47 protein-coding genes and 1 tRNA gene (2 of these 48 only partly in view) are annotated in these 57,671 nt (G+C 71.8%); 35 read left to right on the top strand and 13 right to left on the bottom strand.

What is annotated here, in order from left to right; translation table 11 throughout:
• On the bottom strand, window positions 1-521 hold the 5' portion of the coding sequence (locus tag ACLJPL_RS10395; protein WP_411080463.1) for a DUF1996 domain-containing protein. The gene continues 415 nt to the left of window position 1, outside the view; the window shows 521 of its 936 coding nt (coding positions 1-521); it begins with the start codon at window positions 519-521; its stop codon lies off the left edge, out of view.
• A 269-nt stretch (window positions 522-790) separates the two neighbouring features.
• Between ACLJPL_RS10395 and ACLJPL_RS10390 the strand changes: the two genes are divergently transcribed.
• Window positions 791-1,429, top strand: a complete 639-nt coding sequence (locus ACLJPL_RS10390; protein WP_411080462.1) for a nucleotidyltransferase domain-containing protein — start codon at window positions 791-793, stop codon at window positions 1,427-1,429.
• Between the two features lie 503 nt (window positions 1,430-1,932).
• Window positions 1,933-2,655 (top strand): rod shape-determining protein, encoded by a 723-nt coding sequence (locus tag ACLJPL_RS10385; protein WP_411080540.1) that lies wholly within the window; start codon window positions 1,933-1,935, stop codon window positions 2,653-2,655.
• Here the strand turns inward: ACLJPL_RS10385 and ACLJPL_RS10380 are convergent.
• The gene (locus tag ACLJPL_RS10380) at window positions 2,613-3,143 is read right to left on the bottom strand and encodes a hypothetical protein (RefSeq protein WP_411080461.1); all 531 of its coding nucleotides are present in this window, start codon (window positions 3,141-3,143) and stop codon (window positions 2,613-2,615) included. The genes ACLJPL_RS10385 and ACLJPL_RS10380 overlap by 43 nt on opposite strands.
• A 249-nt stretch (window positions 3,144-3,392) precedes the next feature.
• Here ACLJPL_RS10380 and secD point away from each other — a divergent pair, with 249 nt between their 5' ends.
• Both secD and ACLJPL_RS10370 read left to right on the top strand, forming a co-directional pair.
• Entirely contained in the window at window positions 3,393-5,705 is a 2,313-nt protein-coding gene (gene secD / locus ACLJPL_RS10375) for a protein translocase subunit SecD (RefSeq protein WP_411080460.1), read from the top strand.
• 190 nt (window positions 5,706-5,895) lie between these two features.
• Window positions 5,896-6,201 carry a 4a-hydroxytetrahydrobiopterin dehydratase gene (locus tag ACLJPL_RS10370; protein ID WP_411080459.1) on the top strand — a complete coding sequence of 102 codons (306 nt, stop codon included), beginning with the start codon at window positions 5,896-5,898 and terminating at the stop codon, window positions 6,199-6,201.
• Window positions 6,202-6,228: 27 nt separating this feature from the next.
• Here ACLJPL_RS10370 and ACLJPL_RS10365 read toward each other — a convergent pair whose 3' ends face one another.
• Window positions 6,229-7,191: a LysR family transcriptional regulator gene (locus ACLJPL_RS10365; protein WP_411080458.1), complete on the bottom strand. Its 963-nt coding sequence runs from the start codon at window positions 7,189-7,191 to the stop codon at window positions 6,229-6,231.
• Window positions 7,192-7,445: 254 nt separating this feature from the next.
• Complete coding sequence (locus ACLJPL_RS10360) at window positions 7,446-8,396, bottom strand: NmrA family transcriptional regulator (protein WP_411080457.1); 951 nt, start codon at window positions 8,394-8,396, stop codon at window positions 7,446-7,448.
• Window positions 8,397-8,509: 113 nt separating this feature from the next.
• On the opposite strand from ACLJPL_RS10360, the gene ACLJPL_RS10355 reads away from it, so the two are divergent.
• Together ACLJPL_RS10355 and ACLJPL_RS10350 are read left to right on the top strand one after the other, a co-directional pair.
• Window positions 8,510-9,487: an AraC family transcriptional regulator gene (locus ACLJPL_RS10355; RefSeq protein WP_411080456.1), complete on the top strand. Its 978-nt coding sequence runs from the start codon at window positions 8,510-8,512 to the stop codon at window positions 9,485-9,487.
• Between the two features lie 20 nt (window positions 9,488-9,507).
• Entirely contained in the window at window positions 9,508-10,509 is a 1,002-nt protein-coding gene (locus ACLJPL_RS10350) for a class I SAM-dependent methyltransferase (protein WP_411080455.1), read from the top strand.
• A gap of 78 nt (window positions 10,510-10,587) precedes the next feature.
• Here the strand turns inward: ACLJPL_RS10350 and ACLJPL_RS10345 are convergent, their stop codons facing one another.
• The 5 genes from ACLJPL_RS10345 to ACLJPL_RS10325 form a co-directional block, all read right to left on the bottom strand.
• On the bottom strand, window positions 10,588-11,058 hold the full coding sequence (locus ACLJPL_RS10345; protein ID WP_411080454.1) for an RICIN domain-containing protein: 471 nt from the start codon (window positions 11,056-11,058) through the stop codon (window positions 10,588-10,590).
• Between the two features lie 166 nt (window positions 11,059-11,224).
• Complete coding sequence (locus ACLJPL_RS10340; RefSeq protein WP_411080453.1) at window positions 11,225-12,061, bottom strand: aldo/keto reductase; 837 nt, start codon at window positions 12,059-12,061, stop codon at window positions 11,225-11,227.
• A 186-nt stretch (window positions 12,062-12,247) separates the two neighbouring features.
• Complete coding sequence (locus ACLJPL_RS10335; protein WP_411080539.1) at window positions 12,248-14,047, bottom strand: AMP-dependent synthetase/ligase; 1,800 nt, start codon at window positions 14,045-14,047, stop codon at window positions 12,248-12,250.
• A gap of 420 nt (window positions 14,048-14,467) precedes the next feature.
• A complete protein-coding gene (locus tag ACLJPL_RS10330) occupies window positions 14,468-15,355 on the bottom strand; it encodes a LysR substrate-binding domain-containing protein (protein ID WP_411080452.1) in 888 nt (295 codons plus the stop codon).
• Window positions 15,356-15,660: 305 nt separating this feature from the next.
• Window positions 15,661-16,647 carry a saccharopine dehydrogenase gene (locus tag ACLJPL_RS10325; protein ID WP_411080451.1) on the bottom strand — a complete coding sequence of 329 codons (987 nt, stop codon included), beginning with the start codon at window positions 16,645-16,647 and terminating at the stop codon, window positions 15,661-15,663.
• A 112-nt stretch (window positions 16,648-16,759) separates the two neighbouring features.
• Here ACLJPL_RS10325 and ACLJPL_RS10320 point away from each other — a divergent pair, with 112 nt between their 5' ends.
• The 3 genes from ACLJPL_RS10320 to ACLJPL_RS10310 all read left to right on the top strand — a co-directional run bounded on the left by ACLJPL_RS10320 (window position 16,760) and on the right by ACLJPL_RS10310 (window position 19,015).
• Window positions 16,760-17,350: a TetR/AcrR family transcriptional regulator gene (locus ACLJPL_RS10320; protein WP_411080450.1), complete on the top strand. Its 591-nt coding sequence runs from the start codon at window positions 16,760-16,762 to the stop codon at window positions 17,348-17,350.
• A 313-nt stretch (window positions 17,351-17,663) separates the two neighbouring features.
• Window positions 17,664-18,764, top strand: coding sequence for a bile acid:sodium symporter family protein (locus ACLJPL_RS10315; RefSeq protein WP_411080449.1), 1,101 nt, complete (start codon window positions 17,664-17,666; stop codon window positions 18,762-18,764).
• 35 nt (window positions 18,765-18,799) lie between these two features.
• Window positions 18,800-19,015, top strand: a complete 216-nt coding sequence (locus ACLJPL_RS10310) for a DNA-binding protein (RefSeq protein ID WP_411080448.1) — start codon at window positions 18,800-18,802, stop codon at window positions 19,013-19,015.
• 202 nt (window positions 19,016-19,217) lie between these two features.
• On the opposite strand, the gene fdhD is transcribed toward ACLJPL_RS10310, so the two are convergent.
• Window positions 19,218-20,087 (bottom strand): formate dehydrogenase accessory sulfurtransferase FdhD, encoded by an 870-nt coding sequence (gene fdhD / locus ACLJPL_RS10305; protein WP_411080447.1) that lies wholly within the window; start codon window positions 20,085-20,087, stop codon window positions 19,218-19,220.
• Between the two features lie 372 nt (window positions 20,088-20,459).
• Between fdhD and ACLJPL_RS10300 the strand changes: the two genes are divergently transcribed.
• From ACLJPL_RS10300 to ACLJPL_RS10225, 16 genes are all read left to right on the top strand, one after another.
• The gene (locus ACLJPL_RS10300; RefSeq protein WP_411080446.1) at window positions 20,460-21,419 is read left to right on the top strand and encodes a beta-ketoacyl-ACP synthase III; all 960 of its coding nucleotides are present in this window, start codon (window positions 20,460-20,462) and stop codon (window positions 21,417-21,419) included.
• A 227-nt stretch (window positions 21,420-21,646) separates the two neighbouring features.
• Window positions 21,647-22,828 (top strand): ROK family protein, encoded by a 1,182-nt coding sequence (locus ACLJPL_RS10295; RefSeq protein WP_411080445.1) that lies wholly within the window; start codon window positions 21,647-21,649, stop codon window positions 22,826-22,828.
• A gap of 446 nt (window positions 22,829-23,274) precedes the next feature.
• On the top strand, window positions 23,275-24,798 hold the full coding sequence (locus tag ACLJPL_RS10290) for a sugar ABC transporter ATP-binding protein (protein ID WP_411080444.1): 1,524 nt from the start codon (window positions 23,275-23,277) through the stop codon (window positions 24,796-24,798).
• The gene (locus tag ACLJPL_RS10285) at window positions 24,795-25,850 is read left to right on the top strand and encodes an ABC transporter permease (protein WP_411080443.1); all 1,056 of its coding nucleotides are present in this window, start codon (window positions 24,795-24,797) and stop codon (window positions 25,848-25,850) included. The genes ACLJPL_RS10290 and ACLJPL_RS10285 overlap by 4 nt, the downstream gene beginning before the upstream one ends.
• Before the next feature lie 61 nt (window positions 25,851-25,911).
• Window positions 25,912-26,949, top strand: coding sequence for a substrate-binding domain-containing protein (locus tag ACLJPL_RS10280; RefSeq protein WP_411080442.1), 1,038 nt, complete (start codon window positions 25,912-25,914; stop codon window positions 26,947-26,949).
• 71 nt (window positions 26,950-27,020) lie between these two features.
• Window positions 27,021-28,253: a Gfo/Idh/MocA family protein gene (locus tag ACLJPL_RS10275; RefSeq protein ID WP_411080441.1), complete on the top strand. Its 1,233-nt coding sequence runs from the start codon at window positions 27,021-27,023 to the stop codon at window positions 28,251-28,253.
• A 13-nt stretch (window positions 28,254-28,266) separates the two neighbouring features.
• Complete coding sequence (locus ACLJPL_RS10270; RefSeq protein WP_411080440.1) at window positions 28,267-29,271, top strand: sugar phosphate isomerase/epimerase family protein; 1,005 nt, start codon at window positions 28,267-28,269, stop codon at window positions 29,269-29,271.
• A gap of 283 nt (window positions 29,272-29,554) precedes the next feature.
• Window positions 29,555-33,274, top strand: a complete 3,720-nt coding sequence (locus tag ACLJPL_RS10265; protein ID WP_411080439.1) for a ThuA domain-containing protein — start codon at window positions 29,555-29,557, stop codon at window positions 33,272-33,274.
• Window positions 33,275-33,592: 318 nt separating this feature from the next.
• Window positions 33,593-34,678, top strand: coding sequence for an inositol-3-phosphate synthase (locus ACLJPL_RS10260; protein WP_411080538.1), 1,086 nt, complete (start codon window positions 33,593-33,595; stop codon window positions 34,676-34,678).
• Between the two features lie 212 nt (window positions 34,679-34,890).
• Entirely contained in the window at window positions 34,891-36,186 is a 1,296-nt protein-coding gene (locus ACLJPL_RS10255; protein ID WP_411080438.1) for a UbiA family prenyltransferase, read from the top strand.
• Window positions 36,183-37,043 (top strand): sugar phosphate isomerase/epimerase family protein, encoded by an 861-nt coding sequence (locus ACLJPL_RS10250; RefSeq protein WP_411080437.1) that lies wholly within the window; start codon window positions 36,183-36,185, stop codon window positions 37,041-37,043. The genes ACLJPL_RS10255 and ACLJPL_RS10250 overlap by 4 nt, the downstream gene beginning before the upstream one ends.
• On the top strand, window positions 37,037-37,747 hold the full coding sequence (locus tag ACLJPL_RS10245) for an EboA domain-containing protein (protein ID WP_411080436.1): 711 nt from the start codon (window positions 37,037-37,039) through the stop codon (window positions 37,745-37,747). The genes ACLJPL_RS10250 and ACLJPL_RS10245 overlap by 7 nt, the downstream gene beginning before the upstream one ends.
• Window positions 37,747-38,595: a TatD family hydrolase gene (locus ACLJPL_RS10240; RefSeq protein ID WP_411080435.1), complete on the top strand. Its 849-nt coding sequence runs from the start codon at window positions 37,747-37,749 to the stop codon at window positions 38,593-38,595. Before ACLJPL_RS10245 ends, ACLJPL_RS10240 begins: the two co-directional genes overlap by 1 nt.
• Before the next feature lie 4 nt (window positions 38,596-38,599).
• Window positions 38,600-39,775 carry a metabolite traffic protein EboE gene (gene eboE, locus ACLJPL_RS10235; RefSeq protein WP_411080434.1) on the top strand — a complete coding sequence of 392 codons (1,176 nt, stop codon included), beginning with the start codon at window positions 38,600-38,602 and terminating at the stop codon, window positions 39,773-39,775.
• Entirely contained in the window at window positions 39,772-41,193 is a 1,422-nt protein-coding gene (locus ACLJPL_RS10230) for an alkaline phosphatase family protein (protein WP_411080433.1), read from the top strand. The genes eboE and ACLJPL_RS10230 overlap by 4 nt, the downstream gene beginning before the upstream one ends.
• A gap of 113 nt (window positions 41,194-41,306) precedes the next feature.
• Entirely contained in the window at window positions 41,307-42,413 is a 1,107-nt protein-coding gene (locus ACLJPL_RS10225; protein WP_411080432.1) for a sugar phosphate isomerase/epimerase family protein, read from the top strand.
• Window positions 42,414-42,485: 72 nt separating this feature from the next.
• On the opposite strand, the gene ACLJPL_RS10220 is transcribed toward ACLJPL_RS10225, so the two are convergent.
• Window positions 42,486-43,790 (bottom strand): DUF2254 domain-containing protein, encoded by a 1,305-nt coding sequence (locus ACLJPL_RS10220; protein ID WP_411080431.1) that lies wholly within the window; start codon window positions 43,788-43,790, stop codon window positions 42,486-42,488.
• Between the two features lie 164 nt (window positions 43,791-43,954).
• Here ACLJPL_RS10220 and ACLJPL_RS10215 point away from each other — a divergent pair.
• From ACLJPL_RS10215 to rbsD, 6 genes are all read left to right on the top strand, one after another.
• Window positions 43,955-44,042 (top strand) — tRNA-Leu (locus ACLJPL_RS10215).
• 241 nt (window positions 44,043-44,283) lie between these two features.
• The gene (locus tag ACLJPL_RS10210) at window positions 44,284-45,303 is read left to right on the top strand and encodes a LacI family DNA-binding transcriptional regulator (RefSeq protein WP_411080430.1); all 1,020 of its coding nucleotides are present in this window, start codon (window positions 44,284-44,286) and stop codon (window positions 45,301-45,303) included.
• Complete coding sequence (locus tag ACLJPL_RS10205; RefSeq protein WP_411080429.1) at window positions 45,300-46,868, top strand: sugar ABC transporter ATP-binding protein; 1,569 nt, start codon at window positions 45,300-45,302, stop codon at window positions 46,866-46,868. The genes ACLJPL_RS10210 and ACLJPL_RS10205 overlap by 4 nt, the downstream gene beginning before the upstream one ends.
• Window positions 46,858-48,819, top strand: coding sequence for a substrate-binding domain-containing protein (locus tag ACLJPL_RS10200; protein ID WP_411080428.1), 1,962 nt, complete (start codon window positions 46,858-46,860; stop codon window positions 48,817-48,819). The genes ACLJPL_RS10205 and ACLJPL_RS10200 overlap by 11 nt, the downstream gene beginning before the upstream one ends.
• Window positions 48,820-48,880: 61 nt before the next feature.
• Entirely contained in the window at window positions 48,881-49,810 is a 930-nt protein-coding gene (locus ACLJPL_RS10195; protein ID WP_411080427.1) for a ribokinase, read from the top strand.
• Window positions 49,807-50,196, top strand: a complete 390-nt coding sequence (gene rbsD, locus ACLJPL_RS10190) for a D-ribose pyranase (protein WP_411080426.1) — start codon at window positions 49,807-49,809, stop codon at window positions 50,194-50,196. Before ACLJPL_RS10195 ends, rbsD begins: the two co-directional genes overlap by 4 nt.
• 31 nt (window positions 50,197-50,227) lie before the next feature.
• Here the strand turns inward: rbsD and ACLJPL_RS10185 are convergent, their stop codons facing one another.
• Together ACLJPL_RS10185 and ACLJPL_RS10180 are read right to left on the bottom strand one after the other, a co-directional pair.
• Window positions 50,228-51,361, bottom strand: coding sequence for a glutamate--cysteine ligase (locus ACLJPL_RS10185; RefSeq protein ID WP_411080425.1), 1,134 nt, complete (start codon window positions 51,359-51,361; stop codon window positions 50,228-50,230).
• Window positions 51,358-52,587, bottom strand: coding sequence for a pyridoxal phosphate-dependent aminotransferase (locus ACLJPL_RS10180; RefSeq protein WP_411080537.1), 1,230 nt, complete (start codon window positions 52,585-52,587; stop codon window positions 51,358-51,360). Before ACLJPL_RS10180 ends, ACLJPL_RS10185 begins: the two co-directional genes overlap by 4 nt.
• Before the next feature lie 269 nt (window positions 52,588-52,856).
• On the opposite strand from ACLJPL_RS10180, the gene ACLJPL_RS10175 reads away from it, so the two are divergent.
• From ACLJPL_RS10175 to ACLJPL_RS10160, 4 genes are all read left to right on the top strand, one after another.
• Window positions 52,857-54,293: a hypothetical protein gene (locus ACLJPL_RS10175; RefSeq protein ID WP_411080424.1), complete on the top strand. Its 1,437-nt coding sequence runs from the start codon at window positions 52,857-52,859 to the stop codon at window positions 54,291-54,293.
• Between the two features lie 165 nt (window positions 54,294-54,458).
• Window positions 54,459-55,664 carry a hypothetical protein gene (locus ACLJPL_RS10170; protein ID WP_411080423.1) on the top strand — a complete coding sequence of 402 codons (1,206 nt, stop codon included), beginning with the start codon at window positions 54,459-54,461 and terminating at the stop codon, window positions 55,662-55,664.
• 189 nt (window positions 55,665-55,853) lie between these two features.
• Window positions 55,854-57,182, top strand: coding sequence for a hypothetical protein (locus ACLJPL_RS10165; protein ID WP_411080422.1), 1,329 nt, complete (start codon window positions 55,854-55,856; stop codon window positions 57,180-57,182).
• Window positions 57,183-57,214: 32 nt separating this feature from the next.
• Window positions 57,215-57,671: the start of an aldehyde dehydrogenase family protein gene (locus ACLJPL_RS10160; RefSeq protein WP_411080421.1), read on the top strand. The gene runs 1,037 nt beyond the window's last position; only the first 457 of its 1,494 coding nucleotides appear in the window; the start codon lies at window positions 57,215-57,217; the stop codon falls past the right edge of the window.

Below are 57,671 nucleotides of genomic sequence, written 5' to 3'. Positions count from 1 at the left end.
GCGTTGCCCGCCACGATGCGCAGGCCCCGGGGGAAGGGCTTGATCTGCCGGATGACGTCGTCGCGGACGCCTTCGCCCAGGTAGTAGAACGTGGTCCCGGTGGGCTCCACCTCCCGGTCCCCGTCGTACAGGGTGGGCACCCAGTAGGAGGAGAGGTCGGTGTCGGGCGAGCAGGAGGTGCGGCCCTTCTCCAGCGAGGCCAGGTCGGAGTGGGCGTTCGTGGTGTCGTTGCCGAAGAAGCTGTGCATGTGGGAGGCGCCCGGCAGGCCCGGGAAGACGATCGGGTCGTCGGGGGCCCGGTGGGTGTACGGGCACTCCGCCAGGAACTCGGCCACCCGCACCACGTCGGCGGCCTCGGGGGCGGCCTCGGCGGCGGCGCGGTCGGCCATGGCGTTGCCGACGTTGGCCTGTACGAGGGAGAGGGCGAGGGCTGCGGCGGCGAGCCCGGCGACTCTGTAGCGCCAGGTCCGGGGGGAGCGTTGGCGGCGGTGTTCGGGACTGCGTCGATTTCGGAAGAGCACGGCACTCCTGTTCGGAAGTGGGGGATTCCTCGATGGGGGTAGAGAGCGCTCTCTCAGTGGAACGTAGAAGTGCTGTCTGTGCATGTCAAGAGAATGAGCAAGAGCGGCAACTAACGGGCTTAAGAACCAAGTTGAGGGCGATTGACTTGGAGAGCGCTCTCCTCAAGGAAGGGGATGTGCTCGCGTACGTTGTCGGGTTCGGCCTGCACGCGGCTGCGGGCATCGAGGGGCCGAGGGGCGGCCCCGGTCCGGGCGCGTACGTTGTACCGATGGTCGAATCCCTGCCGCCCGGCGGCGTTGTGCTCGAAGTGACCGAACTGGAGACCCGCTGGACGGACGCCTGGCGGCCGGAACGCGTCGCGGACCGGCTGGACGGGGTCGATGCGCCGTGGTGCGTCGCGGCGGGGTGGGCGCTGGACCTGTTCCGCGGGGAGCAGTCGCGGCCGCACGGCGATCTGGAGATCGCGGTGCCCGCGGCGGCGTTCCCGGAGATTCGACGCCGCTTCCCGGAGCACGCGTTCGACGCGGCGGGTTCGGGCCGGGTCTGGCCGGCGGCGGGGGCCGAGGAACTGGCGGCCACGCACCAGACCTGGGTGCGGGATCCGGCGAGCGGCCAGTTCCTGTTCGACGTCTTCCGCGAGCCGCACGAGGGCGGGACCTGGATCTGCCGGCGGAACGAGGAGCTGCGGCTGCCCTACGACGCGATCATCGAGCGAACGGCGGACGGGATCCCCTATCTCATCCCGGAGTTGGTGCTGCTGTTCAAGGCGAAGGCGGCACGGCCCAAGGACCGGGCCGACTTCGACGGGACGGTGCCGCTGCTGGGCAGGGCCCGGCGGGCCGTGCTCGGCGAGTGGCTGGAGTTCGTGCACCCCGGACATCCGTGGCTGGCGGAGCTCGCGCGGTGACCTGATGGGGTGACCTGATGCGGATACCTCACGGGAAGCCTTGGATTCGGTGAGGAAGTGGCTTTCCCTCACCCGGTATTGCATAGTGAGGGCTTGGTCATGCCTCGCTATCAGCGGGCCGATGGGTGCGTGGGCGGCTGACGCCGGCCGACCGGGGGTGAGGGGCGATGCGTTCTCCGTACGAGGGGCAGCGGCGTGGTCGTGCCGTCGCCGCCCTGCCGGGTCGGCCCGGCGGCGAGCACCTCGGCCTGCCGGACCCCGACCCCCAGGCCATGCGCGGGACCGGCCGGTCCGGCGAAGGGCGCGAGCCGCTCGGTGAGGGACCACGCCCGTTCGGCGGAGGTCCCAGGCCGCTTCGTGACGGAAGCGGGGCCGGGGGGCTCGGGACCGGGCACGAGCCCGGGGCGCTCCGGGTGCGCCACGGACACCGTCGGCTCGGCGACAGGACTGTGGCGGCCCGGGGACTCGCCCTGGACCTCGGCAGCTCCCGCACCCGGGCCTGGGTGCCCGGCCACGGCCTGGTCAGCGACCCGCTCCTCGGCCGCGCCCTCGACGGGGACGCCGAACGGCCCGTCCGGCGCGGGCGCATCGTCGACCCCGAGTCCTGCGGGCGGCTGCTCGGCCGGATCGCCGACGCGACCCTCGGGCCCGACCGTGGCGACAGCGTGATCGTCCTCAGCCATCCCGTCCTCGCCGGGGCCGGGCACCGCAACGCCGCGCGGGAGCTGCTCGCCGGGCTCGGCCCGACGCGCGTCCTCGTCCTCAGCAGCGCCCGGGCCGCCGCCGCGCACGCCGGACCGCGCGACGCCGGCCCCCTGCTCGTCGTCGACATGGGCGCGGAGCTGACCGAGGTCACGCTCCTCGTCGGCGGCCGGATCGCCGACGCCCGGCAGGCCGAGACCGGGCTCAGCGACCTCGACCCGGCGACGCTGCCCGAGACCCTCGTCCGTACGGTCCTCGACATGGTGATGTCCATGTGGCGGCAGGACCGGCACGGCGCGGTCCGCGGCGCGCTGCGCAAGGGCCCGGTGCTCGCCGGCGGCGGGGCGCTGCGCCCCGCCGTGACCGACCGCATCGCCCGGTGCCTCGGCGCCCCCGTCCGGCTGGCGGACGACCCGTCGACCACCGTCGTGCGCGGCGCCGGACAGATCCTCAGCTCGGTGCTCCGACACGGGGTGCTCCGTCACGGGGTGACGCCTTCCGTCCTGCCGGGCCCACCGAGGTGACCCCGCGCCCGGGGACGCCCCGGGGGAACGCGTCCCGGGCGCGGCCGCACGCTCTCGCGCGGCGGGCGCGGTCGGTGTCGGCCGCACTGCTGCTCGCCGTCCTCGCCCTGGTCGGCGGCGCTCCGGCGGCCGGCGCGGCGGTCTTCGCCGACGCCCTCGACAGCGCCGCTTCGTCCACCCTCACGTACCCGCAGCGAACGCCGACGCCCGCGCCGGATACGCACACGCACACGCATACGCACACCGATCGCGGGCCCGTCGATCACGGCCCCGGCGACCACGGCCCTCTCGGTCACGGTCCCCTCGGCCACGGTCCCCTCGGCCACGGCCCCCTCGGCCACGGGCCCCTCGGCCATGAGCAGCCCGGTCTTGAGCAGCCCGGTCAAAAGCAACTCGGTCATGAGCAGCTCGGGCACACCCCGTCGCCAGCGGCCGATCCGGCGCACGCGCCCCGGGTCGGCGTCGGCCGGGTTCACGTACCGGCTCACGCGCCTCCGTCGCCGTGCGCCGCGCTGCCGCCCTGCCCGCCGGGGCCGTCCGAGCCGCGCGGCCATGTCCAGCGGGTCACCGCCGCCTCCGCGGGCGCGGCCTGCGGGCGCGGCGGTTCCCTGCCCGGCGTCCGGGGCCCTCCGGGAGCGGCCGCCGGTCCCTCGGCCGGCCACCGGCCCCGCTCTGCCGATCCGGCGCCGCGTCCTCGCTGAGGTGAGGGCGGCCGACGCCCCACCGGAGGATTTCCCATGACTCGCGCCACCACGGTGCGAGCGGTTCTGGCTGCCGCCGTGCTGCTCGTCTCCGTCTTCATCTCGCTGACCATGTCGCCCAGACTCGGCCTCGACCTCCAGGGCGGCACCCGTATGGTGCTCCAGGCCAAGGACTCCGCCACCGTCGAGGCGGACCGGGAGACCACCGACCGCACCCTGGAGGTCCTGCGCCAGCGCATCGACTCCCTGGGCGTCGCGGAACCCGTCCTGACCCGTTCCGGCGAGGACCGGATCATCGTCGAACTGCCCGACGTCCAGGACCCGCGCCAGGCCGCCGCCGTGATCGGCCGGACGGCCCAGCTCAGCTTCCACGCCGTCCAGGGCCCGGCGGCCGACGCCCCCGGAACCCCGGACGCCAGCGACACGACCGGCTCCGACCGGCTCACCCTCCCCGACGAGCAGGGGCGGCCACTGGCCCTCGGGCCCGCCCGTCTCTCCGGGGCCGGTGTCCAGGACGCCACGGCCTCCTTCGACGCACAGCGGGCCGGCTGGAACGTGTCCCTCGACTTCCACGCGGACGCCGGACGGGACTGGACCCGGCTGACCGGCGAGGCCGCCTGCCATCCCGTCCAGGACGAGCGCCGCCGCGTCGCGATCGTCCTGGACGAGAAGGTCATCTCCTCGCCCCAGGTCGACCCCTCGGTCCGCTGCGAGGCCGGACTGCCCTCCGACGGCACCCAGATCACCGGCTCCTTCAGTGCGAAGGAGGCCCGGGACCTGGCCCTGCTCATCAAGGGCGGGGCCCTGCCCGTACCCGTCGAGATCGTCGAACAGCGGACCGTCGGCCCGACCCTCGGGGCCGCGGCCATCGACGCGAGCGCCCAAGCGGCGCTGATCGGGGCCGCAGCCACCGCCCTCTTCATCACGCTCGTCTACCGCCTCTTCGGCGCGCTGGCCGCCGTGGCCCTCGCCGCGTACGGGGTGATCTCGTACGCCGCACTCGTCGCCCTCGGCGTCACCCTCACGCTCCCGGGGCTCGCCGGGTTCGTCCTCGCCATCGGGATGGCGGTCGACGCGAACGTCCTGGTCTTCGAACGGGCCCGCGAGGAGTGCGCCGAGCAGCCGAGCCGCTCCCTGCGCTCGGCGCTGACCATCGGGTTCCGGAAGGCGTGGAGCGCCGTCGCCGACTCGAACGTGACCACGCTCCTCGCGGCCGGGCTCCTCTTCTTCCTGGGCTCGGGCCCGGTCAAGGGCTTCGGCGTCACCCTCGCCATCGGGGTCGTCGCCTCGATGTTCTCCGCGCTCGTCATCGCCCGCGCGCTGACCGAGATCGCGGCGGGCTCCCGGTTCGTCAGCGACTTCCGGGGCGTCAACGGCATCGCGCGCCCCGGGGCCGTACGGACCTGGTTGACCCGCCGGGACCCGCGGCTGTTCCGCTCGCCCGTCCGCTGGCTCCTCGTCTCGACCGCCCTGGTCGCCGTCGCGCTCGCGGGCATCGTGGTACGCGGGGTGGACCTGGGCGTCGAGTTCACCGGGGGCCGGCTCGTGGAGTACTCCACCAGTCGGCCGGTCGACGTCGAAACCGCCCGCAGCACGCTCGCCGCCGCCGGTTTCGGTGACGCCGAAGTCACCACGGCGGGCGACGGCGACCTCTCCGTACGCACGGGAAAGCTCGACAACGACGGGGAGCACGCCCTGCGGGCCGCCCTGGCCGCCGAGGGCGGTGAGACCACGAAGGTACGGGACGAGCTGATCGGCCCGAGCCTCGGCGACGAACTGCGGCGCAACGCGCTGATCGCCCTGGCCGTCGCCGTACTCGTGCAACTCGCCTATCTGGCGGTCCGGTTCCGCTGGACGTTCGCCGTGGCGTCGGTCGCGGCGCTGGTGCACGACGTGATCGTCGTCGTGGGGGCCTTCGCCTGGCTGGGGCGGCCCGTGGACGGCATCTTCCTGGCCGCCCTGCTCACCGTCATCGGCTACTCGGTCAACGACTCGGTGGTGGTCTTCGACCGGGTACGGGAGCTGTGGGCCGGGAACCGGAAGACACCCCTGCCGACCATCGCCCGCCGGGCCGTCCTCCAGACCGTCCCCCGTACGGTGAACACGGGGATGGGGGCCCTGTTCATCCTGGCCGCCCTCGCGGTGCTGGGCGGCGACTCGCTGGCCGACTTCGCCCTCGCCCTGCTCATCGGCATCTGCGTGGGCACCTGGTCCTCGGTCTTCACCGCCGTACCGGGGGCCCTCGTCCTCGAACGGACCACCGACGCCCCGCCGCCCGTACCGGGGAGGGCCTCCCGGCGCGGCCGCGCACCTCGGCGTGACCCGCTCGACAACGGAGCCCGCGTCTGACCGCGCGGCGCGCCGGGGCCGCGCCGGGGAGGCAGCCGCCGCGCGAAGACCGTAACGTCACCGGCGTACCGGCGTACCGGCGTACGGGGCACACGGCCGGCGCTGAACCCGTCCGCCGTATCACCGCCACAGTCCGCACCGCACCCACACCCACACCACCACCGATACCGAGACCCACGGGAGCCGTTCCATGTCCGCCGAACCGCTGTCGCAGACCGAGATCACACGCCGTCTGGAGGCGCTGCCCGGCTGGGCGCTGGAAGGGGACCGGATCACCCGGACCTTCCGGCTGCCCTCGCACTTCGCCGCCGCCGCGCTGACCGTGCACATCGCGCGGATCCAGGAGGAGCTGAACCATCACTCCGACCTGACCCTCGGGTACAACACGGTGGCCCTCGCCATCCACACGCACGACGCGGGTGGCGCGGTCACGGAGAAGGACCTCGAGCTGGCGGGCCGGGTGGCGGCCGTCGCACCGCTCCACGGCGCGGAGTAGCGCTCCCCGCTTCCCGTTCCCGCCGCCTCAGCCCACGGTCCCGAACCGTGGGTGCGCGACGAGCCATCGCGCGTAGGTCGGGCTGCGGGACACGGCCTCCGCGTACGCCGCCCGGGTCTGCCCGGCCACCGTCCCCGCCGCGGCGTCCGCGGCGGGGGAGTGGGGGTGCCAGCCCAGCAGGTGCCGCCAGCTGAGCGGCGCACCGGCGAGCGGCCGGGTCACCAGGCCGGGGACCGGCGGGAACGTCGCCCGGCACAGCCCGATCGCCCGCCCGACCTGAACCAGATGGACGACGGACGAGGTATCCGTCTCGTACACCGACACGGGGGTGAAGCCCGCCCGCGCGCAGGCCGTGGCGAAACAGTCCGCGAAACAGCCGTCCCCCGGCACGTCGGCCCAACACTGGTCCGCGAGCGCGGCGAGCTCCAACTCCCCCTCGCCGGCCAGTGGATGGTCCTCCGGCAGCATCACGAACACCGGGTCCACCCCCACCACCTCCCAGACCAGCCGGTCGGCCAGGGGCGGCGGGCTCTCGCCGCACGTGCCGATCAGCGCGAAGTCGAGGCGGCCGTCGATCGTCAGGGAGGCGATCTCGTCCACCGACCACGAGGTGTACGTGGACACCGGCGCCGCCGGGTGCGCCGTGGCGATCCGGTCGACGAGTCCGCCGAGCAGCGGGCCGTGCGTACCGCCCAGCCGGAACCGTTCCAGCGGCCCGGTGGCGTTGGCGAACCGTACGGCCTCCGCCTGGAGTTCGCTCACGGCGGGCAGGACGACCCGGGCCCGCTCCAGGACGAGTTCGCCGAGCGGAGTGGCGCGGGCGCCCGTATGGTCCCGCTCGAAGAGCGTGCCGCCCAGGGCCTTCTCGATCCGCCGCAGTTGGGCGCTCAGGGCGGGCTGGGCGAGGCCCAGGGCGGCGGCGGCCTTGGTGAGGCTGCCGGTGTCGGCGATGGCACGGACCGTTCGCAGATGGCGCAACTCCAGCTCCATAAGGGCAAGTTATGGCCCCGGGTGCACCCCGGCAATATGCCGGTCATCCTTCTGTCCGGTCAATGTTTCCGGGCCGTATCCCGCAGCCGTGCCCGGGCCGACACCGCGAAGTGCGTCGGCCCGGGCACGGGGATCCAGGGGCCGGAGGGTTCCGTTCCAGTTCAGCCGTGCCGGACGCTGTGTCGGGCGCTGCCTCGGATGCCACCCTGGGTGCCGCCGCGGATGCCCTGCCGGATGCCGTCCTGGATGCCGTGTCAGACGCCGTGCCAAGCGCCGTCCCGGGCCGCCTCGCGGGCGAACGCGCTGAACTCCTTCGGCTCCCGCCCCAGCACCCGCTTCACATCGTCCGTCGTCGCGCTGTTGTGACCGTCGAGCAGCGTCGCGAACAACTCGGCCAGGAAGCCCGCTTCGGGGCCGAACACACCGAACCCCTCCAGCACCGCCGCGTACTCGGGACCGGTCACCGGCACGTACCGCACCGGCCGCCCCGCCGCCCGGCCGATCTCCGCCGCGGCCTCGTCGAAGGTCAGGCACCGGGGCCCGGTCAGCTCGTACACCGCACCCGCGTGCCCGTCCTCCGTCAGCGCCGCCACCACGACATCGGCCAGGTCGTCGACGTCCAGGAACGGTTCGGCCGTGTTCCCGGCCGGAAAGACCAGCTCGCCGCCGAGCACGCTGTCCAGCAGCGCGCCCTCGCTGAAGTTCTGCGCGAAGAACGCCGAGCGTACGACGGTGAGCTCGACCCCGTCAGTCCCGTTGGACGCGCCAGCCCCACCAGCCTCACCGGCCGCCCCGCGCAGCGCCTCCTCGGCGACGGCCGCCTGGGGTTCGCCGCGCCCCGACAGCAGCACCACCCTGCGGACCCCGCTCGCCGCCGCGATCCGCCCGAAGGCCGCCATCGCCTCGGCCGCACCGGGCACCGCCAGATCCGGGTAGTACGCGACATAGGCCGCCTCCACGCCGTCCAGCGCCGGGCCCCAGGTCGACTCGTCCTCCCAGTCGAAGCGCACCTCGCCGGTACGCGACCCGGCTCGGACCGGCGTCCCCAGCGCCGTCAGGCGCTCCACCACCCGGCGGCCGGTCTTGCCGGTGCCGCTCGTGACCAGAACCGTCCCCACGACCCGCTCCTTCGTCATGTCCTGCTCCTGTCCGTCGTCGCCCGCAGCCGTGATCCCGTGCTGCCTCGTATACGCCTTTTCCGTCATGGCTCCAGCCTTCCGGGCCCCGCACGCCGTGGACATCGTCCAGAAGCTCAGCCCCCTGCTTCTGCGTCCAAGCCCCGCCCTCCTCCGGCCCGCCCGCGTCTACGCTGGTCGCCATGGACGCTCTCGCCGGACTCCTGGACGGGCCCCGGGCCCGGGGCGCCTTCCTGCTGCGCATGGTGATGGAGCCGCCCTGGGCGGTACGGGTGGCCGACCGCGCCCCGATCTGCCTGATGTCGGTGACCCGGGGCGCGGCGTGGATCGTCCCGTCCGATGAGGCCGAGCCGGTCCGTCTGACGCCCGGCGACATCGCGGTGGTCCGGGGCCCGCTTCCGTACACCGTCGCCGATGTGCCCGGGGCCGTGCCGCACGCGCTGATCGGGCCCGGCGGTCTCTGCACGACCCTGCACGGGCAGCCGCTCTCGCAGGAGATGGTGCTGGGGGTCCGCACCTGGGGCAACGCCGCCCACGGCTCGACGGCCGTCCTCGTGGGGACCTACCTGATGGACGGCGAGATCAGCCGCCGCCTGCTCGACGCCCTGCCGCCGCTGCTCCGGCTCCCCGCCGACGACCGGACCGGGCCCCTGCTGCGGCTGCTCGACGCGGAGATCGCCCAGGACGAGCCGGGGCAGCACGTCGTCCTGGACCGGCTGCTGGACCTGCTGCTCATCGCCGTGCTGCGCGGCTGGTTCTCCCGGCCCGGTGCCGAGGCCCCCGCCTGGTACCGGGCGATGAGCGACCCGGTCGTCGGGGTGGCGCTGCGGCTGCTCCAGGACGACCCGGCGCACCCGTGGACCGTCGCCTCGCTCGCCGCCCGGGCCGGGGTGTCGCGGGCCGGGCTCGCCCGCCGCTTCACCGAACTCGTCGGAGAGCCCCCGATGGCGTACCTCACCGGCTGGCGGCTCGCGCTCGCCGCCGATCTGCTGCGGGAGAGCGACGCGACGGTGGAGGCGGTGGCCCGGAAGGTCGGCTACAGCGCCCCGTTCGCGTTCAGTACGGCGTTCAAGCGCGTCCGGGGAGTCAGCCCGCAGGAGTACCGGGGCAAGGACCGGGAAAAATTGCCGGAGCAGCAAGAGAACTTGCCCGAACGCTGACCTCTCGCGAGGGTGGCGCCATGAGCAGCCACGCCGGCGACGGCCACCACGACGCACACGTTCCCACCCCCACCCCCGCCCACGCCCCTGCCCCCACCCCTGCCCACGCCTCCTCCCACGCCGCCAACTCCGCCCATGCCCACAGCCACGCCCACGGATCGCATGCGGCGGGTGCGGGCACGGAGTTCGACTGGGGCGTCATGGGCCCGATGCTGGAGCAGGAGGCCGAACTCAACAGCGGCCCGTACGAGGAGGCGGCCCGCTGGATCGCCGGCCTGCCCACCGCGCCGAAGGTGCGCCGGGTGCTGGACGTCGGCAGCGGTCCCGGCGTCGTCACCTGCCTGCTGGCCGAGGTGTTCCCCGACGCCGAAGTGGTCGCCGTGGACCCCACGCCCGCCCTGCTGGAGCGGACGAAGGACCGCGCCCGGCGGCTCGGCCTGAGCGACCGCGTACGGACGGTGGAGGCCGCGTTCCCGCAGGACGCGAGCCGGTTGGGCGAGGCCGACCTCGTATGGGCCGGCAACTCCCTGCACCACATGGGCGATCAGCGCGCCGCCCTCGCCGGTTTCGCCGGGCTCCTGCGTCCCGGAGGCACCGTGGCGCTGCTGGAGGGCGGGCTGCCCACCCGGCGGCTGCCCCGGGACCTCGGCATCGGCCGGCCCGGCCTGGAGGCCCGGCTGGACGCGGCCTCCGCCGCCCGGTTCGACCGGATGCGGGTCGAACTCCCGGACAGCAGGCGGGAGACCGAGGACTGGAGCGCCCTCATCGCGGCGGTCGGGCTGACCCCGCAGGGCACGCGCAGCTTCCTGCTCGACCTGCCGGCCCCGCTCTCCGGGGCCGCCCGCGACCATGTGGTCACCAAGCTGACCCGGGAGTACGAGACGTTCGGCGAACTGCTCGACGCCGAGGACCGCGCCGTACTGGAACGGCTGCTGGACCCGGAGGACCCGGCGGGGGTCCACCACCGGCCTGACCTCTACCTGCTCACCGCCCGCACGGTCCACCTCGGCCGCCGCGACTGAGACAGCCCGCGGGCGGCCGCTGTGAGGACGGCACCGGGTGAGGACGGCACCGGCGAAACAGCCTGCGGGCGGTTGCGGTCAGGACGGCACCGGCTCCAACCGCCACCACTGGAAGGGGGAGTCGGTGTCCTCCCATTGCTGGACCGTCCCGCCCTCCTCGGTCGAACGGTCGGCGACCTCCAGGGCGAGCCCGCTGATGAAGCTCACCAGCGTCACCGTCCCCGGCGCTTCCAGGTGCTGCTCGATCAGCCACTCCTGGGCGCCGAAGTTGTTGGCCTTCCACTGCTGGATGCGGACGCCGTTGCCCGTATCGGCGTTCGCGACGTCCAGCCGCTTCCCGCTGTGCGCGTTGACCAGGTGGTAGAGGGCCGCGCCCTCGTGCACCGGGGACAGCCGCCACTGCTGGGCCGCCGTCCCGTCGTCCTCGCCCTGCTGCACCCGGGCGCCGCTGCCCTTGGCCGCGCCGTACACCTCCAGCACCAGGCCGCTGCCGACATTGCGCAGGCGGTACGTGCCCGCCTCGACGACGGGCGCCGGATCGCTGCTCATCTTGCGTTCTCCCCCGGGGGATTCGAGTGTGACCGCCGGCCGTACGGGGTGTGGGACCGCCGGCCGTACGGAGAGTAGGACTGCTGGCCGGGTCGCCGGAAACGGACCGACGACGGCGCCCCCACCATGACCACGGTGGGGGCGTCGCCGCACGGAGCCCTGGGGCTCAGGCGCCGAGGTTGAACTCCGCCGGGTCCGGGCCGAGCCGCTTGCCCTCGTCCAGCGCCGCCAAGGCGGCGAGGTCGTCGGCGTCCAGCTCGAAGCCGAACACGTCGAGGTTCTCCTCGATCCGCGACGGGGTCACGGACTTCGGGATCACGATGTTGCCGGTCTGCAGGTGCCAGCGCAGGACGGCCTGGGCGGGGGTGCGACCGTGCTTCTGGGCGATGGCGACGACCGTGGGCACATCGAGGAGGCCCTTGCCCTGGCCCAGCGGCGACCACGCCTCGGTGGCGATGCCGTGCTCGGCGTGGAAGGCGCGCGCCTCGGCCTGCTGGAGCTGGGGGTGCAGCTCGATCTGGTTGAGGACGGGGACCACGGAGGTCTCGTCCAGCAGCCGCTTCAGGTGCTCGGGGTGGAAGTTCGACACACCGATGGCCTTGGCCCGGCCGTCCGCGTAGATCTTCTCGAACGCCCTGTACGTGTCGGTGTACGCGTCCTTGGCCGGGACCGGCCAGTGGATCAGATACAGGTCGACGTAGTCCAGGCCGAGCTTGTCCAGCGAGGCGTCGAACGCGCGCAGCGCGCTGTCGTACCCCTGCTCGGAGTTCCACAGCTTCGTGGTGACGAAGAGCTCGTCACGGGCGACCCCGGAGGCGGCGATGGCCTTGCCGGTGCCCGTCTCGTTCTCGTAGATCGCGGCGGTGTCGATGGACCGGTACCCGGACTCGATGGCCTTCGCGACCGCCTTCGCCGCCTCGTCGTCCGGCACCTGCCAGACACCGAAACCGAGCTGAGGCATTTCGAGGCCGTTGTTGAGGGTGATGGAGGGGACCTGGCTCACGAGCGGTCGATCCTAACGTCGTCGGTCAGTACTCCCCACGACAACGAGCGGGGGAGTCCGGGCATTCCCGCTCCATGATCCGGAATCGGCGGGACCGGGATCCGGAATCGGCGGGACCGGGATCCGGAATCGGCGGGACCGGGATCCGGAATCGGCGGGACCGGGATCCGGAATCGGCGGGACCGGTCAGCGGTAGAGCGCCTCGACCTCGACCGCGTACGCCGTCTCGATCGCCTTGCGCTTCAGCTTCAGCGACGGCGTCAGCAGGCCGAGCTCCTCCGTGAACGGGTGGGCCAGGATCCGGAACGTACGGATCGACTCGGCCTGCGACACCGCCGTGTTGGCGGCCACCACCGCGCGGCGGACCTCCATCTCCAGGTCCGGGTCGCGCACCAGATCGGCGGGGACCAGCGGGGTGCGGCCCTGCATGGCCAGCCAGTGGTCCACCGCCTCCTGGTCGACGGTGACCAGCGCCGCGATGTACGGGCGGTCGTTGCCGACGACGATGCACTGGGCCACCAGCGGATGCGCCCGCACCCGCTCCTCCAGACCGGCCGGCGACACGCTCTTCCCGCCGGACGTCACCAGGATCTCCTTCTTGCGCCCGGTGATCGTGAGATAGCCCTCCGCGTCCAGCGAACCGATGTCCCCGGTGGCCAGCCAGCCGTCGTCGAGGACGGCCCGGGTGGCCGCCGGGTCGCTCAGGTAGCCGGAGAACACGTTGGGGCCGTGCACCCACACCTCGCCGTCCTCCGCGATGTGCACCGACGTGCCGGGGATCGGCTGCCCGACCGTGCCGTACCGGGTGCGCTCGGGCGGATTGGCCGTCGCCGCGGCCGTCGACTCGGTCAGCCCGTACCCCTCGAAGACGCTCACCCCCGCGCCGGCGAAGAACAGGCCGAGCCGGCGGTTCATGCCGGAGCCGCCCGACATCGCGTGCCGGACCCGGCCGCCCATCGCGTCGCGGACCTTCTTGTAGACGAGCTTGTCGAAGAACTGGTGCTGCATCCGCAGCCCCGCCGACGGCCCCGGCCCGGCCCCGAACGCCTTCTGCTCCAGCGCCTCGGCGTACTTCACCGCGATGTCCACGGCCTTCTCGAACGGCCCGGCCCTGCCCTCCGCCTCGGCCTTGCGCCGTGCTCCGTTGAAGACCTTCTCGAAGATGTACGGCACCGCCAGGATGAAGGTGGGCCGGAACGTCATCAGGTCCGGCATCAGCGCGTTCGCCGACAGCTCCGGCTGGTGGCCGAGCTTGACCCGTCCCCGTACCGCCGCGATCTCCACCATCCGGCCGAAGACGTGCGCCAGCGGGAGGAAGAGCAGGGTGGCCGCCTCGTCGCCGGGCTTGGAGTGGAACACCGGCTCCCAGCGGGCGACCATCGTGTCGCTCTCGAACATGAAGCTCGCGTGCGTGATCACGCACCCCTTGGGGCGGCCCGTCGTCCCCGAGGTGTAGATCACCGTCGCCACGGACTCGGGCGTCACCGCGCGCCGGTGCCGGTGCACCACCTCGTCGTCGATCATCCCGCCCGCGCCGACCAGCTCGTCCAGCGCACCGGCGTCCAACTGCCAGAGCCGCTTGAGGTGCGGCAGCCGGTCGATGACCGAGCCCACGGTCATCGCATGGTCCTCGTGCTCGACCATCACCGCCACCACTTCGGCGTCGTGCAGCATCCAGTGGACCTGTTCGGCGGCGGAGGTGGGGTAGACGGGCACCGACTGGGCCCCGACCGACCAGAGCGCGAAGTCGAAGAGCGTCCACTCGTAGCGCGTACGGGACATCAGGGCGACCCGGTCGCCGAACCGGACACCGTGCGCTATCAGCCCTTTGGCCAGGGCCAGTACCTCGTCGCGGAAGGCCGCGGAGGTCACATCCCGCCACTGTCCGCCCGCGTCCTTGCGGCCGAGCGCGACCCGGTGCGGATCGGCCTCCGCGTAGTCGAAGACCACATCGGCCAAACCGCCCACTTGAGGTGCGGCAGCCAGGGGTGGGACAGTGAATTCACGCAATGACCTGCTCCTCGTGGCGCTCCGCACAGCGCCGCGACGCTACCCCAACCGGGGGCCCGGCGGGAGAGGACGAACCTCTCGTAAAACGCGGCGTCCGCACAGGCCGACCGTCGAAATCCGGCCAGATGGGCAAGGCTCGGGCGCGCTTCTGGCCGAGGCGTAAGCAGTCTGCGGCCAAATCTCCACCGAATCCGACGCCGGGGATCACCTCCACGGGGGCGCGTGCGCGGCCACCGGGTCGGGCTTCCGGCGGGTTCATTCGCGAGCCCCCTCCGGCAGGTTCGCTCGTGGCCGCCGGGTCCGCGCCCTGGGGTCGCTCGCCACCGGGTCGGGCTTCCGGCGGGTTCAATCGCGAGCCCCTCCGGCGGGCTCATTCGCGAGCCCTCTTGGGTGCGCTCACTCGCCGCCGCCCAGTCCCCGGTGCAGCCGGTCCCCGCCCGCCAGGATCGCCCCGGCCAGCGCGTCCGCCGCCTCCTGGGCCGCACCCCTGCGGTCTCCGTGCAGGAGGACGAAGTCGACGCCGCCGAGCTCCGGCAACCCCGCCCTGCCCGGAACCGGCACGAGCCCCGGCGGGATCATCCCCCGCGAGTGCACCATCACGCCAAGACCCGCCCGGGCCGCCGCGACCAGGGCGCTCAGGCTCGTACTCGTACAGGCGATCCGCCAGGGCCGCCCGTGTTCCTCCAGCACCTCCAGTGCGCGGGCCCGGGTGATGCCCGGCGGCGGGAAGACGATCAGCGGCACCGGGCGTTCCGGATCGATCCGCGACCGAGGCGCGCCGATCCAGTCCAGCGCGTCCCGCCACACCAGCTCACCGTGCGTGTCGCCGGTCCTCCGCTTGGCCAGTACCAGGTCCAGCCGACCCGCCTCCAGCTGCCGGTGCAGCGTTCCCGACAGCTCCACCGTGAGTTCCAGTTCGACCTCCGGGTGGTCGTGGCGGAACGACTCCAGGATCTCCGGCAGCCGGGTCAGCACGAAGTCCTCGCAGGCCCCGAAGCGGAGCCGGCCGCGCAGCCGGGTGCCCGCGAAGAACTCCGCGGCCCGCTCGTGCGCACGCAGGATCGTCCGGGCGAAGCCGAGCATCGCCTCGCCGTCCTCGGTCAGGTCGACCCGGTGGGTGTCCCGCGCGAACAACTGCCGCCCGGCCGCCTCCTCCAGCCGCCGGACGTGCTGGCTGACGGTGGACTGGCGGATCCCGAGCCGGCGGGCGGCCTGGGTGAAGCTCAGGGTCTGGGCGACCGTGAGGAAGGTACGGAGCTGGGCGGGGTCGTAGGAGGTGTCCACGGCCCCACGTTAGGACGTTGGGTCCTGACGTCACCGTCGCCAGCCGCCAGCCGCCGGTCGCCGGTCGCCAGCTTCCAGTCACCGTCGCCGGTCGCCAGTCGCCAGTCGCCGGCCGCCAGTCACCCGTCACGCCCGAGGCCGCCCCGCCCGACCGAGGGGCGGAACGACGGCCGCGAACGACGACTGCGCGACCGCCGGCCGCTCCTGGGAGGTGTCGTCGAACTGCCGTCGCGCGGCAGACGGCAGTCGGACGACACGCCCTATGGGGCCTCCGGGGCGGGGGTGCGGTTCCTCTGACGTGAGGCTCAGCTGTCGCCGGGCGCGCCGATGAAGGCGGCACCGGTCTCGGTCATCCGCTCGACCGCGTAGGCCGGATCGAGCAGCGCCTCGGGGGTGTGGATGCCCGGTGTGACGGCTTCGCCGCGCAGCCCGAGCAGTCGCTCGACGCCGAGGGCGATGCCCGTTGCGGTCAAGGGGCGCTGCCCCGCCGGGTGGACCAGGCAGCGGCTCGTACGGAGCGGAGCACCTCCTCCGCCCGCTCCTTCGAGGTCGATCCGGACCTCGAAGGACGCGGGCTCGCCGCGGCGGCGGCCCGCGGACTCGCCCACGGCGAAGTCGAAGCGGACGTTGGGCGCGTCCGTCGCGAGGGCGAGGCTCGTGACGTCGAGGATGGCGATGCTCCGGCCGGGCAGGTCGGTGCCGTCCGTACTGCGCACATGCGCCTCCGCGTCGGGGCCGGTGACCCAGGTGAAGACGCCGTCCCGGCGCACGAGTCCCGCCGTGGTGGCAGTGGACCACCGTTCCAGATCCGCTATCCCCGCGGGCCCGCCGGTGTCCAGTTCGTCCAGTACGGCACTGATCCGGATGGTGTCGATCCGGTCGAACTGCCGGGCCGAGTCCAGCGCCGCGAGGACGACGGCGCCGGCGCAGTAGTGGCTGGCCACCAGGATCGGCGCGGCGTCGGCACGCTGGGCGCCCGCGACGACCTCCGGTGCGATGTCCGTCAGGCCGCTGGAGATGCTGAGGTAGGGCAGCCCGCGATGCTGCGCATAGCGCAGTCCGTGCAGGTGGTCGTCCCAGAGCGCGGCGACCACCGCCGAGTGGTTCCGGCCGGCCGGGAGGCCGAGATCGCTGCGCCGCAGGTCGATGGTCACGGCCGTCGCGGCGCCGAGTTCGTCGGCCACCCGCTGCGCGCGATCGATGTCACGACCCGCGATCGTCAGCGGCAGTGCCGGGTGCCATCGGCGCAGGAGGGCGGCGGCCCCCGTGCCCGCCTGGCCCGTACCGCCCAAGATCAGTACTGATTCCGACCGTCCCACTGTGGGTTCCCCTCGCCTCCATGAAGCTACATTTTGTAGCCTACGTTTTGTAGCTTAGATTGGAGTGGGAACGCAAGGGAGGGCCATGACCACCACACCGACCCGCCTGTCCAAGCAGGCCAGGCGGGAACAGTTGCTCGACACCGCCGTGGCGATCGTGCGCACTCAGGGCGCCGATGGCCTGACGCTGGTCACCCTCGCGGAGAAGGCCGGGGTGAGCAGGCCGATTGCCTACGATCACTTCGCCACGCGCTCCGGCCTGCTGCTCGCGCTCCACCGGCGACTCGACGAACGCCACCGGGCCGCGATCACGCGGGCGTTGCGGGACGCCGCACCCAGCGCGGGAGCCGTTGCCCGGGTCATCAGCGCCGCTTACTTCGCCTGCGCCACCGATATGCCGGAGCTCAGCGCCGTCTCCGCCGCGCTGAAGGGGAACCCGGACATGGAGGCGTTCCAGCACGAGGTGACCGACAGCTACGCGGACCTGATGGCCACCGCGCTGCTGCCGTACTCCGGCCTCGCGCCCCACGTCCTCCGGCTGCGGTGCGTCGGCGTGCTGGGCGCGGCCGAGGCGCTCGCCGCCGAGCTGAACCGGGAGCGGGCCACCGACGCCGAAGCGGTCACCGCGTTGACCGACCTGATCGTGGGCGGCCTCGACACCGGGGCGGACCGTTAGGGATCCGGCCGTGAGGGCGTGCGGGGCGGGGGCTGCTCGGATGATGCCTTCGTCGTCGTCCCGTCCTGGGCTTCCGCCCGCCGGAGATGCTTATCGTGTCCCGTGATGACAGTCAGAACGGTGTGAGGGATTCCCGATCGCCCAGCTCCGGGCAGGATGGTGGAGGCACACCAGAGAGCCGAAGAGCCGACCGAGAAGCCGGCTGAAAAGTCAGCCGCAAGCCGGCCCGGGAGTCAGCCGAAGAGTCGGCCGTAAGCCGGCCCAGGAGTCAGCCGAAGAGTCGGCCGAAAAGTCACGTGGAGCCCCGGAGCACATGAGCCGCCGCCGCACCCTCACCCCGCCGTCCTGGCTGCCGGTCGACGCGTACATCCTGGCGCTGATCGGCACGGTCGTCCTGGCCGCGCTGCTGCCCGCGCGCGGTGCCGCCGCCGACGTGGCGGGCGGGGCCTCCACCGGAGCGGTCGCCCTGCTGTTCTTCCTCTACGGGGCCCGGCTCTCGACGGCCGAGGCGCTCGACGGGCTGAAGCACTGGCGGCTCCACCTCACCGTCCTGGCCTGCACATTTCTGGTCTTCCCCCTCCTCGGGCTGGCGAGCAAGGGGCTGGTTCCGTATGTGCTGACGCCCGAGCTCCAGGCGGGCTTCCTCTTCCTGTGCCTCGTGCCGTCGACGATCCAGTCCTCCATCGCCTTCACGTCGATCGCCCGGGGCAATGTGCCCGCCGCGATCTGCGCCGGGTCCTTCTCCAGCCTGACCGGGATCTTCCTGACCCCGCTGCTCGCCGCGCTACTGCTCGGCTCCACGGGCGGCGGGTTCTCGGCGGACTCGCTGCTGAAGATCGTGCTTCAGCTGCTGGTCCCGTTCCTCGCGGGACAGCTCTCGCGCCGCTGGGTCGCCGGCTTTCTGGCCCGCCACAAGAAGGTGCTCGGCCTGGTCGACCGCGGCTCGATCCTGCTGGTCGTCTACACCGCGTTCAGCGAGGGCATGGTCGCCGGGATCTGGAGCCAGGTCACCCCGGCCCGGCTCGGCGCGCTGCTCGCGGCCGAGGCGGTGCTGCTGGCGCTGATGCTCGCGCTGACCTGGTACGGAGCGCGGCGGCTCGGGTTCGACCGGGAGGACCGGATCGCGATCCAGTTCGCCGGGTCGAAGAAGAGCCTGGCGGCGGGGCTGCCGATGGCGAGCGTGCTGTTCGGGGCGCACGCGAGTCTCGCCGTACTGCCCTTGATGCTCTTCCACCAGATGCAGCTGATGGTCTGCGCGGTCATCGCCAAGCGCCGCTCCCGGGACCCGGAACCGGCGCAGGACCCGCAGGGGCCGTGCGATCCGGAGGGGCCGTGCGATCCGGAGGGGCCGTCGCGGGGTGCGGACGGCTCCGGTGGCGGGCCGGTGTCACACCCGGCGGTTACGGTGACGTGATGACCGCCGACCGCCGCTGACACGGAGGATCCGCCATGGCCGACCGGCCCACCGAAGCCGAGGACGACTTCCCGCACGGCGCGGGCAACCCGGCCCGTAGCGCCCTGCGGCACGCGGGCTACTTTCGGCTCGCCCAGCTCGCCGACGTGACGGCGGCGGAGGTGCTGGCGCTGCACGGGGTCGGCCCGAAAGCGGTCAGGGTGCTGCGCGAGGCGCTGGCGGCCGAGGGACTGGCGTTCGCCGGGGAGTGAGCCCGCTCGCCTGTCCCTGTCCCTGTCTCCCTGTCTGTCCGCCTGCTCGCCTGTCCCGGCCCCCTTGCCTGTCCCCGCCTGCCTGCCCGCCCGCCTGCTCGCCCCGGCCCGCCCGCCTGCTCGCCCGGGCCGCCTGCCCGTTCGCCCGCGAGCGCCCGCCCGCGAGCCCGCCCGCCCCTAGAGCCCACCCGCGCGTCGTCCGTCAGCGGCCCCCGGGCTCGACCTCGGATCGGTGGGCCCCCGCCTCTAGCGCGATCCGGTGCTCACCCGCGTACACGTTCATGGACGGCCCCCGCAGGAAGCCCACCAGGGTCAGCCCGCTCTCCGCCGCCAGGTCCACCGCCAGCGAGGACGGGGCCGAGACCGCCGCGAGCACCGGGATGCCGGCCATCACCGCCTTCTGCGCCAGCTCGAACGAGGCCCGCCCCGAGACCAGCAGCACCGCCCGCGACAGCGGCAGCCGCCCGTCCGTCAGCGCCCGGCCCACCAGCTTGTCGACCGCGTTGTGCCGGCCCACGTCCTCCCGTACGTCCAGCAGCTCGCCCTCCTCGGAGAACAGGGCGGCGGCGTGCAGGCCCCCGGTCCGGTCGAACACCTTCTGCGCGGCCCGCAGCCGGTCGGGGAGGGCGGAGAACAGCTCGGGCGTGACGCGCACCGGGGGAGCGTCGCCGATCCGGTGCCGGGTGGTGGTGCGTACGGCGTCCAGGCTGGCCTTCCCGCACAGGCCGCACGAGGAGGTGGTGTAGACGTTCCGCTCCAGCGTGATGTCGGGGACCACGACGCCCGGCGCGAGCTTCACGTCGACCACGTTGTACGTGTTCACGCCGTCCGCGGTAGCCCCGGCGCAGTACACGATGGACTGCACCTCATCGCCCTCGGCGATCACGCCCTCGCTCACCAGGAAGCCCGCCGCCAGCGCGAAGTCGTCGCCCGGTGTGCGCATCGTGATGGCCAGGGGCTTGCCGTTCAGCCGGATCTCCAGGGGCTCCTCCGCGACGAGCGTGTCGGCGCGGGAGGAGACGGCACCGTCCCGGATACGGAGGGTGCGGCGGCGCTCGGTGACCCGTCCCATGAGGCTGAACCCGATTCTGTCGGTAGGCGGAGCTGTCGGTAGGCGGAGCTGTCGTTGTGCGGAGTCGTCGGTGTGCGCAGTCGTCGGTGTACGGAGCTGCCGGTGTACGGCGCTTTCCGCCTCCGGAGCTTTCGGTGTCCGGAGCCTTCGGCCGTGGGTGGCGCCGAAGCCGGGCCCTGCCATTGTCCTGCACACGCGGTACGCCGTCACCGGTGGCCACCCGAACGGCCGGTCGGGGACGAGCACGCGGATGAGGCTGTTGTCAATGCTCCAACGTGTGGGCCGGATTCCTGTGGGATCACGTGCCCCCGTACCGGGCGGTAGCCACCAAGACTGGGTCTTTCCTGCCCTACGCCGATGATGGGACCCCGTATGACCGGCTCACGTGTCGTGGCGCTCGGCCACTATCAGCCCGCCAAGGTGCTCACCAACGACGATCTGGCGGCCCTGGTCGACACGAGCGACGAGTGGATCACGAGCCGGGTCGGCATCAAGACCCGGCACGTGGGCGGCCCCGACGAGCCGGTCGACGAGCTGGCCGCGCACGCGGGAGCCAAGGCGCTGGCCGCCGCCGGTCTCCAGCCCTCCGACATCGATCTGGTCCTGGTGGCCACCTCCACGGCGATCGACCGGTCCCCGAGCATGTCGGCCCGGGTCGCGGCGCGCCTCGGCATGGGTTCGCCCGCCGTGATGGACATCAACGTGGTCTGCTCGGGCTTCACCCACGCCCTGGCCACCGCCGACCACACGATCCGGGCGGGCGCGGCGACCCGGGCGCTGGTCATCGGCGCGGACAAGATGGGCGACATCGCGGACTGGACCGACCGCACCACCTGCGTCCTGCTCGGCGACGGGGCCGGCGCGGCCGTCGTCACCGCCGACCCGTCCGCCCCCGACACCCCCGGCGGCCCCGGGATCGGGCCGGTGCTGTGGGGATCGGTGCCGGAGATGGGCAACGCCGTACGGATCGAGGGCACGCCGCCGCGCTTCGCGCAGGAGGGCCAGTCCGTCTACCGCTGGGCCACCACCCAGCTGCCCCCCATCGCCCGCAAGGTCTGCGAGAAGGCGGGCATCACCCCCGAGGACCTGGCCGCCGTCGTGCTGCACCAGGCCAACCTGCGGATCATCGAGCCGGTCGCCCGGAAGATCGGCGCGGTCAACGCGGTCATCGCCCGGGACGTCGTCGACTCCGGCAACACCTCCGCCGCCTCCATCCCGATGGCGCTCTCCAAGCTGGTCGAACGCGGCGAGATCGCCTCCGGAGCGCCGGTGCTGCTCTTCGGCTTCGGCGGAAACCTCTCGTACGCCGGACAGGTCATCCGCTGCCCCTGAGTGTGAGTGCGCGTTGAGCACACCCGGGCGCAACCGGGCACACCAGGGCACAATCGGGCACTCTCCGAGCGTCCTCCCGGTGCTCTCGCCGAAGCTTTGTCCTGGGTGTGGAGAAAGTTGGCGCTGATTCCTGCGCAACTTCTTCCCACTCCGGGAAAGCGCTGCTACGTTCCCCTCGAAAGCCCGACGGACTGGCCGGATGTGGCGGGGAGGGACGCGTGAGACGTATGACGGCACGACCCGCGAACGCGCATCAGGCGCGGCTGCTCCGGCTGCTGCGTGACGGGGGCCCCAACTCCCGTGCTCAGCTGGGCGATCAGGTCGACCTCTCGCGGTCCAAGCTCGCCGTCGAGGTGGACCGGCTGCTGGAGACCGGCCTGGTGGTGGCGGACGGACTCGCCGCGTCCCGGGGCGGCCGCCGCTCGCACAACATCCGGCTCGCCCCCGAACTGCGGTTCCTCGGGGTCGACATCGGAGCCACCTCCATCGATGTCGCCGTCACCAACGCGGAGTTGGAGGTGCTGGGACACCTCAACCACCCGATGGACGTGCGCGAGGGGCCCGTGGCCGTCTTCGAGCAGGTCCTGGCGATGGCCGCCAAGCTCCGGGCCTCCGGCCTCGCCGAGGGCTTCGACGGAGCGGGCATCGGGGTTCCCGGCCCCGTCCGCTTCCCCGAAGGCGTGCCGGTCGCGCCGCCGATCATGCCTGGCTGGGACGGGTTCCCGGTCCGCGAGGCGCTCAGCCAGGACCTGGGCTGCCCCGTCATGGTCGACAACGACGTGAACCTCATGGCGATGGGGGAGCAGCACGCGGGCGTCGCCCGCTCGGTGGGCGACTTCCTGTGCGTCAAGATCGGTACGGGAATCGGCTGCGGGATCGTCGTCGGCGGTGAGGTCTACCGGGGTACGACGGGCAGCGCCGGGGACATCGGGCACATCCAGGTGGAACCGGACGGCCGGGCTTGCGCCTGCGGCAACAAGGGCTGCCTGGAAGCCCACTTCAGCGGGGCGGCCCTGGCCCGCGACGCGGAGGACGCGGCCCGCGACGGCCGCTCGCCCGAGCTCGCGGTCCGGCTGGAGGCGGCCGGACGCCTCACCGCCGCCGACGTGGCCGCCGCCGCGGCGGCCGGGGACGCGGCGGCGCTCGACCTGATCCGCGAAGGCGGCAACCGGGTCGGGCAGGTCATCGCCGGTCTCGTCAGCTTCTTCAATCCCGGTCTGGTGGTGATCGGCGGCGGGGTCACCGGCCTCGGTCACAACCTCCTCGCCAGTGTCCGCACCCAGGTCTACCGGCAGTCCCTCCCGCTGGCCACCGGCAATCTCCCCATCGTGCTGGGCGAGTTGGGGCCCGCCGCCGGAGTGATCGGCGCGGCCCGGCTCATCAGCGACCACCTCTTCTCACCGGCCTGACCCCGGGGTCGGCGAACAGCGCCCGCGCCGCCGCCGACACCGTACGCACCCCGCTTCCTGTCCCGTACGCACCACAGCTCCGCGCACCACAGCTCCACGGCCCATCGCGCCACCGCCCTCACGTACAACAGCTCACCGCACCGCGCCACACCGACCAGCCCACACGCCCCACCGCCCCGCACCCACCGCCCCACGCCCCACCGCCCCGCACCCAACAGCCCACGCCCCACCGCCCCGCACCCAACAGCCCACGCCCCACGCTCCACAGCTCCCCGCATCACCGCTTTGGTCAGGTACTCGTCACGTACCACTGGTCAGCAGCCGCTCCGAGGCGCCGCCGGCTCCACGGCACCTCCAGCCCTGCGCCCCGCCCGCTCACCGGCCCTCCCCGAACGCCCGGCATCCGCCCGGGGCGCGGGAGACCCCATTCGCCGAGGGGATTCGTCATGGCACCAGAACCACCCCTGCTCACGATGTCCGGCATCACCAAGTCCTTCCCCGGCGTACGCGCCCTGGACGGCGTCGACCTGGAGGTCCAGGCCGGCGAGGTCCACTGTCTCCTCGGCCAGAACGGCGCGGGCAAGTCCACGCTCATCAAGGTGCTCGCCGGGGCCCATCAGCCCGACGACGGCGAGATCACCTGGCGCGGCGAGCCCGTCCGACTCAAGTCCCCGATCGCCGCCATGCGCCTGGGAATCGCCACGATCTACCAGGAACTCGACCTGGTGGAGGGGCTGTCGGTGGCCGAGAACGTCTTCCTCGGCCATGAGCCGACCAGCGCGGGCTTCATCGTCCGTACGGGGGAAGGCCGTTCGGCCGCGAAGGCGCTCCTTGCCCGCCTCGGTCACCCGGAGATCGATCCCGCGCGGCCGGTCGGGGCCCTGTCCGCCGCCCAGCAGCAGATCGTCTCCATGGCGCGGGCGCTCTCCCACGACGTCCGGCTCATCGTGATGGACGAACCCTCCGCCGCGCTCGACCCCGACGAGGTCGACAACCTCTTCCGGATCGTCGACGGTCTGACCGCCGAGGGGGTCGCCGTCGTCTACATCTCGCACCGGCTGGAGGAGATCCGCCGCATCGGGGACCGGGTCACCGTGCTGAAGGACGGCCGGGCGGTCGCGGTCGGACTGCCCGCCGCCGACACACCGACACGCGACATCGTTGCCATGATGACCGGCCGGGACGTCGAGTACGTCTTCCCGCCGCGTCCCGAGGAGGCGGAGGCCAACACCGCCGAACCGGTCCTCCGGGTCCAAGGGCTGTCCCGCAAGGGCGAGTTCGCCCCCGTCGACCTGGAGCTGCGGCCCGGCGAGATCGTCGGCCTCGCCGGCCTCGTCGGCTCCGGCCGTTCGGAGATCCTGGAGACCATCTACGGTGCCCGCAAGGCGAGTTCGGGGACCGTCACCGTCGCCGGCAGGCAACTGCGACCCGGCAGCGTCCGCGCCGCCGTCGCCGCCGGGATCGGGCTCGCCCCCGAGGAACGCAAGGCGCAGGCCCTGCTGATGACCGAGTCCGTCACCCGTAACGTCTCCGTCTCCTCCCTCTCCCGGTTCGCCCGGGCGGGCTGGATCGACCGGGGCGGCGAGCGGCGGTCCGCGCGGGAGGCCACCCGTGAGCTGTCCCTGCGGCCGGACACCCCGGACACCCCGATCCGCACCCTCTCCGGCGGCAACCAGCAAAAAGCCGTCCTGGCCCGCTGGCTGCTGCGCGGCTGCCGGGTCCTGCTGCTCGACGAACCCACCCGCGGCGTCGACGTCGGCGCGCGCGCCGAGCTCTACGCCGTGATCCGCCGGCTGGCCGACGACGGCCTCGCCGTCCTGCTCGTCTCCAGCGAAGTGCCCGAAGTCCTGGGCCTCGCCGACCGGGTGCTGGTCCTCCGGGAGGGCCATGTGATCCACACGGCCCCCGCCCAGGAGCTCGACGAGCACCGTGTACTCGACCTCGTGATGGAAGGGAGCCCGACGCCATGACACAGCCCGCCCCGTCGGCGCAGCACAACGGGCCGGACAAGGGGGCCCTCGCCGTCCCCGCCGACACGCCCCCCTCGAAGACGGGCGGGGGCGGCCTCCCCGGACTCGGTCTGCGGCTCGACGTCCGGATCCTGTCCCTGCTCGGCGTCCTCGCCGCCCTCGTCCTGGTCGGCGGCATCACCGAACCGGAGGCGTTCCTGGACACCGGGAACCTCCAGCTGATCCTGACCCAGGCGTCCGTCATCGGGGTCGTCACGGTCGGCATGACCTTCGTGATCACCAGCGGCGGCATCGACCTGTCCGTGGGGGCCATGGTCGCCCTGGCCTCGGTCTGGGCGACGACGCTGGCCACCCAGGAGTACGGCTTCGCGGGCATCGCCTTCACCGCCGTGGTCGTCGGCCTCGCCGCCGGACTCGTGAACGGCGTCCTCATCGCGTACGGGGGGATGGTCCCGTTCATCGCGACGCTCGCCATGCTCGCCTCGGCGCGCGGCCTCGCCCTCCAGATCACGGACGGCAAAACCCAGATCGTCACCGTCGACTCGGTGCTCAACCTGGGCCTGCCGGACTCCTACATCCTCGGGATCCCGCCGCTGGTCATCATGTTCGCGGCTGTGACCGTCATCGGCTGGCTGATCCTCAACCGGACCACCTTCGGCCGCCGCACGGTCGCGGTCGGCGGCAACGCGGAGGCGGCCCGGCTCGCCGGGATCGACGTCCGCCGCCAGCGCCTCTACCTCTACCTGCTCTCCGGGCTGTGCTGCGGCATCGCCGCCTTCATGCTGATCGTGCTCTCCGGCTCCGGCCAGAACACCAACGGCAACCTGTACGAACTCGACGCCATCGCCGCCGCGATCATCGGCGGCACCCTGCTCAGCGGCGGACGCGGCACCATCGTCGGCTCCGTCCTCGGCGTCCTGATCTTCACCACGATCACCAACATCTTCGCGCTCAACAACCTCCAGAGCGACGTCCAGCAGATCGCCAAGGGCGCGATCATCGTCGCCGCCGTACTCGTCCAGCGCCGCACCCTGCGGGGCGGCGAGACCTGAGCGACTGCGCACTGATCACCCGCACCTCGTACGCAATCACCGGATGAAGGGTCAGACCGCCATGCCAGAGACCAGCCGCAGAGGGCTGCTGTTCGGAGCCACCGCCCTCTCCGCGGGCGCGCTCCTCACCGCCTGCACCAGCAACGAGCCGAAGAACGCGGAGCCCGCGGGCAGCAGCCGGCCCGCCGCCGACGACAAGCCGGGCAAGCCCGTCACCATCGGCTTCGCCGGACCGCAGGCCGACCACGGCTGGCTCAACGCCATCAACGTGAACGCCAAGTCCCGGGCTCAGAAGTACAGCGAGGTGACGCTGGAGATCACCGAGGGCTCCAACGACACCGCCGCCCAGATCGGCCAGGTCAAGACCCTCATCAACAAGAAGGTCGACGTCCTCGTCATCCTCCCCGCGGACGGCAAGGCGCTCACCCAGGTCGGCCTGGAGGCCATGCGGGCGGGCATCCCCGTCGTCAACCTGGACCGCATCTTCGCCTCACCGCAGGCGTACCGCTGCTGGGTCGGCGGCGACAACTACGGCATGGGCCTCAACGCCGGTCACTACATCGGCGAACAGCTCAAGGGCAAGTCGAACGCCAAGGTCGTCGAGCTCGCCGGCATCGACAACCTGGAGCTGACCAAGCAGCGCAGCCAGGGCTTCGCCGACGCGCTGAAGAACTACCCCAACATCAAACTGGTGGCCCGTCAGGCCGCCGAGTTCACCGTCGAGTCGGGCCAGGCGAAGATGGCCCAACTCCTCCAGGCGCAGAAGCAGTTCGACGCCCTGTGGAACCACGACGACGACCAGGGCGTGGGCGCGCTCCGCGCCATCCAGCAGGCCGGCCGCGACGAGTTCATCATGGTCGGCGGTGCGGGGGCCAAGTCCGCGATGGACGCGATCAAGGCCGACAACGGGGTCCTCAAGGCGACCGTCCTCTACCCGCCGACGATGGCCGCCTCCGCCATCGACCTGGCGCGGGCGCTGGGGCAGAACAAGGGGGTCAGCGGCCTCTCCGAGATGGAGATCCCGACCTCCCTGACCCTGTATTCGGCCGTGGTCACCAAGGACAACATCGACCAGTACCTGCCGACGGGCTTCAACTGACCGGGTCTCCGGGGGGTGTGGACGGCGCATCCCCCGGCCCGTTGCCGAACACCGATGAGGAGGAAGTCCGCATGGCCCGTAGTCAAGAGACGGAAACGCAGACCGCACCGCCGCCGCAGCACCACCGGGCGCGGGGAACGCTCGGGGTCGGCATGGTCGGATACGCGTTCATGGGCGCCGCCCACTCCCAGGGGTGGCGCACCGCGGGACACGTCTTCGACCTGCCGGTGCGGCCCGCTCTCGCCGCGATCTGCGGACGCGACCGTGCGGCGGTCGACGCGGCGGCCGCCCGACACGGCTGGGCGGCGGCGGAGACCGACTGGCGGGCGCTGATCGCCCGGGACGACGTGCAGCTGATCGACATCTGCACCCCAGGCGACAGCCATGCGGAGATCGCCATCGCCGCCCTGGAGGCGGGCAAGCACGTGCTGTGCGAGAAGCCGCTCGCCAACACGGTCGCGGAGGCGGAGGCGATGGTCCGGGCCGCCGAAGCGGCTTCGGCCCGGGGCCAGGTGGCGATGGTGGGCTTCAACTACCGCAAGGTGCCCGCCATCACCTACGCCCGGCAGCTCATCGCGGACGGCCGCCTCGGCGCCCTGCGCCATGTGCGCGCCAGCTACCTCCAGGACTGGCTGGTCGACCCGGCCTCCCCGCTCACCTGGCGGCTCAAGCGCGAACACGCGGGCTCGGGCGCGCTGGGCGACCTGGGGGCGCACATCGTGGACCTCGCCCAGTACCTGGCGGGGGAGCTGCTCACCGGGGTCTCGGCCGTGGCTGAGACCTTCGTACGGGAGCGGCCCCTGCTCTCCGGCGCGTCGGCCGGGCTCTCCGGTGCTGCGGACGCGGTGGAGCGGGGCGAAGTGACGGTGGACGACGCGGCGTTGTTCACCGGCCGCCTGGCCTCCGGGGCGCTGGCCTCCTTCGAGGCGACCCGGATGGCGGCGGGCCGCAAGAACGCGTTGCGGCTGGAGATCAACGGGGAGCTGGGGTCGCTCGCCTTCGACCTGGAACGGCTCAACGAGCTCTCCTTCCACGACCACACCGAGCCCGCCGCCACCGCCGGCTTCCGCCGCATCCTGGTCACCGAGCCCGAACACCCCTACCTGGAGGCGTGGTGGCCGCCGGGCCACGGCCTCGGCTACGAGCACACCTTCGTCCACCAGGCCCGCGACGTGGTCCGCACGATCACCGAAGGGCTCGCGCCCCAGCCCTCGTTCGCGGACGGGCTCCAGGTGCAGCGGGTGCTGGCCGCCGTCGAGGAGAGCGCCGCGAAGAACTCCGTACACACCCCCATCCCCTCCTAGGAGGTAGCTCCCCATGCCCCGCCCCTTCACCCTGTTCACCGGCCAGTGGGCCGACCTCCCACTGGAGGAGGTCTGCAAGCACGCCCGGGACTTCGGCTACGACGGCCTCGAACTCGCCTGCTGGGGAGACCACTTCGAGGTGGACAAGGCACTCACCGACCCCGGCTACCTGGACAGCAGGCACCAACTGCTCGACAAATACGGGCTGAAGTGCTTCGCCATCTCCAACCACCTGGTCGGCCAGGCCGTCTGCGACCATCCGATCGACGAACGCCACCGGGGCATCCTGCCCGCCCGCATCTGGGGCGACGGCGAGGCCGAAGGCGTACGGCAGCGGGCCGCCGCCGAGATCGCGGACACCGCGCGGGCCGCCGCCGCCTTCGGGGTGGACACGGTCATCGGGTTCACCGGCTCCTCGATCTGGCACCTGGTCGCGATGTTCCCGCCGGTCCCGCCGCACATGATCGAGCGGGGCTACGAGGACTTCGCCGAGCGCTGGAACCCGGTCCTGGACGTCTTCGACGCGGAGGGCGTGCGCTTCGCCCACGAGGTGCACCCGAGCGAGATCGCGTACGACTACTGGACCACCAAGCGCGCCCTGGAAGCGGTCGACCACCGGCCTGCGTTCGGGCTGAACTTCGACCCGAGCCACTTCGTCTGGCAGGACCTCGACCCGGTCGGCTTCCTCTACGACTTCCGGGACCGGATCTACCACGTGGACTGCAAGGAAGCCCGCAAGCGCCTCGACGGCCGCAACGGCCGGCTCGGCTCGCACCTGCCGTGGGGCGACCCCCGGCGCGGCTGGGACTTCGTCTCCGCCGGCCACGGTGACGTGCCCTGGGAGGACGTCTTCCGGATGCTCCGGTCCATCGGCTACGAGGGCCCGGTCTCCGTGGAGTGGGAGGACGCGGGCATGGACCGGCTGACCGGCGCCCCGGAAGCGCTTGCCAGCCTCAAGCGGTACGACTTCGACCCGCCATCGGCCTCCTTCGACGCGGCCTTCGGAGGCGGCGAGTAGCACGGCTTCGATCACGCCCCGGGGCGCACGACCGCCCCAGGCCCCGGGGCTGCCTCGTGCTGCCCACAACCCCCTTTGTCCTGACGGAAGAAGAAGTTCGGCCCAGCTCTTGCACAAGGGCTTTCCGTCCCGGACGAACAGGTCTACCGTCCACCACGTGTACACGACATGACTCGCGTCACCGGGGTCGCTCCCGGCCCCGGCGACGCACGCGCGGCAGTCCCCGCGCGGCACGGCACGGCTACACCCGCCCGTACAACCGGCACTCTCCGGAGGACCTTTCGTGCACCGAACCAGAAAGCGGCTCTTCGCCCGGACCCGCGTCCGTAAAACGCTCGCGCTGTTCACCGGCGGACTCCTCGCCGCCGCGACCCTGACCCTCGGCTCCGCGCCCGGAGCCACCGCCCACCCAGGCCACCCCGGCCACGAGGAGCCCGTGGCGGAGGACTTCCAGCAAGTCACCCTGGCCAAGGGCGTCGAGGAGACCGGCGAGCCCATGTCGCTCGCCGTCCTCCCCGACCGCAGCGTGCTGCACACCTCGCGCGGCGGCGAACTGCGGATCACCGACAGCGCCGGCAACACCAGGATCTCCGGCACCCTCCCCGTGTACACGCACGACGAGGAAGGTCTCCAAGGCGTCGGCATCGACCCGGACTTCACCGAGAACCGGGCCATCTACCTCTTCTACGCACCCCCGATGGACACTCCGGCGGGCGACGCCCCCGAGACCGGGACCGCCGCCGACTTCGAGAAGTTCGAGGGCGTCAACCGGCTCTCCCGCTTCGTCCTGAACGAGGACGGCACCCTGGACACCGCCAGCGAGAAGAAGGTCCTGGACGTCCCCACCTCGCGCGGCATCTGCTGCCACGTCGGCGGTGACATCGACTTCGACAAGGACGGCAACCTCTACCTCTCCACCGGCGACGACACCAACCCCTTCGCCTCGGACGGGTTCACCCCGATCGACGAACGCCCGGACCGCAACCCGGCGTTCGACGCCCGCCGCACCTCCGGCAACACCAACGACCTGCGCGGCAAGATCCTGCGCATCAAGGTCGCCGAGGACGGCTCGTACACCGTCCCCGAGGGCAACCTCTTCGAGCCCGGCACCGACAAGACGCGCCCCGAGATCTACGCGATGGGCTTCCGCAACCCGTTCCGCTTCTCCGTCGACCAGGCCACCGGCATCGTGTACGTCGGCGACTACGGCCCCGACGCCGGCTCGGCCGACCCCAAGCGCGGGCCGTCCGGGAAGGTGGAGTTCGCCCGGGTGACGAAGGCCGGCAACTTCGGCTGGCCCTTCTGCGTGGGCGACAACGAGCCGTACATCGACTACGACTTCGCCACCAAGACCTCCGGTGCGGCCTTCGACTGCGCCAACCTCAAGAACGAGTCGCCGCACAACACCGGCCTCGTCGACCTGCCGCCGGCCGAGGCCGCCTGGATCCCATACGACGGCGGCTCGCTGCCCGAGTTCGGCAGCGGCTCCGAGTCCCCGATGGGCGGTCCGGTCTACCGCTACGACGCGGACCTCGACTCCCCGGTCAAGTTCCCCGAGGCGTACGACGGCGACTTCTTCGCCGGTGAGTTCGGCCGCCGGTGGATCAAGCGCATCGAGCAGGACGCGGACGGCGGCGTCCAGTCCATCAACGACGTGCCGTGGTCCGGTACGCAGATCATGGACATGGCCTTCGGCCCGGACGGGGCGCTGTACGTACTGGACTACGGCCTCGCCTGGTTCGGCGGCGACGAGAACTCCGCCCTCTACCGCATCGAGAACGCCACCGGAGGCCGCTCGCCCATCGCGGAGGCATCCGCGAACAAGACGTCCGGCACCGCGCCGCTGAAGGTGAAGTTCTCCTCGGCCGGTACGGCGGACGGCGACGGCGACCCCCTCACGTACGCCTGGGACTTCGGTGACGGCGCAACCTCCACGGCCGCCAACCCCACGCACACGTACAAGAAGAACGGCGCCTACACCGCCACGCTCACCGCCGAGGACCCGACCGGCCGCACCGGCTCCGCCAGCGTCCACATCACCGTCGGCAACACCGCGCCCACCGTGGAGCTGGTGCTCCCCGAGGACGGGCAGCTCTTCGAGTTCGGTGACTCCGTGCCGTTCAAGGTGAACGTCAGCGACCCGGAGGACGGGACCATCGACTGCACCAAGGTCGAGGTCAAGTTCACCCTGGGCCACGACAGCCACGGGCACGACATCACCACCGAGCACGGCTGCGAAGGCACCATCAAGACCGCCATGGAAGGCGGCCACGACCCCAACGCCAATATCTACGGCGGCATTTCGGCCTCCTACACCGATAACGGCGGTGGCGGCCAGGCCAAGCTGACCGGCAAGGACGCCGCCCGGCTCCAGCCCAGGCACCGGCAGGCCGAGCACTACGACGACTCCTCCGGCGTCACCACGCCCAGCAAGTCGAGCGCGCACGGCGGCAAGACCGTGGGCGACATCCACAACGACGACTGGATCTCCTTCAAGACCTACGTCCTCGCCGGCACCACCAAGCTCACCGCCCGTATCTCGTCGGCCGGTTCGGGCGGCTTCCTCGAAGTGCGCGCCGGATCGCCCACCGGCAAGATCCTCGGCTCGGGCCCGGTTCCGGTGACCGGCAGCTGGGACACCTTCCAGGACATCGACATCCCGCTGCGCGGAGCGCCGAAGAAGCAGACCGAACTCTTCCTCGTCTTCAAGGGCGGCGACGGCGCGCTCTACGACGTGGACGACTTCGAACTCTCCAACATCCCGGTCGACAAGACCGCCAAGCGCGTCCTGGTCTTCTCCAAGACCGCCGGTTTCCGCCACGACTCGATCCCGGACGGCATCGCCGCGCTGAAGGAGATCGGCAAGGACACCGGCATCACGGTCGACTCCACCGAGTCCGCCGCCCAGTTCACCACCAGCAACCTCGCCCGCTACGACGCCGTCGCCTTCCTCTCCACCACCGGCGACGTCCTCAACGCCGAGCAGCAGAAGGCATTCGAGAACTACGTGGCGGGCGGCGGCGGTTACGTCGGCATCCACGCGGCCGCCGACACCGAGTACGACTGGGAGTTCTACGGCGGCCTCGTCGGGGCCTACTTCGACTCGCACCCGCAGATCCAGCCCGCCACCGTCCGCGTCGAGGACCACGACCATCCGGCCACCGCGCACCTGGACGAGGAGTGGGAGCGCACCGACGAGTGGTACAACTACCGCACCAACCCCCGGGACAAGGCCAAGGTCCTCGCCACGCTCGACGAAACCACCTACACCGGCGGCACCATGAAGGGCGACCACCCGATCTCCTGGTGCCAGACCTACCAGGGCGGCCGCTCCTTCTACACCGGTCTCGGCCACACCAAGGAGTCCTACGCCGAACCGGCCTTCCGCCAGCACGTGTCGGGCGGACTGCGCTACGCCACCGGACAGGTGAAGGCCGACTGCAAGCCGGACAAGGACTACCGGCCGATCTTCAACGGCAAGACGCTGGAAGGCTGGAAGCAGGCCGGGCCCGGCAAGTTCTCCATCAGTGACGGCGCTCTGCACTCCGAGGGCGGCATGGGCCTGCTCACCTACCAGGCCAAGGAGCTGAAGGCGTACTCCCTCAAGCTCGACTGGAAGATGGCCGGCGACGACAACTCCGGTGTCTTCGTGGGCTTCCCGGAGTCCGACGACCCCTGGTCGGCGGTGAACAACGGCTACGAGATCCAGATCGACGCGACCGACGCCGCCGACCGCACCACGGGAGCCGTCTACACCTTCAAGTCGGCCAACATCAAGGCCCGTGACCGCGTCCTGCGGCCGCCGGGCCAGTGGAACAGCTACGAGATCAAGGTCCAGGGCGAACGCCTACAGGTCTTCCTCAACGGAACCAAGATCAACGACTTCACCAACACCGACCCGGCCCGCAGCCTGAAGGACGGCTACATCGGCCTCCAGAACCACGGAGCCGACGACCGGGTGTCCTTCCGCGACATCCAACTGAAGGAGCTGCCCTCGACGTAGGGCGGCCACCTCTGCCGACGACGGGCGGGGGAGGACTTCACGCCTTCCCCCGCCCGCCGTCCTCCACCTCTTCATCCCCCAGGGAGGCAGCCCGTGACCGCACATGCCGATCGTGAAGGCCGTACGGAGGCCGTGACCCGTGCCGGTGCGCCAGGCCGTGGCGACGCTCCGGGCCGTGGTGACGTCCCGGGCCGTGGTGACGTCCCGGGCCGTACCGACGCTCCGGGCCGTGGCGACTCCCCGGATCATGGCTACGACCCGGGCCGTGGCGACTCCCCGGATCATGGCGTCGACCCAGGCCGTACCGGTGTCTGGTTCATCGGAGCGCGCGGCTCCGTCGCCACCACCGCCACCGCCGGCTGCGCCGCCATCGCGGCGGGCCTCCACCCGCCGACCGGCATGGTCACCGAGACGCCCCCCTTCGCCGGCAGCGGCCTGCCGCCCCTGACCTCGTTGGTCTTCGGCGGCCACGACACCCTGGACTGCCCGCTCGCCAAACGGGCCGAGGCGCTGGCCGAGGGCGGCGTGCTGCCGTACCGCCTCCCCACCGCTGTACGCGCCGAACTCGACGCCGCCGACGCCGAGATACGCCCCGGCGGACCGCTGCCCGGCGACACCCGCACCGACGAGGAACTCATCGCCGCGTTCGCCGCCGACCTCACCGACTTCGGCTACCGCCACGAACTGGCCCGCACGGTCGTCGTCAACGTCTCCTCCACCGAGCCCGCCCCCGGCCCCGACGACCCCCGGCTCCCCGCCAGCTCCCTCTACGCCGCCGCCGCGCTCCGGGCCGGCTGCTCCTACGCCAACTTCACCCCCTCCACCGGCCTGCGCGCCCCCGCACTGGCCGACGCCGTCGCCGACTGCGGACTTCCCCACGCGGGACGCGACGGCAAGACCGGCCAGACCCTGCTCCGCTCCGTGCTCGCCCCGATGTTCCTCCAACGCGCCCTGCCGGTACGGGCCTGGTCCGGGTCGAACCTGCTGGGCGGCGGCGACGGGGCGGCCCTCGCCGACCCGGCGGCCGCCGCCGCGAAGAACGCGGGCAAGGAACGCGTCCTCGCCGACACCTTCGGCACGGCCCCCGAGGGCGAGGTCCACATCGACGACGTGCCGGCGATGGGGGACTGGAAGACGGCCTGGGACCACATCGCCTTCGACGGCTTCCTCGGCTCCCGGATGGTCCTCCAGACGATCTGGCAGGGCTGCGACTCCGCCCTCGCCGCCCCGCTGGTGCTGGACCTGGCACGGCTGCTCGCCCGCTCCCACGAGCTGGGCCTCAGCGGCCCCCGGCCGGAGCTGGGCTTCTACTTCAAGGACCCGGACGGCGGAACCTCGGCGGCGCTCGCGGAGCAGTACGCGACCTTGCTGGGCTTCGCGGAGCGGCTGCGGGGCCAGGCGTGAGGCGGCGGCGACGGCTGTCGGTGCTTTCGATGCTTCCGGCGCTGCCGGTGTTCTCCGCAGGACTGAGGGCGGTTCCGGCGGGGCTGAACGGCCATGCCGTACGGGGTGGGAAGCCGGCCGCCGCCCCCGATGACGGCCTGTCCGGTACGGGTGGGACTGCACCCGTGCCGGACAGGCGCCCACTGTCCCCCGGGCGCGGGAGAGGGGACGCGGTGCGGGCCTGGACGGAGTTGTTCCGGGTCTCCGCACTGTTCTCCGTGCCGGGGGACGCACTGGCCGGGGCCGCGGCGGTGGGCCGGGGCCCCGGCCGGGGGACCGCCCTCGCGATCGGCGCTTCGCTCTGCCTGTACGAGGCGGGGATGGCCCTCAACGACTGGGCGGACCGCGAGGAGGACGCGATCGACCGCCCGCACCGGCCGATCCCCTCGGGCCGCATCAGCCCGCCCGCAGCCCTGGGCGCGGCCGGGGCGCTGACGCTGGCGGGCCTGGCCCTCGCGGCGCGGGCGGGCCGGCCCGCCCTGGCCGTCGCCACGGGCCTGGCCGCCACCGTCTGGGCCTACGACCTGCACCTCAAGCACACGAAGGCGGGCCCGGCGGCGATGGCCGCCGCCCGCTCCCTGGACCTGCTGCTGGGTGCGACTGCGACTGCGACTGCGACCGCGACTGCGGCGGGGGCTGCGGCTCCGGCGGCGGTGGGGGCAGGGGCTGCGAGGGGGACTGCGGCTCCGGCGGCGGTGGGGGCGGGGACCGCGTACGCCGCCGGTACGGGGGTGGGGCACCGCGCCATGGCCTCGACGCCGACGCTGCCTCCGGCTCCTGCGACGCCTTCGGCGCGCGCCGGGGCCGTACCGCCCACCGGGCTGGACAACGTTGCCGGAGCAGCCGGTCCCGTGCTCGGCGCTCTGGTCGCCGCTCTCCCCGCCGCCCTGGTGCTCGGGGCGCACACCTATGGCGTGACCGCTGTGTCCCGCCACGAGGCGCAGGGCGGCTCCACCGCCGTACCGCTCGCGGTGCTCGCCACGACGGCGGGGCTCGGCGCGGCGGTGCTCGCGGCCCATCGGGGACGCCACCCGGACCGGACCACCGTGCCGGACCCCGGCGGAATCGGCCTCGGAGCTCCCCGACCCGTCCCTCCCGGGCCTGGCGCTCCAAGACTTGGCGCTCCAAGACTTGGCGCTCCCCGACCCGTCGCTCCCCGACCCGGCGCGCGCGGGCCGGGGGAGCTCGGACCGGGCCACCCCCACCCGGCCGACATCTCCGCCCCGGCCCGCCTTCTGCTCACCGCGTTCGCCGGGGCCTACCTCCGCACCGCCGGGCCGCCCCTCCTGCATGCCGCCCTCAACCCGTCCCCGCCCCTGACCCAGCGCGCGGTCGGCGGCGGCATCCGGGCCATGATCCCGCTTCAGGCAGCGCTCGCCGCCCGCGCCGGGTCGCCCGGCTCCGGTGTCGCCGTCATGGCGCTGGTCCCCCTCGCCCGCGCCCTCGCCCGGAAGGTGAGCCCCACATGACCCTGCACCTCGGCTACGGCACCAACGGGCTCACCGACCTCCGCCTCGACGACGCCCTCGGGCTCCTCGCCGACCTCGGCTATGAGGGCGTCGGCCTGACCCTCGACCACATGCACCTGGACCCCCTGGCCCCGGACCTCGCAAAACGCACCCGCCAGGTCCGGCGCCGGCTCACCTCCCTCGGCCTCCGGGTCACCGTCGAGACCGGAGCCCGCTACGTCCTGGACCCGCGCCGCAAGCACGGCCCCTCCCTTCTCGACCCGGACCCCGAAGCCCGGGCCGCCCGCACCGCTCTGCTCGTGCGCGCCGTCGACGTGGCCGCCGAACTCGGCGCGCACGCCGTCCACTGCTTCAGCGGCATCACCCCGCCCGACACGTCGACGGACACCGCCTGGAAACGCCTGACCGAAGCACTCACCCCCGTCCTCGAAGCCGCCGACCGGTCCGGCATCCCCCTCGCCATCGAGCCCGAGCCGGGCCACCTCCTCGCCACCCTCGCCGACTTCCACCACCTGCGCGGCCTTCTCGGAGACCCGGGCCCCCTCGGCCTCACGCTCGACATCGGCCACTGCCAGTGCCTGGAGGAGGCGTCGCCCGTGCAGTGCGTCAAGGATTCCGCCCCCTGGCTCCGGCACGTCCAGATCGAGGACATGCGGCGCGGCGTCCACGAGCACCTCCCCTTCGGTGACGGCGAGATCGACTTCCCGCCCGTGCTCGCGGCCCTCGCCGCCTCGGACTACCGGGGTCTCACCGTCGTCGAACTGCCCCGCCACTCGCACGCGGGCCCCGAGCTCGCCCGCACCTCCATCGCCTTCCTGCGCGACGCCATGACCGCCAAGGGGGGAGCCCCGTGCTGAAGTCCCGCAAGGAACTCGACGGCGAACTCGACGGCCCCGCCCGCGCCTGGCTCGACGAGGCCCTGTCCGAGGCCGCCCAGGACGCGGCGGCGCGCGAACCCGCACGCGCCGGCGCCGCTGAGACGCCCTCGTACACCTCCCCGCCCTGGGAACTCCGCTACGCCGCCGCCGGCCGGCACTGCGGACCGGCCCACGCCGACTCCGTACGCTCCCTCCTCCTCATCGAGGCCCGGGCCCCGCTCCTCTCCGTCACCCGGCTCTACGAACAGGGCACAGCGGCCGAACGCCGCGCCGTCCTGCTCACCCTGGACCGCCTCGGCCTCGGCGACACCGCCCTCCCGCTCGTGGAGGACGCCTTGCGCACCAACGACACCCGGCTGGTAGCCGCAGCCGTGGGCCCGTACGCCGCGGCCCACCTCGACCCGCACGCCTGGCGCCACGCCGTACTGAAGTGCCTGTTCACCGGGGTGCCGGTCGAGGTCGTCGCCCGGCTCGACGAGCGGGCCCGGGGGGACGGCGAACTCGCCCGTATGCTCCGCGACTTCGCCGCCGAGCGGATCGCCGCCGGCCGTGACGTCCCGGCCGGCCTGCGCACCGCACTCGCCCTCACCGCGCAAGAAGCCGTACCGGCCCCACCGGGCTCGCCCGAGCGCACCCCGGCACCCGAACGGCCCGCCCCCGCCGCCCCCACGGAGGAGTCCTGATGCGCATCTTCGACCCCCATATCCATATGACGTCCAGGACCACGGACGACTACCAGGCGATGTACGACGCGGGCGTCCGCGCCCTCGTCGAACCCTCCTTCTGGCTCGGCCAGCCCCGCACCTCGCCCGCCAGCTTCTTCGACTACTTCGACGCCCTGCTCGGCTGGGAGCCCTTCCGCGCCTCCCAATACGGCATCGCGCACCACTGCACGCTCGCCCTCAACCCCAAAGAGGCGAACGACCCCCGCTGCACTCCCGTCCTGGACGCCCTGCCCCGCTATCTGGTCAAGGACTCCGTCGTCGCCGTGGGCGAGATCGGCTACGACTCCATGACCCCGGCCGAGGACCACGCGCTGGCCGCCCAGCTCCAGCTGGCCGCCGACCACGGGCTCCCCGCGCTCGTCCACACCCCGCACCGCGACAAGCTCGCCGGTCTCCACCGCACACTCGACGTCATCCGCGAATCGCACCTCCCCCCGGAGCACGTCCTGCTCGACCACCTCAACGAGACAACCGTAAAGGCCGCCACTGACAGCGGCTGCTGGGCCGGGTTCTCCATCTACCCGGACACCAAGATGGACGAGGACCGGATGGTCGCCGTCCTCCGGGACCACGGCACCGAGAAGATCCTCGTCAACTCCGCCGCCGACTGGGGAAAGAGCGACCCGCTCAAGACCCGCAAGGTCGCCGACGCGATGCTGAAGGCCGGATTCACCGAGGACGACGTCGACCAGGTCCTGTGGCGCAACCCCGTCGCCTTCTACGGCCGGAGCGGCCGCCTCCAACTGGACGTGCCGGGCCCCGACGCCCTCCACGAGGGCAACTCCATCCTGCGCGGCGGGGAGTGAGGCGATGCGCTTCCGCCACCCGGACGGCTCGACGGTCCACCTCTCCTACTGCACCAACGTCCACCCCGCCGAAACGCTGGACGGCGTCCGCGCCCAGCTCCGCGACCACTGCGAACCGGTACGCCGCCGCCTCGGCCGGGACCGGCTCGGCATCGGCCTCTGGCTGGCCAGGGACGCCGCCCGCGCCCTGATCAACGACCCCGCCGAGCTCCGCGCCCTGCGCGCCGAACTCGACAGCCGGGGCCTCGAAGTGGTCACCCTCAACGGCTTCCCGTACGAGGGTTTCGGCGCCGACGAGGTCAAGTACCGGGTCTACCGGCCGGACTGGACCGAACCCGACCGCCTCGCCCACACCACCGACCTCGCCCGCCTCCTGGCCGCCCTGCTGCCCGACGACGTCACCGAAGGCACCATCTCCACCCTGCCGCTGGCCTGGCGCACCCCCTACGCCACCGACCCCGGGGCCGCCCGCGCCGCGCGCACCGCCCTCACCACGCTCGCCCAGCGCCTGGACGCCCTCGCCGAACTCACCGGCAAGTCCATCCGCATCGGCCTCGAACCGGAGCCGGGCTGCACCGTGGAGACCACCGCCGACGCCATCGCCCCGCTCACCGACATCGGCCACGACCGCATCGGCGTCTGCGTCGACACCTGCCACCTCGCGACCTCCTTCGAGGACCCCGACACCGCACTCGACGCCCTGGCCGAGGCCGGCATCCCCGTCGTCAAGTCCCAGCTCTCCGCCGCCCTGCACGCCGAACACCCCCACCTGCCCGAGGTCCGCGACGCGCTCGCCGCCTTCGCCGAACCGCGCTTCCTCCACCAGACCCGCACCAGCACGGCCGCCGGGCTGCGCGGCACCGACGACCTGGACGAAGCCGTCACCGGCCGGGCGCTCCCGGACAGCACTCCGTGGCGCGCCCACTTCCACGTCCCCCTGCACGCACCGCCCGCGCCCCCGCTCACCTCCACACTCCCCGTGCTCCGCGCCACGCTCGCCCGGCTCGTCGGGGGAGCGGCGCCGCTGACCCGGCACCTGGAGGTGGAGACGTACACCTGGCAGGCCCTGCCCGCCGAACTGCGGCCTCGCACCCGTACCCAGCTCGCGGACGGCATCGCCGCCGAACTCACCCTCGCCCGCGACCTCCTGGTCGACCTCGGTCTCAAGGAGCTGCCATGACCAAGGACGCCCCCGGAACGACCACGGGCACGGCAGACCGCGAGGGCCCCACCCCCCTCCTCGTCCTCGACGTCGTCGGCCTCACCCCGCAGCTCCTCACCCACATGCCGAACCTCACGGCGCTCGGGAAGCAGGGCGCGCGGGCCCCTCTGACCACCGTGCTGCCCGCCGTCACCTGCGCCGCCCAGTCCACCTTCCTCACCGGCGCCACGCCCTCCGAACACGGCATCGTCGCCAACGGCTGGTACTTCCGCGAGCTCGGCGACGTCCTGCTCTGGCGCCAGCACAACGGGCTCGTCGACGGCGACAAACTCTGGGACGCCGCCCGCCGCGCCCACCCCGGCTACACCGTCGCCAACATCTGCTGGTGGTACGCGATGGGCGCCGACACCGACTGGACCGTCACCCCGCGCCCCGTCTACTACGCGGACGGCCGCAAGGAACCCGACTGCTACACCAGGCCGCCCGCCCTGCACGACGAACTGACCGACAAGCTCGGCACCTTCCCTCTATTCCACTTCTGGGGCCCCGGCGCCGACCTGGTCTCCTCCCAGTGGATCATCGACGCCACCCGCCACATCATCGCCACCCGCACCCCCGACCTCGCGCTCTGCTACCTGCCCCACCTGGACTACGACCTCCAGCGCTACGGCCCCGACGACCCCCGCTCCCACCGGGCGGCCGCCGACCTGGACCGGGCGATCGCCCCGCTGCTGGCGGACGCGCGAGCCGAAGGCCGTACGGTCGTGGCGCTCTCCGAATACGGCATCACCCGGGTGAGCCGACCGGTCGACATCAACCGGGCGCTGCGCCGGGCGGGCCTGCTGGAGGTGCATACGCAGGACGGCATGGAGTACCTCGACCCGATGGCCTCCCGTGCCTTCGCCGTCGCGGACCACCAGCTCGCCCATATCTACGTACGCCGTCCCGAGGACCTGGAGGCGACCCGGGCGGCACTGGCGGACCTGCCCGGCATCGACCAGCTCCTGGACGACGAGGGCAAGAAGGCGCACCACCTGGACCACCCCCGCTCCGGGGAGCTGGTGGCCGTGGCGGAGAAGGACGCGTGGTTCACGTACTACTACTGGCTCGACGACGCCCGCGCCCCCGACTTCGCCCAGCTCGTCGAGATCCACCGCAAACCCGGCTACGACCCCGTCGAACTGTTCATGGACCCCCAGGACCCCTACGTACGGCTCAAGGCCGTGTCGGCGGTCGCCCGCAAGAAGCTCGGCCTGCGCTACCGCATGGCGGTCGTCCCCCTGGACCCCTCACCTATTCGCGGCAGCCACGGCCGCCTCCCGTCGAGCGACGACGAAGGTCCGCTCATCCTCTGCTCCACCCCCCACGCGTTCACCGGCCGGGTCAGGGCCACCGAAGTGAAGTCCCTGCTGCTCCAGCTTGCCGGACTGCACTGACAAGCCTGCCGGACCGCACTGACAACGCCCCGGCACCGCATGGCCCACCCCACGTCACCCACGTCCCTCATGTCACCCACATCACCCATGTCACCCAAGGGAGTCACGCGAACATGAGCCGCACCTCCAAGGACACCGAACTCGCCCGCAGACTGAGCCGCCGCAACATCCTCGGCGTCGCCGCCGGAGCCACCGCCGCCACGATCATCGGCACGGCGAGCGCCCAGGCCGCCGGCCGCGACCAGGGACCCGGCAAGGGCCAGGGCCAGGGACCCGGTCATGACCACGGGCACGGACACGGGCACGGGCACGGGCACGGCAAGGGCAAGCCCGTCCTGCCCCCCGGGCGCCTCGGCATCCAGCTCTACAGCCTCCGCGACCAGGTCTCCACGCTCGGCTTCGGCCCCGTCTTCAGCGAGCTGGAGAAGTACGGCTACGACGAGATCGAGTTCGCGGGCTACACCCAGGGCTCGGCCGGCCCCATCACTCTCGCCCAGCTCAAGCGGCTGGCCCGGGACCACGGCCTGAACCCGATCGGCAGCCACGTCGGCTACTACGACGACAACAACCCCGGCGCCTACACCTTCGCCCAGAACCTGGACAAGGTCCTCGACGACGCCCAGGCACTCGGCCTCAAGCACATCGGCACGGCCTCGGGCCCGTTCCGCTACGGCTCCACGGTGGACGGCTGGAAGCGGGCGGCCGACGACTTCAACAAGTACGGGGCCGCCGCTCGTAAGCGCGGCATGAAGTTCTACCAGCACAACCACGCCGAGGAATTCTCCTTCGCCACCGACAAGCCGAAGGTGCGCCTGTACGACGTCCTGCTCGCCGAGACCGACCCCGACCTCGTCTATCTGGAACTGGACATCTACTGGGCCTACTGCGCCCAGTTCCGCTTCTCGAAGCGGGCGGACGGCAGCCGGGCCCCGCTCGACCCGCTGAAGTACGTCCTGAAGCACCCCGACCGCTACCCGCTCTTCCACGTCAAGGACGGCGTCCGCGACGACACGACGCGCGACGGCTACCGGATGACGGACGTCGGCGACGGGGACATCGACTACAAGACGTTCCTGTCCAAGGTGACCAACCGGACCCACCGCGGCCGGACCTACCACCACTGGCAGGCGGAGCACGACAACCCGGTGGCGTCGCTGGCCTTCGCCCGCAAGTCGAGCGAGCACCTGCACTCCCTGCGCGAGGGCCGCTGCGGCGACTGACGCGCGAAGCGCCCGGTCCGCCGGAGGCCCTCCGGCGGACCGGGCCGCACCGCTGACGAGACGCGATCACCGTCACCCGATGCCCTGCCGGTCCGGGAGCAGGGCGAACTCCCGGTCGGCGGCCACCGGAACGGTCCGCTCCACGGCCTGCACGAGCAGCGCCCGATGCCGGACCAACGGCTGCTTCCGCCCCTCCGGGGCAAGCATCGACAAGTCATCGAGTCCCGCGAGCAGCCGCCGCGACACCTGAGGGCTTCCGGCCACACACCACCGGATCTCCTCGAAGGCGAGATCCACCAGGTCCTCCCACCCCGGACCGTCCTGCACCAGCCGCACCCGCCCGGCCCGGTCCCGGTGGTGGACGGCGCCGAGCGGGAGGTCCACCACGGCGGCGAGGAACTGCACGATCCGGTCCAGGCACTGGACGGCGGTGGTCGGATCGTTCACGGAGGTCGACAGGGCCCGCAGCGCGATGTCCGAAAGCTGACGCAGCCCGAAGGCCAGGTCCTGGTGCAGGGTGCGCTCCACCCCGACGGAGACCGTGTACCGCAGCTGATGACGCGGAGGTACGGGCCCGCCATGGACGGCCAGCACCGGAGTCCCCGGCACCACGAAGTCCCCGATCCGGGGGATCAGCCGCAGCACCGCCCCCTGCCGCCGCGCGGCCCGGACCAGCCGCGCGGTGTTCACGTCCCGCAGCACCCCGGCCCGCCCCTCATGCACCACGCGCCCGGTCTCCGGCCCCAGCCCCTCGGGCCCGCCCGGCCCCCTGGGCATCCGGCCGAGCACCCGGAACGAGTCACGCGCGATGCGGTCGACGACCGGCCCGACCTGCATGAGCCGCAGCGTCGCGCTGACGTAGGCGATGAACAGCAGCAGGCTCAGCCCGACGAGCACCAGCGTGAGCATGCTCTGCAACAACGGGACCGAGACCACCCGGCGAGGGTCCGCCTCGCTCTCGTACGAGGTCAGCACCAGCAGGGAGAACAGGAACGTCGCGAGGAACACCGTCAGCGTGAGCTTGCTGATCCGGCTGCGGACGAAGATCCGCACCACCCGGGGTGTGAGCTGCCCGCTCGCCATCTGCACCGCCACCAGCGAGATGCTGAAGACGACACCGATGAAGGTCATCATCGCCGAGCTGATGGTCGTGACGATCGTCTTGGCGTCCTGGGCGAAGGACATCAGGCCATCGAGGTCGTCGTACGCCCGCTCGCGCTGGAGGAAGGCGACGATCTCATCGTCGACCCGGGAAGCGGCCAGCCACAGCACGAACACACAGACGAACCCCATGGTCGGGGCGAACCAGAACGTGTCGCGCAGATGCTCGCGCAGGGGAGACAGCGGACGGGGCCGGCGGTAGCCGCGATCACTCATGGACGCGAAGGTAGCCCCGAGACCTCCGAGGACTGCGGAGGCCGAGGTCGCACCGGCACGCCGCACCGCACTGACCACCGGATATACAGGTGAGGGGCGCGTCGAACCCCTGGTATTGTTTTCCATGTCGCCGCGGGGAACACACCGCGAACGACAGACACCTTGTCCGGGTGGCGGAATGGCAGACGCGCTAGCTTGAGGTGCTAGTGCCCTTTATCGGGCGTGGGGGTTCAAGTCCCCCCTCGGACACCAGCGCACCAGTGAAGACCCCAGTTGATCTGGGGTCTTCGGCGTTTCGGGCGGGGGCCGGTGGGCCGCTCCTCCACCGCACTCCGCTCCTCCCGTCACGATCCGGTCTCGGACCGGGGGCGGGGTCTTGTTTTCAGTCATGTAATCGATTCCAATCATCCCTGTAATCGATTCCACGGCGTCGAGCGATCGGCCCGCCCCCTGGTTTCGAGGTGTACGGAAACCACAAGGAGGTGGTCCGGACATGGCGAGCATCAAGGATGTCGCGGCCGCGGCGGGTGTGTCCGTCGCTACGGTCTCGCGGGTGCTGAACAGCCATCCGTCCGTCAGCCGGGACGCGAGAGGCCGCGTGCTCGCGGCCGTCGACGCCCTCGGCTACCGGCCCAACGCCGTGGCCCGCTCGCTGCGGACCGCGCAGACCCGGACCCTCGGCCTGGTCATCAGCGACGTACTCAACCCGTACTTCACCGAGCTGGCCCGCTTCGTCGAGGAAGAGGCCCGCGCGCTCGGCTACAGCGTCATCATCGGCAACGCGGATGAGCGGCCCGAGCTCCAGGACCACCACATCCGCACGCTCATCGACCGCAGGATCGACGGGCTGCTCGTCTCGCCCGCCGACGGCGGCTCACCGCTGATGCGGGAGGTCGCCCTGAGCGGTACGCCGATGGTCTTCGTGGACCGCTGGATCCCGGGCATCGACGTGCCCGTCGTCCGGGCGGACGGCACGGGGGCGGTCAAGGACCTGGTGGCGCACCTGCACGGCCTCGGCCACCGCAGGCTCGCGATCATCGCCGGGCCCGCGGCCACCACCACCGGCAACGAGCGCGTCGAGGCGTTCCGGGAGGCGATGGGGGAGCTGGGCCTCGCCCTGCCCGACGCCTACATCGGGCAGGGCGACTTCCAGGCCGCCAGCGGACGGCGGGCCGCCGAGGGGTTCCTCGCACTGGCCGAGCCGCCCGAGGTCGTGTTCGCCGCCGACAACCTGATGGCACTCGGCGCGCTGGACGCGATCCGGGCCCGGGGGCTGCGGGTGCCCGACGACATCGCGCTCGCCGCCTTCGACGACATCCCCTGGTTCGTCCACACGGACCCGCCGATCACCGCCATCGCCCAGCCGACCGCGGACCTGGCCCGCGCCGCCGTACGCGCGCTGGCCGACCTGATCGAAGGACGGACCCCGCAGTCCGTCACCCTGCCCGCCCGTCTCGTCGTGCGCCGCTCGTGCGGCGGCCGGGACGCAACCGACCAGAGGAGCGACCGGTGAACGCACCGGAGAAGCAACTGGTGGCAACACCGGACGAGTTGCTGCGCATCGAGGGTCTGCGCAAGACCTTCCCCGGCGTGGTGGCGCTCGACAACGTCGACTTCGACCTGCGCAGGGGCGAGGTCCATGTCCTGCTCGGCGAGAACGGCGCCGGAAAGAGCACCCTCATCAAGATGCTCTCCGGCGCGTACCGCCCCGACCGGGGCCGGATCCTCGCCGAGGGCCGCGAGGTGCGCATCACGGACGCGCAGGCCGCCGAACGTCTCGGCATCGCCACCATCTACCAGGAATTCAACCTGGTGCCCGACCTGACGGTGGCCGAGAACATCTTCCTCGGCCGGCAGCCGCGCCGCTTCGGGATCGTCGACCACCGGTGCATGCGGGCGGAGGCGCAGGAGCTGCTGCGCCGGGTCGGGGTGGATGTGCGTCCCGAGGCCAAGGTCCGTGAACTGGGCATCGCCCGGCTCCAGATGGTCGAGATCGCCAAGGCGCTCAGCCTGGACGCGCGCGTTCTGATCATGGACGAGCCGACCGCCGTGCTCACCTCGGGCGAGGTCGACAAACTCTTCGCGATCGTCCGGCAGTTGCGTGCGGACGGCGTCGGAATCATCTTCATCACCCACCACTTGGAGGAGATCGCCGCACTCGGCGACCGCGTCACCGTCCTGCGCGATGGCCGCAGCGTCGACCAGGTGCCCGCCGCCACGCCCGAGGACGAGCTCGTCCAGCTCATGGTCGGCCGCAGCATCGAGCAGCAGTATCCGCGCGAACGCCCCGACACGGGGGAGGCGTTGCTGTCCGTGCGGGGGCTGACCCGGGACGGGGTCTTCCACGACGTCAGCTTCGACGTGCACGCCGGTGAGGTCGTGGGCCTGGCCGGGCTCGTCGGCGCCGGACGTACGGAGGTGGCGCGCGCGGTGTTCGGCGCGGACCCGTACGACGCGGGCACCGTCGACGTACGCGGCAAGCGCCTCGCCCGGGGCGACGTGCCCGCCGCGATGGGCGCCGGGATCGGCCTCGTACCGGAGGACCGCAAGGGGCAGGGGCTGGTGCTCGACGCCTCCGTGCAGGAGAACCTCGGCCTGGTCACCCTGCGTTCCGCGACCCGCTCCGGGCTCGTGGACCTCAAGGGGCAGCGTACGGCGGCCGCCCGCATCGCCGAGCAGCTCGGCGTCCGGATGTCCGGTCTCGGCCAGCACGTCCGCACCCTCTCCGGCGGCAACCAGCAGAAGGTCGTCATCGGCAAGTGGCTGCTGGCCGACACCCGGGTGCTGATCCTGGACGAGCCGACCCGGGGCATCGACGTCGGCGCCAAGGTCGAGATCTACCAGCTCATCAACGAGCTCACCGCGTCCGGCCACGCCGTCCTGATGATCTCCAGCGACCTGCCCGAGGTCCTCGGCATGAGCGACCGGGTGCTGGTCATGGCCCAGGGCCGCATCGCCGGTGAACTCCCCGCCGCCGAGGCCACCCAGGACGCCGTCATGGCCCTCGCGGTCAACGCCGCCGGGCCCCGCGAACACCCCGCACCGAAGAACGAAGAGGAGGGCCCCCGTGGCCACTGAGACACTGAAGAGTGAGACGGGCGCAGGCGGCGGTGGCCCCTCCCTGATACGCCGCGTCCTGCTCGACAACGGCGCGCTGAGCGCCCTGGTCGTTCTGGTGGTGGCGATGTCGCTGCTCTCCGGAGACTTCCTCACCACCCAGAACCTGCTGAACGTCGGCGTGCAGGCGGCCGTCACCGCGATCCTCGCGTTCGGCGTCACCTTCGTCATCGTCTCGGCGGGCATCGACCTGTCCGTAGGCTCCGTGGCGGCCCTGTCCGCGACGGTCCTGGCCTGGTCGGCGACCTCCGCCGGCGTACCGGTCGTCCTCGCCGTCGTGCTCGCGATCGCCACCGGCATCGCCTGCGGCTTCGTGAACGGCGCCCTCATCTCGTACGGCAAACTCCCGCCGTTCATCGCGACGTTGGCGATGCTCTCGATCGCCCGGGGCCTCTCCCTCGTCATCTCGCAGGGCAGCCCGATCGCCTTCCCCGACTCCGTCTCGCGGCTCGGCGACACGCTCGGCGGCCGGCTCCCCGTACCGGTCCTCGTGATGATCGCGATGGGCCTGATCACCGCCCTCATCCTCGGCCGCACCTTCATCGGCCGCTCCATGTACGCGATCGGCGGCAACGAGGAAGCCGCCCGGCTCTCCGGCCTGCGGGTCAAGCGCCAGAAGATCGTCATCTACGCGCTGTCCGGCCTCTTCGCCGCCGTCGCGGGCATCGTCCTGGCCTCGCGCCTCGTCTCCGCCCAGCCGCAGGCCGCCCAGGGGTACGAACTCGACGCCATCGCCGCGGTCGTCATCGGCGGGGCCAGCCTGGCCGGCGGGGTCGGCAAGGCGTCCGGCACCCTGATCGGCGCGCTCATCCTCGCGGTGCTCCGCAACGGCCTCAACCTCCTCTCCGTGTCGGCGTTCTGGCAGCAGGTCGTCATCGGCGTCGTCATCGCGCTCGCCGTCCTGCTCGACACGCTGCGCCGCAAGGCCGGTTCGGGTGCGGCCTCCTCGGCCGGTGCAGCGCCCGGCGCGCCGGGATCCGGACGCAGGGGAGCGCTCAGGTTCGCCGGAGCGGCGCTCGCCGCGGCGGTCGTCGTCGGCGGGGTGTCCTACCTCAACTCCGGTTCGTCCGGGGGCACGACGAAGGTCGGCATGTCCCTCTCGACGCTCAACAACCCCTTCTTCGTGCAGATGAAGGACGGCGCGCAGGCGGAGGCCGAGAAGGCGGGCATCGACCTCACCGTCACCGACGCCCAGAACGACGCCTCTCAGCAGGCCAACCAGCTCCAGAACTTCACCAGTTCGGGCGTCTCCTCCATCATCGTCAACCCGGTGGACTCCGACGCGGTCGGGCCGGGCGTCCGCAGCGCCAACAAGGCCGGCATCCCGGTGATCGCCGCCGACCGCGGCGTGAACAAGGCCGACACCGCCACCCTCGTCGCCTCCGACAACGTGGCGGGCGGCAAGCTCGCCGCCGACGCGCTCGCCGACAAGCTCGGCGGCAAGGGCAGCATCGTCATCCTCCAGGGCACGGCGGGCGCCTCCGCCAGCCGCGAGCGCGGAGCGGGCTTCGCCGAGGGGCTCAAGGCGTACCCGGACATCAAGGTGGTCGCCAAGCAGCCGGCCGACTTCGACCGCACCAAGGGCCTGGACGTCATGACCAATCTGGCCCAGTCCCACCCGGGCATCACCGGCGTCTTCGCCGAGAACGACGAGATGGCGCTCGGCGCGGTCAAGGCGCTCGGCGGCAAGGCGGGCAAGTCCGTCTCGGTCGTCGGCTTCGACGGCACCCCGGACGGCCTGAAGGCGGTCGAGGCCGGGACGCTGTACGCGTCCGTGGCGCAGCAGCCCGGCGAGCTGGGCAGGATCGCGGTGCAGAACGCCGTCAAGGCGGCGAAGGGCGACCGGGTGGAGAGCACGGTGAAGGTGCCGGTCAAGGTGGTGACGCGGGAGAACGCCGCCGACTTCTCCTGAACCGCGTTCCCCCCTGAACCCGTCTCACGGGTTCCGACCGACGAGAGCAGGAAGCACTTCCATGCACGACAACGCCCCCGACGACCGGTACCGCTACGACCTGCTGGTCGTCGGCTCGGCCAACGCCGACCTGGTGATCGGCGTCGAACGCCGCCCCGCCCCCGGCGAGACGGTGCTCGGCTCCGACCTGGCCGTCCACCCGGGCGGCAAGGGCGCCAACCAGGCTGTCGCCGCGGCCCGGTTGGGAGCCCGGACGGCGCTGCTCGCCCGGGTCGGCGACGACGACCACGGGCGGCTCCTCCTGGAGACCCAGCGGACGGCGGGCGTCGACACGGCGGGCGTCCTGGTCGGCGGGGCCCCGACCGGCGTCGCGCTGATCACCGTGGACCCCTCGGGCGACAACAGCATCGTGGTGTCCCCGGGCGCGAACGGCCGGCTGACGCCCGAGGACGTACGGGCGGCGACGCCGCTGCTCGCGGCCGCACGGGTGGTCTCCGTGCAGCTGGAAATCCCCCTGGACACGGTCGCGGAGACGGCGCGCCGCCTCGGGGCGGGAGCCCGCCTCGTCCTCAACCCGTCCCCGCCCGCCCCGCTGCCCCACGAGGTGCTCACGGCCTGCGACCCGCTGGTGGTCAACGAGCACGAGGCGCGGTACGTCCTCGGCGACGCGGCGGGCGACGCCCCGCACGACTGGGCCCCGGCCCTGCTGGCGCTGGGCCCGCGCTCGGTCGTGATCACGCTGGGCGCGGCGGGCGCACTGGTGGCCGACAGCCGCACGGACTCCCTGGACCACCTCGTCGGCCCGAAGGTCGCGGCCGTCGACACGACGGGGGCCGGGGACGCGTTCACCGCCGCCCTGGCCTGGCGGCTGGGGCGCGGCGACGACCTGCGGGAGGCGGCGGCCTTCGCGGTACGGGTGGGGGCGGCGGCCGTCACGTCGAGGGGCGCCCAGGCGTCCTTCCCGACGCTGGATGAGGTCGACGCGCTGTGAAGAAGTCGGGCATCCTCAACCGCCACCTGGCCGGAGCCATCGCCGAACTGGGCCACGGCGACGGCGTGTTGATCTGCGACGCGGGCATGCCGATCCCGCCCGGCCCCCGCGTGGTCGACCTGGCCTTCCGCGCCGGAACCCCGTCGTTCGCCGAAGTCCTGGACGGCCTGCTCGACGAGCTGGTCGTGGACGGAGCGACGGCGGCCTTGGAGGTGCGCGACGCCAACCCGGAGGCCGCGAGCCTCCTGGACGCCCGCTTCCCCGACCTGCGCCTGGTCCCGCACGACGACCTCAAGGCCCACACGGCCGGGGCACGCCTGGTCGTCCGGACGGGAGAGGCCCGGCCGTACGCGAACGTGCTGCTGCGGTGCGGGGTCTTCTTCTGAGGACACGGCAGGGCGAGGAGCCGCCGCCACGTCACGGGTGAGAGGGAAGGGGGCGGCGGCCGGGGACGCTGACCGCGTCGACGGCATCACGCAGGCGACCACCGCCTTCGGCCGCCGTACGCTGCCGTCGCGCACCGGAGCCCACGCTCAACAACCGTTCCGACAGCCGGGAGACGGTGTCCCAGTCGCCCAGGCGCTCCAGCCGGGAGCGCAGTTGTGAGCACAGCTGCTGGAAGAGTGCGGGCGCGGGCACGAGGTCGTCGGTCTCGGGATGGATCAGGGAGCCGTCCATGCCGTAGCGGGCCGCGCGCCACAGCATCGCGTTCACCCGGAGATCGTCGACGTCGGGAACAGGAGCGTTCCGGCGCACCGCGTCGAGTGCCTCCAGGACGAGCGCGCGCGTCAGAGCCGTCAGGAGGAGGGTGTCCTCCGTGGTGGGCTGGGTGTCCGCGACCCTGATCTCGACGGTGGCGAAACCGGGGGAAGGGCGGGCCCACCAGAAGACGCCCTGGGGGGAGAGGGCCGTTCCGTAGCGTTGAAGCCGTTCCAGGGTGCTTTCGTACGCGGCGACACCGGAGAGCACGGGGGGCGGCGTCACCGTGGGCCAGCGCGTCGCGAGGACGGCTCGCCAACTCTCGTACCGCGTGTCGTGCCCGGAGCTGAAGGGGGAGTTGGCGCTGATGGCGAGCAGACAGGCCAGCCAGGGCCGCAGGTGCCCGCAGAGCCGCACGGCCTCCTCGCGGTCCGGCACGCCCACATGGACGTGCAGGCCGCAGGTACCCTGGCCGTTCAGCAGGGCACCGAACCGGTCCAGCATCGCCGAGTACCGGGGGGCGGCGCTGAGCGGCGGCGGAGGGGCCGCGTCCAGCACCGGCGTACCCGATGCCAGGATCCCCAGGCCGTGCTCCGCGGCGGACGCGGCGAGTGCCCGCCGGCCCCGTGCCAGGGCGGTGGCGACGTCCGCCAGGCTGTGACAGACCGGTGTCTGCAACTCGATCTGCAGAGGCGTCAGTTCGCTCGTCGCGGCGACGCCCCGCTCTCGCACCGAGGGCAGGACGATGTCGGCGGCGGCCACCGGCAGCCGGGTCCGCGCGTCCACCAGGTAGAACTCCTCCTCCACACCGAGAGTCCCGCCGGAACGAACCGATGGCTTTCGACCGGTCATGCCGCCCCTTCCGGCGAACCCTCCGATGACTCGACCGAAGGGAGCCGGTCCGTGACGCCGAATCCGTTCAAACGGTCCAGAGCGCGATTCAGTGTCTTTCTCCGGCGGTTGAAGGCGACGCGGACGAAGCCGCCGAGCGCGGGGTCCGATCCCGTCACGAAGAGACTTCCGGGAAGCACCGCGATACCCGCCCGCCGCAGGAGATGACCGGCGAACGCCTCGCTGCTCCCGAAGGCGTCGGGAAGGGCCACGGTGAAGTAGCAACCCCCTTGGGGGGTCGTGCACGCCAGACCGCTCAGCCGGAACATCTCCAACGCCCGGTCACGGCGCTCCTGCATCGCGCTTGCTAGCCGGGCCCCCTCCGTCCCGGCGAGGACCGCCGCCAGACCGTGCTGCAACGGTGTCGCCCCGCCGGCGGTCAGGGCTTCGTGCACCCTTCTCACGGCACGGGTCACCGGGCGTGCCGCACGCACGTACCCCATGCGCCAGCCGCTGACCGCGTGACTCTTGGAGAGGCTTCCGATGCTGATCGCGAGGTCGTGGAGCCCCGGGAGGTCGCAGACCGACGTATGGACAAGGCCCTCATAGGCGTAGGAGGCGTACACCTCATCGCTGACCAGCCAGATACCTCGTCGGGCGCAGAGCGACCCCAGCAGTTGCAGCTCGTCCCGGGACAGCAGGCGGCCTGTCGGATTGTGCGGAGTGTTGAGAAGAAGCAGACGCGTGCGGGGACCGATCGCGTCGGCCACGTCGTCGGGATCGAGGGACCAGTGGGGCGGCCGCAGGGGGACGAAGCGGGGACGGCCTCCGGCCAGCGCTGCGGCAGCCAGGAAGTTCGGGTAGTACGGCTCGGTCAGGACGACTTCGTCACCGGGCTCCAGAAGGGCGAGCATCACCGCGTTGAGGGCTTCCGTGGCGCCCGCCGTGATGGTCAGTTCGTCCGTCGGGTCAGGAGAGCCCGGAAGTAACAGGGCGAGCGCTGACCGCAGTTGCTCGATGCCGGCGGGCGGACCGTACTGGTTGTCCCCCCGTCGCATGGCCCGTCCGGCCGCCTCGACCGCGCGACGAGGCGTTCTCGGGAACTCGGGTGTTCCCACCGCGAGATCGACGACACCGCTCCGTTGTCCGTGCGCCAGCCATCGGCCGAGGCCCTCGGGAAGCTCTCCTACGCGCTGTGCGGGGCGAGGACGTAAGGGGGGACAGGGCTGATCGCACGCAGCTTCCATGACGTTCATCGTCCCACTCATGAACCGAAATGCCTCCCCTGAATCGCTGTTGCCCGTCACCCCGAGGCTCCTGCATAATTCACGGCTCCCGAACGAGGACGGTCCGGGGCAGGGTTGGGGGATCGATGCAGCCACGTTCGGGACCGAGTCGGGCACTGGTCCGCTGGTTATCCCTGTCGGTCGTCACGCTGGTGTGCTGTGGCGGTTGGGTCTGGCAGGCACCCTCCCCGCGTTCGACATCTGGCGAACTCATCCTTCTGCCACAGCAGTTGGCCCTGGGCCACGATGTGCCCGGAGTCGTCGACGTGGTGGCGCGCCAGTCGGGGGGCAGCACTGCGGCTCTCGAACTCTCCTCCGTTCCGGTCGCGGGTCTGGACGTGGTGATCGCCGCCGGGGAGAGAACGCCGACCACTACACGATGGCGGGTCACCCTGCGCTGGGAGCCGGGCCGCACCACGGACACCGTGATCGCCTTCGAGGCGACCCGGTCCGGTGCGGTCGTGGGCACGGCCGCCCTGGCCGTCAAGGCCACGAAGACAGCCCCGACCGGCGAGGTGGTCGACGTATCACTGGTCACGTCGATGGTCCGCCTGCAGGAAGCCCGGCCGCAGGACGTGTACGTGGTGGTCCGCAACACCTCCGGAAGTCCTGTGGCCGTGAACCGTATGTCGGCCACGGTCTCGTCCGACATGCGTGTCTGCCACCGGCGGACGGAACCAGCCGCGCACAGCGACGCCGACCGTTGCGGACACGAGCAGAGAGTGCGATTACCCCGGAAGGTCGCCCCGGGTACGACGGCGCTGTTCCGTTTCAGGATCGAGGCGACGCCCCGTTCGAGGGCCGGCGAACACCAGGCGCTCTTCACGACAGAGGTCTCCTACCAGGAGGCGGGCGTCACCCGGCGGGCAGGCGTCGTGCTCTCGCGCGACTTCGAGTACTCGGTACTCGGTGAGTCGGACTTCCTCACCGCGGTGGGCGTGCCGTCGTTCCTCCTCCTGCCGGGATTCCTGGTCCTGATGGCCTACCGCATTCCCGCACGCCGGGCTCGTGCGAGAGGGGTGGACCTCCCGCCGATCGACGCGAGCGCCCCCGAGTTCCTGGCCGTCTCGGCGACCCTGTCCATCCTGGCGATCCCCGTGTACTGGCTGGCCACGGCGGCGACCGGCAATGCCCGCACCTATCTGCAGGGATACGGCATACGGGACCTGCTCCAGGTGTGGATCGCATCGGTCGTCATCGGGTTCGCCGCCTTCGCCGTCCCGTGGGCCGTGCAGACGTACAGAATCCGCATGACTACCCCGCAGCCGACCGACGACGCCGAGCGCGTGCTCAGAAGGCTGGCCCGCGCGCACAGCCAACTCGTCCTGCCCCAGGTCCGGTTCACGGTCGGACCGGACAGCGTCCGGCAGGCGTTCCGTGTCCCTTCGCCGACCGGAGAGGCGGAGGGCCTCTGGTGCGTCCCGGCGATCGACTGCGCGATCGCCCCCGGCGTGCCTGAAGTCCGCGCGCGTGAACTGCAACAGGCGATGAGCGGTCCGGCCGAGGACTTCTGGCGCTTGTGCGAGGGGCGGAGCGATGTGAGCTTCGCGTGGGCGCCCGGGGCGATACGGCAGCCGGTCAGGACGACGGCCGATGCGATCGTCGCTGAGGTCGCGGCGGCGCCCCTGCTCCGGCAGTCCTTGCCCGGCGGCGTCGATGAACATTGAACGGCCGCCAGGAGGGAAGGGATCGGGGCAGTCTCCGGGAGACTGCCCCGCGACGGTGACCGTCGTTTGGGCTCTCCGCCCACCCGGTGTCCGGGCAACATGTGGGCCTGCCACGAGCTTTGAACCGAATCTCGTGCATAGTAATACGAAGAAGGGGCCCGTGACATGACTGTCTCGATCGGCCAGCTCCGGATCAGTTACGTCTTCACGGCCTCCCTGCCCGCCCTCGCCGCCGGTTCGGCCGCCCCGTCGCCCGCGGTCTCCGGCTTCGTCACCCCCGTCGACTACGACGCGATGTTCCGGCGGGCCAAGGCGGCCGGTCCGGTCCTGGCCACGGCACAGGGCGGCTGGCCCGCCGTGGGGGAAGCGGTGCCACTGTCGCTTCCCTGGGCGGACCCCGCCTCCCCGCACGGCGACAGCAACAACTTCTGGCGACGGTCGCTGCGCATGCGTGCGTACTCCGAAGCCAACGGCGCACAGGGCTGGCGCTCCCAAGTGCCCTTGCGGCCGAGTCGTCCGGTCAGGATCGAATCCTCCGAGCCATCGGCGCGGGTGACCGCGGAGGCCCTGTGCCACCCCTTGGCGAACTCGGTCATCGTGGCGACCACGCTCCGGGGCGGCGGAGCGATGGAAGCCTGGGCGGATCAGGTGTCGGAGCACGAGCGCGGCCTGCGGCTGCGCATCGCGGGTGAGGACGGCCCGGCCCGGTCGATCGAGGCGACGGCTCACCTCCTCCTGGAGCGGCTCGACAGGGCACGCCAGGGCAGCGGGCCCCGGGTGGCCCCGGACATCCCCGACCCGTTCGCGGTGATGACCGTCGTCGAGGGGGCCGGCCCGCTCGAATCCTGTCGGGCCGAGGAAGGCGGCGAGGTGCACCGCTTCCTCGAGTGCCTTGCGCGACGAGAGGCGCTCGCGGGGGTTCCCCAACCCCGCGCCCTGGCCGACACCTTCCTGCGGGGACGGGCCTGGCGCTCGGGAGGCGGCGTACTCGCCGCGCCGCGGGCCCGGGTGGTCTGGGCGCCCTACCGGTTTCGGACCACCGGGCGTTGCCGGTGGCTCGGTTGCTACCACCGCAACCTCACGCTCTCCGTCGCGCATACGGACGCCTGGATCGCCACTGTCCGATGGGCCGCGTCCAGAATTCGGGCCGGTTTTCCCGTGACCACGGGCTTCGAGCTGGCCGAGCGGGTTTGTCAGCTCTTGAGCTTTCTCTACGGGGAGGGTGAACGTTCGGAGATGCTCTATCGCACGCGCAGTGCTGCGGCGCAGATCGCGGAGAGCGGAGTCGTCAATGATCTTTATGAGGTGCGCCGCTATGTGGGGAAGCTGGCCGAGTTGACCCCTGTTCCTCTTTACGTCGGTCAACAGTGAATATTTTGTGGGCCATACGCGCTACCATCATTTCCCGTGGCTTGAGGACCGGTTTCTGTTCGGTGGCCCCTCGCACGCGGGTCATCGTCCGCCGGGCTGTGGGGGGTCATCGTGAACGGCGACCGGAGTCGTAGCGGAATCAATGCTGAGCAGAGAGGCGCCGCAGCCGAGAGCACCTTTCATGATCTGATGCTCCTCTGGCTGGCGAACGCGACCCCCTTTCAGGTGTCGGTGATGCAGCCCGACACACAGAAGATCGATTACGTCGTGCGCATTCCGTCCCTGTGGTCTGCGGCCGACCAGGTGGAGCTCAGATGGCAGGTGAAGTCGACGGACCGGGAGCGCGCCGGCCTGGTCGAGGACGGGCCGCTCGGGTGTGCGAGTTATCGCTACAGGTTGGGTTTGAAGGCTGTGGAGGGCCTGTACGAAGCCAGCCGCTCGGGGAACCTCCTGTTGGCGCTGGCCGTGCAGCGGGACTCCGGGGTTCCCGCTCATGACCTCATGTATCTGCCCCCGGCCGAGCGTTTCGACTGGTATGTGGTCGATCTCAACGAGTACTTCCGCGCGGTGGACTGGCGTCATCAGGGTGGCGTCATCTACATACCGGAACAGAACCGGCTGAACCTCGCCACGTTCTCTTTGTTGTGGAGTGCCCACTGGGTCGCGGGGTTCTTCAGCGTGCTCGCCTCCCCGGACGTGATCCACGTTCCTGATCTGGTCGTGGACATCGGTACCGTCTTCAATGAGAAAAGCAGCCTTGAATTCGTTCGAAGACATGAATGGGACTTTCTTCAGAGTCGACTGCCGCAGTACCGAAAAGAGTTCGACCCGGAAGAATTCGCGAAGATCAACTTCAGGACCGGAATGGCGGGAGCGCTCGGGATCATCCGTGAGCGCATGTACGATGCGGCCGACTGTCTCGACCTCGTTCGCAACTATTGCCCCGAATCGCTGTTCGGCACGGCCAATCTCTGGCTCTTCTCCACGTGCTATCACCATTTCATGAAGGCGACGTGCGATATCGGGCGGGGTCGGGAAGAATTCGTGAGCGAGCGACTCCTCCCGTTGCCGAGCGCGGACGTGCGCTCCGCCCCCAGGGTTCTGCTGGTCGCTCTCTGGCACGTCATGATGCGTTACCGCGCTTTGGGCACCAGCGTTCGACTGGTCACACCCCCCGATGAGGGAGCCGGTGCTGATTACAGCTATTACGGGGGCGGAATAGGGTACTTCCCCTGGTTCAGCCTGGCGGACAACTCGGCCAACTGGGAGATCGACGTATGCAGTACCCGTACGATGTCCGACAACATGGACTTCCTCGAAGAACGCAGTCAGGAAGCCCAGTTGACCTTTGCTGAAGGCGGTAGAAGGGAAGCGGCGCGCGTATTCGGGGTTCGCGAATGGGATCTTGTCCTGCCTGACCGGGTCCCCGTACTGCTGTTCCCCAGAGAGACGGTTTTCCTCCGCCATCCTGTGGAGCTCTTCACCGCCGACGCCTCCAGCCGTTCCATCATTCTGTGACCGCCGGAACATCGACCTCCAAGGAGAAGAACATGTCCTGTCCGCCTGACGCCTCAGGGCGACGCGACTACCTGGCGGCTCACGTGCTGCCCGCGCTGGATGTGCGCCCGTTCATCGGCGGGGCCTTCGTGGAACCACGTACCGATGCGACCTTCGCCGTGGGCGACCCCACGACCGAACAGGCGCTCGTCACCATGCCGGCGGCCGGCAAGGCGGACGTGGAAGCCGCGGTCGAGGCCGCACGCAGCGCTTTCGACGAAGGCCCCTGGCCCCGCATGTCCCCGTCGGAACGCGGTGCGGTGCTGAACAGGCTGGCCGGCATCATCGACCGTGACCTGGAAGACCTGGCCCTCCTGGAATCCGCGGACGCGGGGAAGCGGTTCCAGGGCGTGCGGGCCTGGGACATCCCGCACGCGGCCACCGTCTACCGCTACTACGCGGAGTGGGCCGGGCGCATCTACGGGGACACGCTTCCCCCCGCCGGGCCGG

Origin of the sequence: Streptomyces sp. cmx-18-6 (assembly GCF_046548915.1) — a bacterium.
Lineage (GTDB): Bacteria > Actinomycetota > Actinomycetes > Streptomycetales > Streptomycetaceae > Streptomyces.
The sequence above is the reverse complement of the archived record's forward strand: the minus strand, read 5'-3'. Positions and strand labels throughout refer to the sequence as shown.

What these genes read in the sequence shown, in the direction of transcription:
- ACLJPL_RS10250 (WP_411080437.1), top strand. Translation starts at nt 36,183, where the DNA reads ATGACCCTGCACCTCGGCTACGGCACCAACGGGCTCACCGACCTCCGC.
- ACLJPL_RS10355 (WP_411080456.1), top strand. Translation starts at nt 8,510, where the DNA reads ATGGACGCTCTCGCCGGACTCCTGGACGGGCCCCGGGCCCGGGGCGCC.
- ACLJPL_RS10310 (WP_411080448.1), top strand. Translation starts at nt 18,800, where the DNA reads ATGGCCGACCGGCCCACCGAAGCCGAGGACGACTTCCCGCACGGCGCG.
- eboE (WP_411080434.1), top strand. Translation starts at nt 38,600, where the DNA reads ATGCGCTTCCGCCACCCGGACGGCTCGACGGTCCACCTCTCCTACTGC.
- ACLJPL_RS10165 (WP_411080422.1), top strand. Translation starts at nt 55,854, where the DNA reads ATGCTCCTCTGGCTGGCGAACGCGACCCCCTTTCAGGTGTCGGTGATG.
- ACLJPL_RS10295 (WP_411080445.1), top strand. Translation starts at nt 21,647, where the DNA reads ATGACGGCACGACCCGCGAACGCGCATCAGGCGCGGCTGCTCCGGCTG.
- ACLJPL_RS10290 (WP_411080444.1), top strand. Translation starts at nt 23,275, where the DNA reads ATGGCACCAGAACCACCCCTGCTCACGATGTCCGGCATCACCAAGTCC.
- ACLJPL_RS10230 (WP_411080433.1), top strand. Translation starts at nt 39,772, where the DNA reads ATGACCAAGGACGCCCCCGGAACGACCACGGGCACGGCAGACCGCGAG.
- ACLJPL_RS10185 (WP_411080425.1), bottom strand. Translation starts at nt 51,361, where the DNA reads ATGACCGGTCGAAAGCCATCGGTTCGTTCCGGCGGGACTCTCGGTGTG.
- ACLJPL_RS10285 (WP_411080443.1), top strand. Translation starts at nt 24,795, where the DNA reads ATGACACAGCCCGCCCCGTCGGCGCAGCACAACGGGCCGGACAAGGGG.
- ACLJPL_RS10220 (WP_411080431.1), bottom strand. Translation starts at nt 43,790, where the DNA reads ATGAGTGATCGCGGCTACCGCCGGCCCCGTCCGCTGTCTCCCCTGCGC.
- ACLJPL_RS10280 (WP_411080442.1), top strand. Translation starts at nt 25,912, where the DNA reads ATGCCAGAGACCAGCCGCAGAGGGCTGCTGTTCGGAGCCACCGCCCTC.
- ACLJPL_RS10225 (WP_411080432.1), top strand. Translation starts at nt 41,307, where the DNA reads ATGAGCCGCACCTCCAAGGACACCGAACTCGCCCGCAGACTGAGCCGC.
- ACLJPL_RS10345 (WP_411080454.1), bottom strand. Translation starts at nt 11,058, where the DNA reads ATGAGCAGCGATCCGGCGCCCGTCGTCGAGGCGGGCACGTACCGCCTG.
- ACLJPL_RS10370 (WP_411080459.1), top strand. Translation starts at nt 5,896, where the DNA reads ATGTCCGCCGAACCGCTGTCGCAGACCGAGATCACACGCCGTCTGGAG.
- ACLJPL_RS10365 (WP_411080458.1), bottom strand. Translation starts at nt 7,191, where the DNA reads ATGGAGCTGGAGTTGCGCCATCTGCGAACGGTCCGTGCCATCGCCGAC.
- ACLJPL_RS10170 (WP_411080423.1), top strand. Translation starts at nt 54,459, where the DNA reads ATGACTGTCTCGATCGGCCAGCTCCGGATCAGTTACGTCTTCACGGCC.
- ACLJPL_RS10315 (WP_411080449.1), top strand. Translation starts at nt 17,664, where the DNA reads ATGAGCCGCCGCCGCACCCTCACCCCGCCGTCCTGGCTGCCGGTCGAC.
- ACLJPL_RS10210 (WP_411080430.1), top strand. Translation starts at nt 44,284, where the DNA reads ATGGCGAGCATCAAGGATGTCGCGGCCGCGGCGGGTGTGTCCGTCGCT.
- fdhD (WP_411080447.1), bottom strand. Translation starts at nt 20,087, where the DNA reads ATGGGACGGGTCACCGAGCGCCGCCGCACCCTCCGTATCCGGGACGGT.
- ACLJPL_RS10390 (WP_411080462.1), top strand. Translation starts at nt 791, where the DNA reads ATGGTCGAATCCCTGCCGCCCGGCGGCGTTGTGCTCGAAGTGACCGAA.
- ACLJPL_RS10180 (WP_411080537.1), bottom strand. Translation starts at nt 52,587, where the DNA reads ATGGAAGCTGCGTGCGATCAGCCCTGTCCCCCCTTACGTCCTCGCCCC.
- ACLJPL_RS10275 (WP_411080441.1), top strand. Translation starts at nt 27,021, where the DNA reads ATGGCCCGTAGTCAAGAGACGGAAACGCAGACCGCACCGCCGCCGCAG.
- ACLJPL_RS10240 (WP_411080435.1), top strand. Translation starts at nt 37,747, where the DNA reads ATGCGCATCTTCGACCCCCATATCCATATGACGTCCAGGACCACGGAC.
- ACLJPL_RS10350 (WP_411080455.1), top strand. Translation starts at nt 9,508, where the DNA reads ATGAGCAGCCACGCCGGCGACGGCCACCACGACGCACACGTTCCCACC.
- ACLJPL_RS10320 (WP_411080450.1), top strand. Translation starts at nt 16,760, where the DNA reads ATGACCACCACACCGACCCGCCTGTCCAAGCAGGCCAGGCGGGAACAG.
- secD (WP_411080460.1), top strand. Translation starts at nt 3,393, where the DNA reads ATGACTCGCGCCACCACGGTGCGAGCGGTTCTGGCTGCCGCCGTGCTG.
- ACLJPL_RS10360 (WP_411080457.1), bottom strand. Translation starts at nt 8,396, where the DNA reads ATGACGGAAAAGGCGTATACGAGGCAGCACGGGATCACGGCTGCGGGC.
- ACLJPL_RS10195 (WP_411080427.1), top strand. Translation starts at nt 48,881, where the DNA reads ATGCACGACAACGCCCCCGACGACCGGTACCGCTACGACCTGCTGGTC.
- ACLJPL_RS10300 (WP_411080446.1), top strand. Translation starts at nt 20,460, where the DNA reads ATGACCGGCTCACGTGTCGTGGCGCTCGGCCACTATCAGCCCGCCAAG.
- ACLJPL_RS10270 (WP_411080440.1), top strand. Translation starts at nt 28,267, where the DNA reads ATGCCCCGCCCCTTCACCCTGTTCACCGGCCAGTGGGCCGACCTCCCA.